The sequence below is a fragment of the Amycolatopsis ruanii genome (genome assembly GCF_003385175.1).
GTDB classification, from domain to species: Bacteria; Actinomycetota; Actinomycetes; order Mycobacteriales; family Pseudonocardiaceae; genus Amycolatopsis_E; species Amycolatopsis_E thermalba.
In genome coordinates this window covers 1-54568 of record NZ_PQHY01000034.1, presented here as the reverse complement: position 1 = coordinate 54568, position 54568 = coordinate 1, and the positions used below count along the sequence as shown (strand labels likewise).

The 54568-nt window shown below is 70.8% G+C and carries 58 protein-coding genes (1 of these 58 cut by a window edge); 34 read left to right on the top strand and 24 right to left on the bottom strand.

Translation table 11 applies throughout. The annotated features are described in order from the left end of the window. From D0D28_RS19460 to D0D28_RS19450, 3 genes are all read left to right on the top strand, one after another. Positions 1-105 carry the 3' portion of a hypothetical protein gene (locus D0D28_RS19460; RefSeq protein ID WP_116111530.1) on the top strand. 87 nt of this gene lie to the left of the window's left edge, so only the last 105 of its 192 coding nucleotides appear in the window; the start codon falls outside the window, past its left edge; the stop codon is at positions 103-105. A gap of 12 nt (positions 106-117) precedes the next feature. Further along, a complete protein-coding gene (locus tag D0D28_RS19455) occupies positions 118-765 on the top strand; it encodes a hypothetical protein (RefSeq protein WP_162831121.1) in 648 nt (215 codons plus the stop codon). A gap of 94 nt (positions 766-859) precedes the next feature. Beyond that, positions 860-1177 (top strand): SH3 domain-containing protein, encoded by a 318-nt coding sequence (locus D0D28_RS19450; RefSeq protein WP_094004006.1) that lies wholly within the window; start codon positions 860-862, stop codon positions 1175-1177. A 2-nt stretch (positions 1178-1179) separates the two neighbouring features. Here D0D28_RS19450 and D0D28_RS19445 read toward each other — a convergent pair whose 3' ends face one another. Next, positions 1180-1914: an MBL fold metallo-hydrolase gene (locus D0D28_RS19445; RefSeq protein WP_116111528.1), complete on the bottom strand. Its 735-nt coding sequence runs from the start codon at positions 1912-1914 to the stop codon at positions 1180-1182. Between the two features lie 38 nt (positions 1915-1952). Between D0D28_RS19445 and D0D28_RS19440 the strand changes: the two genes are divergently transcribed. From D0D28_RS19440 to yhjD, 5 genes are all read left to right on the top strand, one after another. Continuing rightward, complete coding sequence (locus D0D28_RS19440; protein WP_094004008.1) at positions 1953-2768, top strand: exodeoxyribonuclease III; 816 nt, start codon at positions 1953-1955, stop codon at positions 2766-2768. Positions 2769-2841: 73 nt separating this feature from the next. Beyond that, on the top strand, positions 2842-3255 hold the full coding sequence (locus D0D28_RS19435) for a pyridoxamine 5'-phosphate oxidase family protein (RefSeq protein WP_094004009.1): 414 nt from the start codon (positions 2842-2844) through the stop codon (positions 3253-3255). A gap of 300 nt (positions 3256-3555) precedes the next feature. Then, complete coding sequence (locus tag D0D28_RS19430; protein ID WP_369806764.1) at positions 3556-3858, top strand: hypothetical protein; 303 nt, start codon at positions 3556-3558, stop codon at positions 3856-3858. A 131-nt stretch (positions 3859-3989) separates the two neighbouring features. Next, positions 3990-5018: a tryptophan--tRNA ligase gene (trpS, locus tag D0D28_RS19425; protein ID WP_094004011.1), complete on the top strand. Its 1029-nt coding sequence runs from the start codon at positions 3990-3992 to the stop codon at positions 5016-5018. 65 nt (positions 5019-5083) lie between these two features. Then, positions 5084-6088, top strand: coding sequence for an inner membrane protein YhjD (yhjD, locus tag D0D28_RS19420; RefSeq protein WP_094004012.1), 1005 nt, complete (start codon positions 5084-5086; stop codon positions 6086-6088). Between the two features lie 6 nt (positions 6089-6094). Here the strand turns inward: yhjD and D0D28_RS19415 are convergent, their stop codons facing one another. Then, a complete protein-coding gene (locus D0D28_RS19415; RefSeq protein WP_116111535.1) occupies positions 6095-7303 on the bottom strand; it encodes a D-alanyl-D-alanine carboxypeptidase family protein in 1209 nt (402 codons plus the stop codon). 73 nt (positions 7304-7376) lie between these two features. Between D0D28_RS19415 and D0D28_RS19410 the strand changes: the two genes are divergently transcribed. The 4 genes from D0D28_RS19410 to D0D28_RS19400 all read left to right on the top strand — a co-directional run bounded on the left by D0D28_RS19410 (position 7377) and on the right by D0D28_RS19400 (position 10034). Then, entirely contained in the window at positions 7377-7610 is a 234-nt protein-coding gene (locus D0D28_RS19410) for an SCO4848 family membrane protein (RefSeq protein WP_167481562.1), read from the top strand. A 52-nt stretch (positions 7611-7662) separates the two neighbouring features. Further along, entirely contained in the window at positions 7663-7962 is a 300-nt protein-coding gene (locus D0D28_RS36880) for a transposase (protein WP_233157108.1), read from the top strand. Between the two features lie 32 nt (positions 7963-7994). Then, entirely contained in the window at positions 7995-8153 is a 159-nt protein-coding gene (locus D0D28_RS37680) for a hypothetical protein (RefSeq protein WP_369806766.1), read from the top strand. 108 nt (positions 8154-8261) lie between these two features. Continuing rightward, a complete protein-coding gene (locus D0D28_RS19400) occupies positions 8262-10034 on the top strand; it encodes a vWA domain-containing protein (protein WP_205413305.1) in 1773 nt (590 codons plus the stop codon). A gap of 52 nt (positions 10035-10086) precedes the next feature. On the opposite strand, the gene D0D28_RS19395 is transcribed toward D0D28_RS19400, so the two are convergent. From D0D28_RS19395 to sdhC, 4 genes are read right to left on the bottom strand one after another with little or no spacing between them, the layout of a single operon-like run. Then, a complete protein-coding gene (locus D0D28_RS19395; protein ID WP_017986767.1) occupies positions 10087-10860 on the bottom strand; it encodes a succinate dehydrogenase iron-sulfur subunit in 774 nt (257 codons plus the stop codon). Beyond that, positions 10860-12647, bottom strand: coding sequence for a succinate dehydrogenase flavoprotein subunit (gene sdhA, locus D0D28_RS19390; RefSeq protein ID WP_116111527.1), 1788 nt, complete (start codon positions 12645-12647; stop codon positions 10860-10862). The genes D0D28_RS19395 and sdhA overlap by 1 nt, the downstream gene beginning before the upstream one ends. Positions 12648-12675: 28 nt before the next feature. Continuing rightward, on the bottom strand, positions 12676-13095 hold the full coding sequence (locus D0D28_RS19385) for a succinate dehydrogenase hydrophobic membrane anchor subunit (protein ID WP_116111526.1): 420 nt from the start codon (positions 13093-13095) through the stop codon (positions 12676-12678). Between the two features lie 2 nt (positions 13096-13097). After that, complete coding sequence (gene sdhC / locus D0D28_RS19380; RefSeq protein ID WP_094004019.1) at positions 13098-13553, bottom strand: succinate dehydrogenase, cytochrome b556 subunit; 456 nt, start codon at positions 13551-13553, stop codon at positions 13098-13100. Between the two features lie 505 nt (positions 13554-14058). Between sdhC and D0D28_RS19375 the strand changes: the two genes are divergently transcribed. From D0D28_RS19375 to D0D28_RS19350, 6 genes are all read left to right on the top strand, one after another. Continuing rightward, on the top strand, positions 14059-15162 hold the full coding sequence (locus D0D28_RS19375) for a BMP family lipoprotein (RefSeq protein ID WP_116111533.1): 1104 nt from the start codon (positions 14059-14061) through the stop codon (positions 15160-15162). 74 nt (positions 15163-15236) lie between these two features. After that, positions 15237-16778, top strand: a complete 1542-nt coding sequence (locus D0D28_RS19370) for an ABC transporter ATP-binding protein (RefSeq protein ID WP_094004020.1) — start codon at positions 15237-15239, stop codon at positions 16776-16778. After that, on the top strand, positions 16775-17866 hold the full coding sequence (locus D0D28_RS19365) for an ABC transporter permease (RefSeq protein ID WP_116111525.1): 1092 nt from the start codon (positions 16775-16777) through the stop codon (positions 17864-17866). Before D0D28_RS19370 ends, D0D28_RS19365 begins: the two co-directional genes overlap by 4 nt. Beyond that, positions 17863-19131: an ABC transporter permease gene (locus tag D0D28_RS19360; RefSeq protein WP_116111524.1), complete on the top strand. Its 1269-nt coding sequence runs from the start codon at positions 17863-17865 to the stop codon at positions 19129-19131. Before D0D28_RS19365 ends, D0D28_RS19360 begins: the two co-directional genes overlap by 4 nt. Beyond that, complete coding sequence (locus tag D0D28_RS19355) at positions 19131-19520, top strand: cytidine deaminase (RefSeq protein WP_094004023.1); 390 nt, start codon at positions 19131-19133, stop codon at positions 19518-19520. Before D0D28_RS19360 ends, D0D28_RS19355 begins: the two co-directional genes overlap by 1 nt. Further along, positions 19517-20791, top strand: a complete 1275-nt coding sequence (locus D0D28_RS19350) for a thymidine phosphorylase (protein WP_116111523.1) — start codon at positions 19517-19519, stop codon at positions 20789-20791. The genes D0D28_RS19355 and D0D28_RS19350 overlap by 4 nt, the downstream gene beginning before the upstream one ends. A 607-nt stretch (positions 20792-21398) precedes the next feature. Here D0D28_RS19350 and D0D28_RS19345 read toward each other — a convergent pair. Both D0D28_RS19345 and D0D28_RS19340 read right to left on the bottom strand, forming a co-directional pair. Further along, on the bottom strand, positions 21399-21773 hold the full coding sequence (locus D0D28_RS19345) for a VOC family protein (RefSeq protein ID WP_116111522.1): 375 nt from the start codon (positions 21771-21773) through the stop codon (positions 21399-21401). Between the two features lie 66 nt (positions 21774-21839). Next, the gene (locus D0D28_RS19340; RefSeq protein ID WP_116111521.1) at positions 21840-22988 is read right to left on the bottom strand and encodes a PA containing protein; all 1149 of its coding nucleotides are present in this window, start codon (positions 22986-22988) and stop codon (positions 21840-21842) included. A gap of 205 nt (positions 22989-23193) precedes the next feature. Here D0D28_RS19340 and D0D28_RS19335 point away from each other — a divergent pair, with 205 nt between their 5' ends. After that, the gene (locus D0D28_RS19335; protein ID WP_094004027.1) at positions 23194-24294 is read left to right on the top strand and encodes an adenosine deaminase; all 1101 of its coding nucleotides are present in this window, start codon (positions 23194-23196) and stop codon (positions 24292-24294) included. Between the two features lie 78 nt (positions 24295-24372). After that, positions 24373-25566, top strand: coding sequence for an MFS transporter (locus tag D0D28_RS19330; RefSeq protein WP_094004028.1), 1194 nt, complete (start codon positions 24373-24375; stop codon positions 25564-25566). On the opposite strand, the gene D0D28_RS19325 is transcribed toward D0D28_RS19330, so the two are convergent. Next, on the bottom strand, positions 25532-25894 hold the full coding sequence (locus D0D28_RS19325) for a MerR family transcriptional regulator (RefSeq protein ID WP_094004029.1): 363 nt from the start codon (positions 25892-25894) through the stop codon (positions 25532-25534). The two genes, D0D28_RS19330 and D0D28_RS19325, sit on opposite strands and share 35 nt — an antisense overlap. A 67-nt stretch (positions 25895-25961) precedes the next feature. On the opposite strand from D0D28_RS19325, the gene D0D28_RS19320 reads away from it, so the two are divergent. Beyond that, positions 25962-26714, top strand: a complete 753-nt coding sequence (locus tag D0D28_RS19320; protein WP_116111520.1) for an amidohydrolase family protein — start codon at positions 25962-25964, stop codon at positions 26712-26714. 6 nt (positions 26715-26720) lie between these two features. On the opposite strand, the gene D0D28_RS19315 is transcribed toward D0D28_RS19320, so the two are convergent. Continuing rightward, the gene (locus tag D0D28_RS19315) at positions 26721-27977 is read right to left on the bottom strand and encodes a primosomal protein (RefSeq protein ID WP_094004031.1); all 1257 of its coding nucleotides are present in this window, start codon (positions 27975-27977) and stop codon (positions 26721-26723) included. Positions 27978-28085: 108 nt separating this feature from the next. Here D0D28_RS19315 and D0D28_RS19310 point away from each other — a divergent pair, with 108 nt between their 5' ends. Next, positions 28086-30590, top strand: coding sequence for a DEAD/DEAH box helicase (locus tag D0D28_RS19310; protein ID WP_116111519.1), 2505 nt, complete (start codon positions 28086-28088; stop codon positions 30588-30590). A gap of 574 nt (positions 30591-31164) precedes the next feature. Here the strand turns inward: D0D28_RS19310 and D0D28_RS19305 are convergent. After that, entirely contained in the window at positions 31165-32664 is a 1500-nt protein-coding gene (locus D0D28_RS19305) for a hypothetical protein (protein WP_116111518.1), read from the bottom strand. Between the two features lie 155 nt (positions 32665-32819). Here D0D28_RS19305 and D0D28_RS19300 point away from each other — a divergent pair, with 155 nt between their 5' ends. Beyond that, positions 32820-34082 (top strand): cytochrome P450, encoded by a 1263-nt coding sequence (locus tag D0D28_RS19300; RefSeq protein WP_116111517.1) that lies wholly within the window; start codon positions 32820-32822, stop codon positions 34080-34082. Positions 34083-34235: 153 nt separating this feature from the next. Here the strand turns inward: D0D28_RS19300 and D0D28_RS19295 are convergent, their stop codons facing one another. Next, entirely contained in the window at positions 34236-35192 is a 957-nt protein-coding gene (locus D0D28_RS19295) for a sugar-binding transcriptional regulator (protein ID WP_205413304.1), read from the bottom strand. A 121-nt stretch (positions 35193-35313) separates the two neighbouring features. Here D0D28_RS19295 and D0D28_RS19290 point away from each other — a divergent pair, with 121 nt between their 5' ends. From D0D28_RS19290 to D0D28_RS19275, 4 genes are read left to right on the top strand one after another with little or no spacing between them, the layout of a single operon-like run. Further along, complete coding sequence (locus tag D0D28_RS19290) at positions 35314-36318, top strand: zinc-dependent alcohol dehydrogenase family protein (protein ID WP_116111516.1); 1005 nt, start codon at positions 35314-35316, stop codon at positions 36316-36318. Then, entirely contained in the window at positions 36311-37651 is a 1341-nt protein-coding gene (locus D0D28_RS19285; protein ID WP_094004046.1) for an ABC transporter substrate-binding protein, read from the top strand. The genes D0D28_RS19290 and D0D28_RS19285 overlap by 8 nt, the downstream gene beginning before the upstream one ends. Continuing rightward, positions 37648-38583 carry a carbohydrate ABC transporter permease gene (locus tag D0D28_RS19280; RefSeq protein WP_116111515.1) on the top strand — a complete coding sequence of 312 codons (936 nt, stop codon included), beginning with the start codon at positions 37648-37650 and terminating at the stop codon, positions 38581-38583. The genes D0D28_RS19285 and D0D28_RS19280 overlap by 4 nt, the downstream gene beginning before the upstream one ends. A gap of 5 nt (positions 38584-38588) precedes the next feature. Beyond that, complete coding sequence (locus D0D28_RS19275; protein WP_369806769.1) at positions 38589-39404, top strand: carbohydrate ABC transporter permease; 816 nt, start codon at positions 38589-38591, stop codon at positions 39402-39404. Here the strand turns inward: D0D28_RS19275 and D0D28_RS19270 are convergent, their stop codons facing one another. Together D0D28_RS19270 and D0D28_RS19265 are read right to left on the bottom strand one after the other, a co-directional pair. Continuing rightward, positions 39405-39596 carry a ferredoxin gene (locus D0D28_RS19270; RefSeq protein ID WP_094004049.1) on the bottom strand — a complete coding sequence of 64 codons (192 nt, stop codon included), beginning with the start codon at positions 39594-39596 and terminating at the stop codon, positions 39405-39407. It lies immediately after the preceding gene. Positions 39597-39604: 8 nt separating this feature from the next. Beyond that, positions 39605-40789 (bottom strand): cytochrome P450, encoded by a 1185-nt coding sequence (locus D0D28_RS19265; RefSeq protein WP_094004050.1) that lies wholly within the window; start codon positions 40787-40789, stop codon positions 39605-39607. Positions 40790-40919: 130 nt separating this feature from the next. On the opposite strand from D0D28_RS19265, the gene D0D28_RS19260 reads away from it, so the two are divergent. Both D0D28_RS19260 and D0D28_RS19255 read left to right on the top strand, forming a co-directional pair. Beyond that, positions 40920-41552 (top strand): TetR/AcrR family transcriptional regulator, encoded by a 633-nt coding sequence (locus tag D0D28_RS19260; RefSeq protein ID WP_116111514.1) that lies wholly within the window; start codon positions 40920-40922, stop codon positions 41550-41552. Between the two features lie 11 nt (positions 41553-41563). Further along, complete coding sequence (locus D0D28_RS19255) at positions 41564-42202, top strand: GNAT family N-acetyltransferase (protein ID WP_094004052.1); 639 nt, start codon at positions 41564-41566, stop codon at positions 42200-42202. Positions 42203-42823: 621 nt separating this feature from the next. Here D0D28_RS19255 and D0D28_RS19250 read toward each other — a convergent pair. The 6 genes from D0D28_RS19250 to D0D28_RS19225 form a co-directional block, all read right to left on the bottom strand. Next, a complete protein-coding gene (locus tag D0D28_RS19250; RefSeq protein WP_094004053.1) occupies positions 42824-43690 on the bottom strand; it encodes an aldehyde dehydrogenase family protein in 867 nt (288 codons plus the stop codon). Then, positions 43683-45116: an aldehyde dehydrogenase family protein gene (locus D0D28_RS19245; protein ID WP_116111513.1), complete on the bottom strand. Its 1434-nt coding sequence runs from the start codon at positions 45114-45116 to the stop codon at positions 43683-43685. The genes D0D28_RS19250 and D0D28_RS19245 overlap by 8 nt, the downstream gene beginning before the upstream one ends. Then, the gene (deoC, locus tag D0D28_RS19240) at positions 45116-46069 is read right to left on the bottom strand and encodes a deoxyribose-phosphate aldolase (protein WP_094004055.1); all 954 of its coding nucleotides are present in this window, start codon (positions 46067-46069) and stop codon (positions 45116-45118) included. The genes D0D28_RS19245 and deoC overlap by 1 nt, the downstream gene beginning before the upstream one ends. Before the next feature lie 56 nt (positions 46070-46125). Further along, positions 46126-47013 (bottom strand): CU044_5270 family protein, encoded by an 888-nt coding sequence (locus D0D28_RS19235; protein ID WP_094004056.1) that lies wholly within the window; start codon positions 47011-47013, stop codon positions 46126-46128. Continuing rightward, positions 47006-47572, bottom strand: a complete 567-nt coding sequence (locus tag D0D28_RS19230; RefSeq protein WP_094004057.1) for an RNA polymerase sigma factor — start codon at positions 47570-47572, stop codon at positions 47006-47008. The genes D0D28_RS19235 and D0D28_RS19230 overlap by 8 nt, the downstream gene beginning before the upstream one ends. Before the next feature lie 72 nt (positions 47573-47644). Continuing rightward, a complete protein-coding gene (locus D0D28_RS19225) occupies positions 47645-48238 on the bottom strand; it encodes a DUF1707 SHOCT-like domain-containing protein (protein ID WP_116111512.1) in 594 nt (197 codons plus the stop codon). Positions 48239-48344: 106 nt separating this feature from the next. On the opposite strand from D0D28_RS19225, the gene upp reads away from it, so the two are divergent. Both upp and D0D28_RS19215 read left to right on the top strand, forming a co-directional pair. Next, positions 48345-48968, top strand: a complete 624-nt coding sequence (gene upp / locus D0D28_RS19220) for a uracil phosphoribosyltransferase (RefSeq protein WP_094004059.1) — start codon at positions 48345-48347, stop codon at positions 48966-48968. Further along, positions 48958-49560: a class I SAM-dependent methyltransferase gene (locus D0D28_RS19215; RefSeq protein WP_116111511.1), complete on the top strand. Its 603-nt coding sequence runs from the start codon at positions 48958-48960 to the stop codon at positions 49558-49560. The genes upp and D0D28_RS19215 overlap by 11 nt, the downstream gene beginning before the upstream one ends. Here the strand turns inward: D0D28_RS19215 and D0D28_RS19210 are convergent. After that, on the bottom strand, positions 49521-50126 hold the full coding sequence (locus tag D0D28_RS19210; protein ID WP_116111510.1) for a TetR/AcrR family transcriptional regulator: 606 nt from the start codon (positions 50124-50126) through the stop codon (positions 49521-49523). The two genes, D0D28_RS19215 and D0D28_RS19210, sit on opposite strands and share 40 nt — an antisense overlap. 83 nt (positions 50127-50209) lie before the next feature. Here D0D28_RS19210 and D0D28_RS19205 point away from each other — a divergent pair, with 83 nt between their 5' ends. Together D0D28_RS19205 and D0D28_RS19200 are read left to right on the top strand one after the other, a co-directional pair. Next, complete coding sequence (locus D0D28_RS19205; RefSeq protein WP_116111509.1) at positions 50210-50614, top strand: MerR family transcriptional regulator; 405 nt, start codon at positions 50210-50212, stop codon at positions 50612-50614. Further along, on the top strand, positions 50611-51591 hold the full coding sequence (locus D0D28_RS19200; protein ID WP_162831119.1) for an aldo/keto reductase: 981 nt from the start codon (positions 50611-50613) through the stop codon (positions 51589-51591). The genes D0D28_RS19205 and D0D28_RS19200 overlap by 4 nt, the downstream gene beginning before the upstream one ends. 13 nt (positions 51592-51604) lie before the next feature. Here the strand turns inward: D0D28_RS19200 and D0D28_RS19195 are convergent, their stop codons facing one another. Genes D0D28_RS19195 through D0D28_RS19185 form a run of 3 tightly spaced genes read right to left on the bottom strand, consistent with a single transcriptional unit; the run spans position 51605 to position 53364 of the window. Further along, positions 51605-52003: a hypothetical protein gene (locus D0D28_RS19195; protein WP_094004063.1), complete on the bottom strand. Its 399-nt coding sequence runs from the start codon at positions 52001-52003 to the stop codon at positions 51605-51607. A 57-nt stretch (positions 52004-52060) separates the two neighbouring features. Continuing rightward, on the bottom strand, positions 52061-52513 hold the full coding sequence (locus D0D28_RS19190; RefSeq protein ID WP_116111508.1) for a flavodoxin family protein: 453 nt from the start codon (positions 52511-52513) through the stop codon (positions 52061-52063). A 20-nt stretch (positions 52514-52533) separates the two neighbouring features. Further along, the gene (locus D0D28_RS19185; protein ID WP_116111507.1) at positions 52534-53364 is read right to left on the bottom strand and encodes a helix-turn-helix transcriptional regulator; all 831 of its coding nucleotides are present in this window, start codon (positions 53362-53364) and stop codon (positions 52534-52536) included. A gap of 101 nt (positions 53365-53465) precedes the next feature. Here D0D28_RS19185 and D0D28_RS19180 point away from each other — a divergent pair, with 101 nt between their 5' ends. After that, on the top strand, positions 53466-54182 hold the full coding sequence (locus D0D28_RS19180; protein WP_094004066.1) for an SDR family NAD(P)-dependent oxidoreductase: 717 nt from the start codon (positions 53466-53468) through the stop codon (positions 54180-54182). Positions 54183-54568: the final 386 nt, after the last annotated feature.

Sequence of the window (54568 nt, the reverse complement as noted above, 5' to 3'; positions counted from 1 at the left end):
GCACGGTCCGATCTGGACTTCGCGGAAGTGACGGACGATGTCGAGGCCGCGCTGTCCGGGGTGGCGGCGCGTCACAACGGCCTGCGGGCAGTCGCGCCGAGCTGAACCGCGTCGGGTATGACTGCCCTCGTGCAGGTGATCCATCCCGACAACCACGTCTGGACCGTGACGCGCCGGTTCGCGCCGTGGCAGCGTGTCATCCAGCCGGTGAACATCCCGGCCGGCGACTACAAGCGCTACCGGTTCGCGCCGCCGAGGCCGCGGCGCACACCCGCGGAGTGGCGCCACGAACGCCGGGACCAGCGCAAGTCCCAGCACGACCGGGAAATCCGCGGCTGGCAGTGGCTCTACCTCGCGCCGCTGCCGCTGGTCGCCGGGCTCGCCGGGCAGGCTCTCGAAGCGCTCGTCGTGGGCCTGCAGATCCTCGTCTGGCTGGTGCTGCTGCCGTTCGCGCTGCTGGAGGTGATCGCGCTGCTGGTGTGCGGGCTGGTCCTCGGCGCGTTGCGGCTGACCGGCCTGGCGCGGGCGCGCGTCGACGTCGTGTGCCGTGCCGCGGGTGAGCGGATCCTGTCGTTGAGCGTCCTGACCGTGCGCGGGTCCGGCACGGCCGGGCAGCTGGCGAAGGCCCTGTCCGACCACCTGTGGAAGGTGCAGCGCCCGTTCGATCCGTACCGGGACCCGGTCACCGTCGCCCTCCTGAGCCGCGCCGGCACTCACGTGGTGCGGCACCACAGCGTCTGGTCACCGAGCGTGCCCGCGTCGTGACGCCTCTCGGGTGGTTCGCCCGCGCGGCCCTGTCCCGGCTGCTGAAGTGTGGCTACCCTTACCCGGAACGCAAGTGAGCTGGTGAGGAGTTCCCGTGTTCCTGGGCATCCCTAAGCGGGCACTGATCATCGTCGCGATCCTGGCCGGCGTCGGGCTGATCTACCTGATGGGCACCGACAAGCAGGTCTCCGAGGGCGCCACCGGCGGCGGCTCGGCCGGCTGCCGCGTCACGGTGACGGCGGACGTGCTCAACGTGCGGGCCGCCCCGGACACCGGCGCGGACATCGTGGGCAAGTTCAACCAGAACGCCGAGACCGACGCCCAGGCCGAGGTCCAGAACGGGTTCCGCAAGATCGCCGAGAACAAGTGGGCGAAGACGGAGTACCTGCGGCCGGTCAGCGGCAACTGCTGAAGTCACAGCGCCACGACGAGTCCCTCCTCGGCGACGATCACGTCACCGCCGAACGCGGCACGCGCCCGCGTCGCGGAGACCACGCGATCGCTGCCCGGCCAGAAGTGGGTCAGCAACAGCCGGCGGGCGCCCCCGGCCGCCGCCCAGGTCGCCGCCTCCGTGGCGGTCATGACGTTGCGTGGGCTGCCTTCCGGTTCCTCCGGCAGCGTGGCGTCGGCGATGAAGAGGTCGGCGTCGCGCGCGAGTTCGCGTAGCGCTTCGGTGGGGCCGCAGTCGCCGGTGTAAGCCACGGTGAGGCCCGGGGCCGTGAGCCGGACGCCGTAGTCCGGGACGTGGTGCGGCAGCGGGAACGGGGTGAGCGAGAAGGGCCCGATCCGCGCCGGGCGGCCGAGGTCGTGCACGTCGAAGACCGCTGCCGGGTCGGGCCGGGGTTCCAGCGCGCGCAGCACGTCCAGGACGCCGGGTTCGCAGTACAGGGGGATCTTCGGCTCGCCGGCGGCCTCGTAGTGCCGCACGCGGGCGAGAGCGCTCACGTCCACGCAGTGGTCGGGGTGGCGGTGCGTGACGATCACCGCGTCGACCTCGCCCCGCGGGAAGTGCCCGAGCAGCGGGCCGATGGTGCCGTAGCCGAGGTCCAGGACGATCCGGAAACCCTGGTGGGACAGCACGAAGCCGGCGCAGGCGCGGCCCGGTTCCGGCCACGCCCCGCAGCTGCCGAGGACGGTCAGTGCGCTCATGGCGGCAGTGTCCAGGATTGTCGGGGGTGGCAGGTAGCGTGCGTGCCGTGTTCACCGTCTCCACAGTCAACGTCAACGGCATGCGCGCCGCCGCCAAGAAGGGGTTCGTCGAGTGGCTCGCGGCCAGCGGGTCCGACGTGATCCTCTGCCAGGAGGTGCGCGCCGAGGCCGGGCAGCTGCCCAGGGACGTCGTCGCGCCCGAGGGGTGGCACGCGCACCACGCGCCCTCGGCCGTGAAGGGCCGCAACGGCGTCTCGGTCTACAGCCGGGCCGAGCCGTCCGAGGTGCGCGTCGGGTTCGGCGCGGCGGAGTTCGAGGACAGCGGGCGCTACCTCGAGGTGCACCTACCGGGCGTGGTCGTGGCGAGCCTGTACCTGCCCAGCGGTGACGTGGGCACGCCGCGGCAGGAGGAGAAGGAGCGGTTCATGGCCGCGTTCCTGCCCTACCTGGTGGAGTTGCGCGGCAAGGCCGAGGCGGCCGGGTGCGAGGTCGTCGTGGGCGGTGACTGGAACATCGCGCACGCCGAGATCGACCTGAAGAACTGGAAGGGCAACCAGAAGAACTCCGGCTTCCTGCCCGAGGAGCGCGCCTGGATGAGCCGCGTGTTCGGCGAGGCCGGGTACGTGGACGTGCAGCGCAGGCTCGACCCGGAGGGCCCCGGCCCGTACACGTGGTGGTCCTACCGCGGCAAGGCGTTCGACAACGACGCGGGCTGGCGCATCGACTACCTGGTCACCACGCCCGGTCTGGCCGAAACGTGCACGTCGCTGGTGGTGGAGCGGGCGCCGAGCTACGAGCTGCGCTGGTCCGACCACGCCCCGGTGACGGCGACGTTCGACTTTTCCCCGGAATAGCCGGAATGCCCGGATGGGTGCGGGTGTTGACCATGGCACACCGACTGAATGGGGGCAGCTCGTGTCATTCGTGATGACGCCGGCCGAACGTGAATCCTTCCTGGCGGGCGTGCACGTCGCCGTGCTGGCCGTCGAGCGCGACGGCCGGGCGCCGCTGGCCGTGCCGATCTGGTACGACTACCGGCCCGGCGGCGAGGTCCTGCTGTGGATGGATCGCGGTTCGGTGAAGGACAGGCTGGTGCGCAAGGCGGGCCGGCTGACCCTGACCGTGCAGGACGAGAGCTGGCCGTACAAGTACGTGTCCGTCGAGGGCAGCGTCGTGATCAGCGACGAGCCGCCGACGCGGGCGGAGGCCCTCGGGATCGCCTCCCGCTACCTCCCGGAGCCCGACGCGCGGAGCTACGTGGACGGCGCGCTGGGGGAGAACTCGCTGCTGGTCCGGGTGCGCCCGGAGAAGTGGCTGAGCAACGACCAGAGCAAGTCCTGACCGCTCTGCGCGCGGGCGCGACCCGCGCGCAGGGTCGTCCTGTCCCCGCCGATTTCCGCGCACCGAACCGGTTGCCGAGCGGGCTGTGCCGGACGAGCCGTCTGACCGGCGATGATGTCGCGCCGGGGCGCGGGGGTGGAACCCCCGTGTCCCCGGCACTCCGATGGGCGCTACTCTCTGCCCCGCGCGTGATCAAGAACGATCGGCCTTGACACGGTCGGTAGTTTTCACGCTGGCAACGGTCGCCCAATAGGGTGACTGCGACGTTGGAACGGCAGTCTCGTCTCAGGAGGCACACCGGTGCGCAACCGAACAGTGCACGTACTGCGGGCCGGCCTGGTCCTCGCGGTCCTCGCGACCGCGACCACCACCGGCGTCGCCTCGGCGGCACCGGCTTCCCAGGCCGAACCGGCCGGTGTCTCGTTCGGCCTGCTCGGTCCCGTCGGCCTCGCCGCGGTCCTGCTCGGCATCATCGGCATGGCCCTGGGCATCGTGCGCCAGCGCCGCAAGGCCCAGGCGGAGGCGGTCGTCCCGGTCATCGTCGAGACCTGCGAAGAGCCCACGCGCCCGGCTCTGACCCCCTACCGGCGTCCCCAGGTCTGACCCGTCCGCGGTCGGACGGTTACCCGGGCGCCGACGAGCAAAACCCGGAGCGACCGCGATCACAGCGGGCACCGGTCCCGCGGCGGACCTCGCTGCCATCGCCGTCCGCGGCGCCTGCGACAATCCAGGTCGTGTCCGAAGCGCCAGAAACCACCGCCCGCCCGCGCGTGCTGTCCGGGATCCAGCCCACCGCCGACTCGTTCCACCTCGGCAACTACCTCGGTGCCCTGCGCCAGTGGGTGCGCATGCAGGACACGCACGAGACCTTCTACATGGTCGTCGACCTGCACGCGATCACGGTCGAGCAGGACCCGAAGGTGCTGCGGCAGCGCACCCGGGTCTCGGCCGCGCAGCTGCTCGCGCTCGGCGTGGACCCGGAGCGCAGCGCGTTGTTCGTGCAGAGCCAGGTGCCCGAGCACGCGCAGCTGTCCTGGGTGCTGGAGTGCCTGACCGGCTTCGGCGAGGCCAGCCGCATGACGCAGTTCAAGGACAAGGCGGCCAAGCAGGGCACCGACCACGCCAGCGTCGGCCTGTTCACCTACCCCGTGCTGATGGCCGCGGACATCCTGATCTACCAGGCGGACGCGGTGCCGGTGGGTGAGGACCAGCGCCAGCACCTGGAGCTGACTCGCAACCTGGCGCAGCGGTTCAACCAGCGCTTCGGCAAGACGTTCACCGTGCCCGAGCCGCACATCGTGCAGGGCACGGCGAAGATCTACGATCTGCAGGACCCGGCGGTGAAGATGAGCAAGTCGGCGTCTTCGCCGAACGGCATCATCGAGCTGCTGGAGGACCCGAAGCGCTCGGCGAAGAAGATCCGCTCGGCGGTCACCGACACCGGCCGCGAGATCGTGTTCGACCGGGAGAACAAGGCGGGTGTGTCGAACCTGCTGTCGATCTACTCGGCGCTGACCGACCGCACCATCGCCGACTTGGAGGCCGCGTACGCGGGCAAGGGCTACGGCGACCTGAAGAAGGACCTGGCCGAGGTCCTCGTCGAATGGGTCACGCCGATCCAGGAGCGCGTTCAGTCCTATCTGGACGATGTGGCCGAACTGGACAAGATCCTGGCCCGTGGCGCAGAAAAGGCCCGTGCGGTGTCGGCGCGCACGCTGGAGCGGGTGTTCGACCGCGTCGGGTTCCTGCCGCCCGCGAGCTGACGTCCACAATGGACCTATTCCGGCCTCGAATTGCAGGGCCGGGACCGGGTCGTTAGCGTTTTCCCGTGGCGGACGAAAAGGAAAAGCTGGTCCCGCGGCTGCGCCGGAAGTACCCGTGGCTCGATCACCTGGTGCGAGCCAACGACGCGTTCGGCGAGCGCTACGGCAACCACTACGCGGCGGCGATCACGTACTTCAGCGTGCTGTCGCTGTTTCCGCTGCTCATGGTGGGGTTCTCGATCGCCGGGTTCGTGCTGGCGAACAACGCGACGGCCCTGAACGAGCTGCGCGACGGGATCGTGTCGTCGACGCCGGCGGGCATCGGGGACTTCGTCGCGAACATCGTCGACACGGCGTTGAAGTCGCGGGGCGCCACCGGGGTGTTCGGTCTGCTGCTGGCCCTGTACTCGGGGATCGGCTGGATGAGCAACCTGCGGGACGCGCTCACCGCCCAGTGGGGGCAGGAGAAGAAGAGCCGCCCGCTGGTCTCGACGACGATCAAGGACCTGCTCGCGCTCGCCGGGCTCGGGCTGGCGCTGGTGGTGTCGTTCGGTCTGACCGCGATCGGCGGCGGGGTCGGCAACCTGATCCTGCGGTGGGTGGGGCTGGACGACCAGGGGTGGGCGTTGTTCATCCTGCGCCTGGCGACGATCCTGCTGGCGCTGCTGGCCAACATGCTGGTGTTCCTGTGGGTGCTGTCGCGGCTGCCGCGGGAGAAGGTGTCGCCGCGCAGCGCGATCAAGGGCGCCGCGATCGCCTCGGTGGGATTCGAGGTGCTGAAGCAGGTCGGTTCGATCTACCTGGCGAGCGTGACCAGCTCGCCGAGCGGGGCCCTGTTCGGGCCGATCATCGGTCTGCTGGTGTTCGCCAACCTGGTGTCCCGCTTCCTGCTCTTCGTCACGGCCTGGACGGCGACGGCGCGGGAGAACCTCGTGCAGACGGTCGAACCCCCACCGCCGGCGGTCATCCGGCCGACGGTGGAGGTGCGGCGCGGCCCCGGTGCGGGCGCGGTGGCCGGAGCGTTCAGCGCGGGCGCGGTGCTGGCCTGGCTGGGCCGGCGGCGCCGGTAGCGCCGGTCAGGAGGCCTGCGGCCCCTGCCGCTTCTTGCGGTGGTGCCCGATCACGAACCCGGCCACGATGATCACCGCCACCACCAGCGTCAGGATCCACCCGGTCACCCCGAAGGGATCCTTCTCCACCGCCACCCCGGCGTCCGCGACGCCGGAATCCGAAGCGGCGCCGTCCGCGGTCACCTCCGGCGCGGCCGGCGACACCAGGTGCCCGACCGGCGAAGCGTTCGTCCGGGCCAGTGCGAAGCCGTAGTCCAGCAGCGCCTTGGCCTGGTTCACGACGGGCGTGGGGCGGTTCTCGGCCCGCATCAGGACCACCGCGACGCGCCGGCCGTTCTGTTCGGCGGCGCCGACGTAGGTGTGCCGGGCGTCGTCGGTGAAGCCGGTCTTCCCGCCGAGGAAACCGGGGTACGTGCCGAGCAGCTTGTTGTCGTTGACGATCGAGAACGCGGGCTTGCCGGGCTGCGCCGGGATCTGCACGGCGCGCGTCGCGATCGAGGCGGCGAACTCGGGCTGCTTCATGGCGTAGTTGAAGATCAGGCTCATGTCGTAGGCCGACGCCGACATGCCCGGCCCGTCGAGCCCGGACGGCGTCGCCGCGCGGGTGTCCGTCGCGCCCAGTTCCGCGGCCAGGTCGTTCATCTTCCGCTCCGTCGCTGGCACCCCGCCCAGCGCGGTGGCGAAGGCGTGGGCGACGTCGTTGCCGGAGTGCATCAGCAGGCCGTGCAGCAGCAGGTCCACGGTGTACCGGCCGCCGGCGACGAGGCCGACGCAGGTGCACTCCTGGCTGGCGTCCTCGACCGTCGGAACGATGATCTGCTCCGGCTTCAGCTCGCGGATCACCACGAGCGCCAGCAGCGTCTTGATCAGCGACGCCGGGCGCTGGCGGGCGTGCGGGTTCTTCGCCGCGAGGACTTCGCCCGTGTCGAGGTCCTGCACCAGCCAGGACGCGGCGGTGGTGCCGGGCGGAACCGCGGCGCCGGACGGGTGGACCACGCCGCACTCGCCCATGCGCGCCCCGCCGACCGCGGCCTTCGGCACCGGCAGGGGAGCGGGCGCGGCCACGCCGGGCGGTGGCTGTTCGGAGGTGTCCACCGGCGGGGGCGGCACGACCGCGTCCGGGCACACGGCGGGAGCGGCCGCCGCGGTGCCCGCGAACGGGACGAGACCGGACAACACAACCAGAACGAGGGAGAGCAGAAAACCGCGTCGCACCAAAGCAGGCTAGAGGACGCGCGTACCGGTTCCCCCGCGCGGCGCCCCGATCCGATCGGGGGATACTCGGAGCATGTCTCGACGTGTGGCGTGGTTCCTGCTGGCTTTCGGGATCTGGTCCTGGGTCATCTGGATCACGTTCGTGAAGAACCTGTGGGCGAGCGAGAACTCGTGGGGGCCGGACGGGTCGGCCACCGGGTTCTTCGTCGTGCACCTCATCCTGGCGATCGTGAGCTTCGCCCTCGGCACGATCATCGGGGTCATCGGGCTGCGCGGCCTGCGCGCGAAGCAGAAGGCCGACGCCTAGCGCGTGTTTCAAGGCTGGGAGCTGGTGTGATGCCGATGAGGATCGTGTCGGCGTGTCGTTGGAACCGCTGCTGCCCATCGGCAGTAACCCTGGCCGCCCGCCGAAGTGGACCAAACGCCAGCTGATCAACGGGATCCGCTGGCGGATCCGGATCGGTGCACCCTGGCAAGACATCCCCCGGGTCTATGGGCCGTGCGCACGGCAAAGGGGGATCCGCAGGTCGAACCGCCCGGCGGGACCGACGCCGAACCTGCTGATCACGGGCTCGGCCGCCCCCGGCCTGCAGCTCCCGAGCCAACCGTGGCTACCTGGGGCGTCGTGGGATCAAGGCCACGATCCCGGTGCCGGCTGACCAAGCGGGGTACCGGCGGCGGGCGTGGCCGTGTGGGTGGCCGCCGCCGGCGTTCGATCCTGGAGGTGGAGTGCTGCATCAACCGGCTCAAACGCAACCGGGCAGTGGCCACCCGCTACGACAAGCTCGCCGTGCGTTTCGAGGCGGTACTGACAATCGCCTCGATCAACGAGTGGCTGCCCCGCTCATGAAACACGCACTAGCCGAAACCCGGTGGAACCCATTCGTTTGCGATCGCATCCAAGCGGCATCGATCACACGGATGGGGGACCATGTTCCGGCTTTCGCAGCTTCTCCCGGTGGCCGTCGCGGGCCTGCTGGGGCTCGGGCTCGCCCCGGCTCACGCGCAGGAGCCCACCTACGCCCCGACCATGCTCGTCCTCGACGGGTCCGGCTCCATGAAGCAGGCGGACCCCACCAGCGGCACCAAGATGGACGCCGCGAAGACCGCGCTCCGCCGGTTCATCGGGTCGGCGCCCGCGCAAGCCCAGGTCGGCCTCACCGTCTACGGCACCCGCACCGGCTCCTCCGACGCCGAGAAGCCGCAGGGCTGCCAGGACGTCCAGGTCCTCAGCCCGCCCCGCGCCATCGACAAGCCCGCCCTCACCGCGGCCGTCGACGGCATCCAGCCCAGCGGCTACACCCCGATCGGCACCGCCCTGCGCACCGCCGCCGACGCGCTCCCGGACACCGGCCCGCGCGCGATCGTCCTCGTCTCCGACGGGGAGGACACCTGCGCCCCGCCCGACCCCTGCGAGGTCGCCCGCGAGCTGACCGCCCAGGGCGCCACGGTCGTCGTGCACGCGGTCGGCTTCGCCGTCGACGCCAAGTCCCGTGCGCAGCTCACCTGCATCGCGCAGGTCACCGGCGGCACCTACACCGACGCGCCCGACGGCAAGACCCTGGAGCGCATCCTGCCGCGCGTCTCCGCGACCGCCCTGCGCACCTACGAGCCCGCCGGCACCCCGATCACCGGTACCGCGACCTGGGACAACGCACCGGTGGCCGAGCCCGGCCAGCACCTGGACACCATCGGGCAGAAGGAGACCCGCTACTACGCGGTGGACGTGCCAGAGGGCGGCGCCGCCCACTTCAGCGCCACCATCTCCTTCCCGCGCATCGACGGCGTTTCGATCACGCAGGACATGAACACGCTGCAGTTGCGCCTCTACGCCGACGGCGGCAAGGACTGCCACGTGTTCGAGACCGAGCAGGTCACGATGTCCAGCGACGGCGAGGCGCTGACCGTCGCCCGCACCCTGGACGGCGACGACGGCACGTGCAAGGGCGGCGGTCGCTACTACGTCGCGCTCACCTGGGACCGCGTCTCCGCCGGGGTGCCGGAGCGGCTGCCGGTCGAACTGCTCACCATCGTCGAACCGCCGGTCACCGACGGTGGCAGCAGGGCGGTCCTGCCGAAGGTCCCGTTCACCGAACCGTCCGCGGACCGGGAGGTGACCGGCGGCGGGTCGTTCACGGTCGCGGCGACGCTGCCGGGCAGTGGCCGCTACCGGGACACGCTGCAACGGGGCGAGTACGTCTTCTACCGCGTCAAGCTCGACTGGGGCCAGGGGCTGGCCTACCGGGTCCACTTCGGACAGGCGGGTGGCAGCGGCGTGGACAACATCTCCAACATCGCCACCTCGCTGTACAACCCGTACCGCGCGCAGATCGACTCCGACACCACGGTCTTCACGGGCCGGCCGGCGGCGCTGCCGTCGACCGAGGACGTGCTGTCCACCGTTCCGGTCCGGTACCACAACCGCCACGCCGACACCTTCTCGGCGCGCAGTCAGGCCCTGGCGGGCTGGTACTACATCGCGATCAAGGTGGGCTCCACCGCCGCGTCCGGCGACGACGTCCCGGTGCCGGTCACGCTCGACCTGACGATCGGCGGCCGGCCGGAGGACGGCCCGTCCTACGCCGGCGCCAGCCAGAAGCCCGCCCAGAGGGCCCCGGTGCTCGTCGCAGCCGAGGAACCGACGGAGACCTGGCCGATCTGGCTCGGCGTCGGCGCGGGCGCCGTCGTCCTGGGCGGCGTCATCACCGTCGTGGTCCGCAAACGGGCCTGAACGCGGCGAAGGCCCCCGCGCCAGGAGCACGGGGGCCTTCGCCGCCGGAAACTCAGACGCGCTTGAACAGCAGCGCGCGCTTGACCTCCTGGATCGCCTTCGTCACCTGGATGCCACGCGGGCACGCGTCGGTGCAGTTGAACGTCGTGCGGCAGCGCCACACGCCCTCGGCGTCGTTGAGGATGTCCAGCCGCTCCTCGGAACCCTCGTCACGGCTGTCGAAGATGAACCGGTGGGCGTTGACGATCGCCGCCGGGCCGAAGTACGACCCGTCGTTCCAGTACACCGGGCACGACGAGGTGCACGCCGCGCACAGGATGCACTTGGTGGTGTCGTCGAACCGCTCGCGATCGGCCGCCGACTGGATCCGCTCGCGCGTGGGCTCGTTGCCGTAGGTGATCAGGTACGGCTTCACCGCCCGGTACGCCTCGAAGAACGGCTCCATGTCGACGTAGAGGTCCTTCAGCGTCGGCAGGCCCTTGATCGGAGCCACGGTGACCGTGGTCTCCTTGCCGTCCTTCGCCAGCAGGTCCTTGACCAGCACCTTGCAGGCCAGCCGGTTGATCCCGTTGATCTGCATCGCGTCCGAACCGCAGATGCCGTGCGCGCACGACCGGCGGAACGACAGCGTGCCGTCCACGTAGTTCTTGATGTTGAACAGCAGGTTCAGCACCCGGTCGGTCGGCAGCGCCGGGACCTCGTAGGACTCCCAGTGCGGCGCGTCGTCGATCTCGGGGTTGAACCGCTGGATCTTCACCGTGATGGTGACCGAGCCCTCCGGCGCGGGAATCCCGTTGACGGTGTTCTGTTCGGCTACCGCGGTCATCAGTACTTCCGCTCCATCGGCTCGTACCGGGTGAAGGTCACCGGCTTGTAGTCCAGCCGGATGTCGGCCATGAACCCGTTGATGCCCAGCGGGGCGTCCGGGTCTGGCTTGTCCGGCAGAATCTTGTACGACATCGAGTGCCGCATGAAGTTGACGTCGTCCCGGTTCGGGTAGTCCTCGCGGGCGTGCCCGCCGCGGGACTCCTTGCGCGCCAGGGCGGCGTTGACCAGGGCCTCGGCCAGGTCGAGCAGGAAGCCCAGCTCGATCGCCTCGAGCAGGTCGGTGTTGTACCGCTTGCCCTTGTCCTGGATCGAGATCCGGCCGTAGCGCTCCTTGAGCCGCTGGACGTCGGTCAGCGCGGTCTTCAGCGTGTCCTCGGTGCGGTACACGGCCGCGTTGGTGTCCATGGTCTGCTGCAGCTCGGTGCGGATGTCGGTGACCCGCTCGCCACCGTGCGCGGTGCGCAGGTGGTCGACCATGCCCTCGACCATCTTGGCCGGGTTCTCCGGCAGCTCGACGAAGTCGTGGCCCAGGGCGTACTCGGCGGCGGCGATGCCGGCGCGGCGGCCGAACACGTTGATGTCCAGCAGCGAGTTGGTGCCCAGCCGGTTCGCGCCGTGCACCGACACGCACGCGACCTCACCGGCGGCGTAAGCGCCGGGCAGGACGGTGTCGTTGTCGAGCAGGGCCTCGCCGTGCACGTTCGTCGGGATGCCGCCCATCGCGTAGTGCGCGGTCGGGTACACCGGCACCGGCTCCTTCACCGGGTCCACGCCCAGGTAGGTGCGGGCGAACTCGGTGATGTCCGGCAGCTTGGTCTCCAGGACCTCCGCGCCGAGGTGCGTGCAGTCCAGGAGCACGTAGTCCTTGTGCGGGCCGGCGCCGCGGCCCTCCAGCACCTCCAGGACCATCGACCGGGCGACGATGTCCCGCGGCGCGAGGTCCTTGATGGTCGGGGCGTAGCGCTCCATGAACCGCTCACCCGAGGCGTTGCGCAGGATCGCGCCCTCGCCGCGGGCGCCCTCGGTGAGCAGGATGCCGAGGCCGGCCAGGCCGGTCGGGTGGAACTGGTAGAACTCGATGTCCTCCAGCGGCAGGCCCTTGCGGTAGTAGATGCCCATGCCGTCACCGGTGAGGGTGTGCGCGTTCGACGTGGTCTTGAAGACCTTGCCGAAGCCACCGGTGGCGAACACGACCGCCTTCGCCTGAAAGACGTGGATCTCGCCGGTCGCGAGTTCGTAGGCGACGGCGCCGGTGGCGACGGGCCCGTTCTCGGTCTCGGTGGTGATCATGTCGAGCACGTAGAACTCGTTGAAGAACTCGATCCCGTGCTTGACGCAGTTCTGGTACAGCGTCTGCAGGATCATGTGACCGGTGCGGTCGGCCGCGTAGCAGGCCCGGCGCACCGCGGCCTTGCCGTGGTCACGGGTGTGCCCGCCGAACCGGCGCTGGTCGATCTTGCCTTCCGGCGTCCGGTTGAACGGCAGGCCCATCTTCTCCAGGTCGAGCACGGCGTCGATGGCCTCCTTGGCCATGATCTCCGCCGCGTCCTGGTCGGTCAGGTAGTCGCCGCCCTTGACCGTGTCGAAGGTGTGCCACTCCCAGTTGTCCTCTTCGACGTTGGCCAGCGCGGCGCACATGCCGCCCTGGGCCGCGCCGGTGTGGGAGCGGGTCGGGTAGAGCTTGGTGAGGACCGCGGTGCGGGCGCGCTGGCCCGACTCGATGGCGGCGCGCATACCGGCGCCACCGGCGCCCACGATCACCACGTCGTACTTGTGGAACTGCATGTCCGCTTCTTCCTCGGGTGGTGGTGGGTCAGCTGCCGGCCATGTCGGGGTCGAAGGTGAAGATCACCAGGGTGCCCACGAACAGGATGAGGACCATCGAGACGTAGAGCACGATCTTCAGCCAGAAGCGCGTGCTGTCCTTGCGGACGTAGTCGTCGATGATCGTGCGCAGGCCGTTGCCGCCGTGCAGCTGGGCCAGCCACAGCATCAGCAGGTCCCACGTCTGCCAGAACGGCGAGGACCAGCGGCCGGCGACGAAGCCCCAGTTGATGCGGTGCACGCCGCCGTCGAGGATGTTCATGATGAACAGGTGGCCGAGCACCAGGACGACCAGCGCGAGGCCGGAGATCCGCATGAACAGCCAGCTGTAGAGCTCGAAGTTGCTGCGGCGGGCGGCGGGGCGCCGCGGCGAGCGCGGCTTGTCGAGCGCGAGGGTTTCGGTCGCCATCTCTACTCTCCGCCTCCGAACATCACCGACACCGTGCGCCACATCATCGCGATCGCGCCGGGGATCATGACGAGCACCCAGACGACGGCGATCGTCCACAGCATGTGCTTCTGGTACTTCGTGCCCTTCGACCAGAAGTCGACCAGCATGACCCGGATGCCGTTCAGCGCGTGGAACAGCACGGCGCCGACCAGGCCCACCTCCATGAGGTTGACCAGCGGGGTCTTGTAGGTCTCGATGACCTCGTTGTAGGTGTCGGGGGAAACCCGGACCAGCGCGGTGTCGAGGACGTGGACGAACAGGAAGAAGAAGGTGAGCACGCCCGTGATCCGGTGCAGGACCCAGGACCACATGCCCGGGTCGCCCCGGTAGAAGGTCCCGCTCCGGCGTGAGGCACCCGCCCGATCGCTCGCCTCCGCCGCCGTCTGGTCGGCGGCGGTGCTCGCCGTGGTGGACATCGGTGTACGGCCTCCAACGTCGTGGTTGGACTGTGCCCGGCTGACCTGCGAATCCACCGGGCCGCGGGGAGCGTCCACCTGGGACTTCGCAGGCGCCCCGGCGGGGTGTTCAAGGCCATCGAGCTTGGATAGAGGGGATGCTAGACCTGCTCGCCATACCGCACTCAACCTGTGGTTGGTGTGTGTGATCGACCAGACACCGTACGCGTGTCGTGCGTCTCATCCTCATTAACACCCCGGCGAAACTTCGCGAAGTGAGGTGAATCTCGCTCACTCGGATGGGTGGGGGTGACTCCATGTGATTGAACTGTCGCAGTGCCGGAGGACAAGCAAACATTTAGGTTACGTGCTGTGGCTCTGGCATGGCCATTTGCTCACAGGCGGGTACCGTTCGCCCGTCGAGCCCGGCACTGAGCCGGGTCGTTCTCGGGTCCGCTGGAACAACCAGCGGGGAGGGAGAGACAGGGTGCGTAAGACGCGTGCCACCACACTGGCCGCCACCGCCATGGCGGCGGCGCTCGCGCTGGCGGGGTGTGCGAAGGACTCCGGCACCAGCGGGAGCAGCAACAACGACAACGCCGCGGCCGGTTCCTGCGTCACGGCACAGGCGCCCGCGGCCACCGCCGCGTCCACGACCTCGAGCGCCGCCGGCGCCAAGGTCGACGCCAGCAAGCTGCGGGTCGCGCTCGCGTTCGACATCGGGGGCCGGGGTGACGCGTCGTTCAACGACGCCGCTGCCGCGGGCGTGGACAAGGCCAAGGCCGACATGGGCGTCACCGACGTCCGCGAGAGCACCGCGTCGCCGACCGAGGACGAGGCCGCCAAGGAGCAGCGGCTGACCCAGCTGGCCGCCGACGGCTACAGCCCGATCCTGGCGATCGGCTTCGCCTACGCCACCGCGGTGCAGGCCGTCGCGCCGAAGTTCCCGAACACCCAGTTCGCCATCGTCGACGACGATTCGGTCACCGCGCCGAACGTCACCCCGCTGGTGTTCTCCGAGGAGCAGGGCTCCTTCCTGGTGGGTGTCGCCGCGGTCTACAAGAGCAAGAACTGCCACGTGGGCTTCGTCGGTGGCGTGAACACGCCGCTGATCCAGAAGTTCGAGGCCGGGTTCATCGCGGGCGCCAAGGCCGCGTCGAACAAGGTCCAGATCACCAGCGACTACCTGACCCCGGCCGGTGACAACACCGGTTTCCAGGACCCGGCGAAGGGCAACATCAAGGCCGCCGCCGAGTTCTCCGCCGGCGCCGACGTGGTGTACCAGGCCGCCGGTGCCTCCGGTAAGGGCGTCTTCCAGGCCGCGAGCGCGGCCAAGGGGCTGGCCATCGGCGTCGACTCCGACCAGTACCACCAGGCGACCGTCGCCGAGTACAAGGACGTCATCATGACCTCCATGCTCAAGCGGGTCGACGTGGCCGTGTACGACTACCTCCGGGCGCTGGCGACCAACACGCTCAGCTCGCTGCCCAAGCGGTTCGACCTGTCGGTGGACGGCGTCGGCTACTCCACCTCCGGTGGCCAGGTCGACGACATCAAGCCGCAGCTCGAGGGCTACAAGCAGGCGATCATCTCGGGCGCGATCACCGTCCCGTCCACGCCGCAGAAGTAGATCTTTTCCAGCCGCGTCCGGGGCTCGGGAGGGTGACCCCTTCCCGGGCCCCGTGCGCCGTTTCCGGGGGTCTCATGACCAACTCACCACCGGCCGTCGAGCTGCGCGGCATCACGAAGCGCTTTCCCGGCGTGGTCGCCAACTCCGACGTCAACCTGACGGTGGCGTCCGGCGAGGTCCACGCCATCTGCGGCGAGAACGGGGCCGGCAAGTCCACCCTGATGAAGATCCTCTACGGCATGCAGCCGCCGGACGAGGGCACGATCGCGATCAACGGCGAGCAGATCCGGCTGCGCAACCCGCAGGACGCGATCCGCGCCGGCATCGGCATGGTGCACCAGCACTTCATGCTCGCCGACAACCTGACGGTGCGGGAGAACGTCCTGCTCGGCGCCGAGAACCTGCACGGCATCGGCCGGGCCGCGCGCGCGAAGCTGGCCGAGCTGGAGAAGCAGGTCGGGCTGTCCGCGCCGCTGGACGCGCTGGTCGAGACGCTGGGCGTCGCCGACCGGCAGCGCGTGGAGATCATGAAGGTGCTCTACCGCGGCGCGCGGATCGTCATCCTGGACGAGCCGACCGCGGTGCTGGTGCCGCAGGAGGTCGACGCGCTGTTCGAGACCGTGCGCGGCATGCAGGCGCAGGGGTTCACGTTCATCTTCATCTCGCACAAGCTCGACGAGGTCCGCGCGATCGCCGACACGGTCACCGTGATCCGGCGCGGCACCACGGTCGGCACCGCCGATCCGAAGAAGATTTCCTCGCGTGAGCTGGCGGAGATGATGGTCGGCTCCGAGCTGCCCAGCCCGGAGACCCGCGAGTCCACCGTCACCGACCGGGACGTGCTGCGGGTGACCGGGCTGCGGCTGACCGTCGAGGGGGCTGATACCACTGTGCGCGCCGTGCTCGACGACATCACCTTCACCGTGCACGCGGGCGAGGTGCTCGGCATCGCCGGGGTCGAGGGCAACGGCCAGACCGAGCTGGTCGAGACGATCATGGGCATGCGCAAGGCCACCGCCGGGTCGATCGAGCTGGTCGACGCCGACGGCAACGCGCGCGATCTGACCGGCCTGGGCACGCTCGCCCGGCGCGAGGCCGGCATCGGCTACGTGCCGGAGGACCGCACCCGGCACGGCCTGCTGCTGACGCAACCGTTGTGGGCCAACCGGATCCTCGGCTACCAGACCCGGCGGCCGGTGTCGAAGGGCCAGCTGCTCGACATCCCCGGGGCCCGCAAGGACACCGAGCGGATCGTCGCCGACTACGACGTCCGCACGCCCGGCATCGAGGTGCCCGCGGCGGCGCTGTCCGGCGGGAACCAGCAGAAGCTGGTGGTCGGCCGGGAGCTGTCCGGCAACCCGGTGCTGCTGATCGCCTCGCACCCGACCCGCGGGGTGGACGTCGGCGCGCAGGCGCTGATCTGGGAGCAGATCCGCCAGGCCCGGCACGACGGGCTGGCGGTGCTGCTGATCTCGGCCGACCTCGACGAGCTGATCGGCCTGTCCGACACCATCCGCGTCATGCTGCGCGGACGTCTGGTGAGCGAAGCCGACCCGGCCACGGTGACCCCGACCGAGCTGGGCTCGGCCATGACCGGAGCGGAGGAAGCCGCGTGACCTCCTGGCGCACCAAGGTGCTGCCGCCCCTGCTGGCGATCGTCTTCTCGGTGCTGATCTGCTCGATCGCACTGCTGATCTCCGGAGCCGATCCGCTGCAGGCCTACGGCACCATGATCGGCCAGCTGTTCAAGGGCACCACCGCCGTGGACACGGTGAACCTGGCGACGGTCTACTACCTGTCCGGGCTCGCGGTGGCCATCGGCTTCCAGATGAACCTGTTCAACATCGGTGTCGAGGGCCAGTACCGCTTCGCCGCCGTGGTCGCCGCGATCATCGGCGGGGCCGTCGTGCTGCCGCCGGTCATCCACGTCGTCTTCATCATCCTCGTGGCGGCGCTGGCCGGCGCGGTCTACGCGGCGGTGCCGGCGATCCTCAAGGTGACCCGCGGGGTCAGCGAGGTCATCTCGACGATCATGCTCAACGCGATCGTCGGCGGCATCGTGGCGTTCCTGATCAACCCCGACCAGTTCGGCGTGCTGACCGGGAACAACCTCAAGACCGAGGAGATCGCCCCGTCCGGCCGGGTGCCGAACATCCCGATCGGCGGCGGTGAGCTGTTCGGCTTCGTGATCATCGCCGCGGCCATCGGCTTCGCCTACTGGTTCATGCTCAACCGCACCCGGTTCGGCTTCGAGCTGCGGGCCAGCGGCGAGTCGACCACGGCGGCGGCCGCGGGTGGCGTCAACGCGAAGAAGATGACGCTGATCGCGATGCTGCTCTCCGGCGCGGTGGCCGGCCTGGTCGCCATCCCGGAGCTGGTCGGCCGCGACTTCACCTACGCCATCACCTCGACCCAGGGGTACGGCTTCACCGGCATCGCGGTCGCGCTGCTGGGTCGGAACCACCCGGGCGGCATCGCGCTCGGCGCGCTGCTGTGGGCGTTCCTGGACAAGTCGGCGGTGTCGCTGGAGCAGGTCGACGTGCCGAAGGAGATCGCGACGATCATGCAGGGCGCGATCGTGCTGTCGGTCGTCGTGGCGTACGAGATCGTGAAGCGGGCCGACCTGGCCGCCGCGCAGCGCCGCGTCGGCCGCGCGCTGTCGGGCGGGCGTCCCGCTTCGGTGAGTGAAGGGGGTGCGGTGTGAGTCTCGCGACGGAAACCGCGGCGCCGCTGACCGTGCCGCCGGCCCCGGGCAAGCGCCGGATCCCCGGCTGGGCGCGTGGTGTCCTGTGGGCGGTGGGGATCGTCGCGGTGCTGTCCACCGCGTCCTACCTGACCGGGGTCAACACGCTGACCTCGACAAACACCGCGCAGACCGCGCTGCGGCTGGCGCTGCCGATCCTGCTGTGCGCGCTCGGCGGTCTGTGGTCCGAGCGCGGCGGTGTGGTCAACATCGGTCTCGAGGGCATGATGATCCTCGGCACCTGGGGTGCGGCGTGGGGCGCCTACTACGGCGGCCACTGGGCCGGCCTCGGCGCGGCGATCGTGTTCGGCGCGCTCGGCGGCCTGCTGCACGCGATCGCGACGGTGACGTTCAACGTCAACCACATCGTCTCCGGTGTGGCGATCAACCTGCTCGGGCTCGGGGTCGCGAAGTACCTGGCGACGCTGATCTTCGAGCCGCTGTCCGGCAACCCGCGGCAGTCGCCGACGGTGCCGACGTTCGACACCTACTCGGCGACGTTCCTGTCGAACTGGCTCACCGATCTGGAGGACCAGCAGCGGGTGTTCATCTCGGACGCGGCGGGCCTGCTCAACGGGCTCGTCACCGGGGTGGCGCCGCTGACGATGATCGCGATCCTGCTGGTGCCGGTGAGCTACCTGGTGCTGTGGCGGACGCGGCTGGGGCTGCGGCTGCGGTCGTGCGGCGAGAACCCGGTGGCGGCCGAGTCGCTGGGCATCAACGTGTACGCGCACAAGTACCTGGGCGTGCTGATCTCCGGTGGCCTGGCTGGCATGGGCGGCGCGTCGCTGGTGCTGCTGCAGGGCGGCGGCGGTTACCTGGAGAACCAGACGAACGGCCGCGGGTACATCGGCCTGGCGGCGATGATCTTCGGCAACTGGCGGCCGGGCGGTCTGCTCGGTGGTGCGGCGCTGTTCGGGTACGCGGACGGTCTGCAGCTGTCCGGCGGCGGGCGGGCGGTGCTCGCGCTGCTGTACGGCGTGGTGCTGCTGCTGTTCGTGATCGTGGTGGTTCAGCTGATCCGGCGGCAGTGGATCGCGGCCGCGCTCGGTGTGGTCGGCGCCGGTGTCCTGTACTGGATCTACTGGTCCAACGACTCGTTGCCCAGCGAGCTGACGCCGTACACCGCGCACGTGGTGACGTTGATCGTGCTGGCGGTGGCGTCGCAACGGCTGCGGCCGCCGAAGGCCGGCGGTGCCCGGTACCGGCGTGGTGAGGGGGACTAGTGGGCGAGATCGACTGGGAGGCGTTGCGCGCTCAGGCCGTCGAGGCGGCGAAGAGCGCGTACGCGCCCTACTCGGGGCTGCACGTCGGCGTGGCCGGGCTGGTGGACGACGGCCGGGTGGTCGTCGGGTGCAACGTGGAAAACGCTTCCTACGGGCTCGGGTTGTGCGCGGAGTGCACGATGGCCGGGCAGCTGCGGCTGAGTGGCGGCGGGCGTCTGGTGGCGGTGGCGTGCCGGTCGGGCAGCGGTGACCTGCTGATGCCGTGCGGCCGGTGCCGGCAGATCCTGTTCGAGCTGGGCGGCGGTTCGTGTCTGGTGGACACCCCGTCCGGGGTCCTGCCGATGACCTCGGTGCTGCCGGACGCGTTCGGTCCCGCGGACCTGCCGTGACAGCGTTCGCGGCGGTCGACGTCATCCGGGCCAAGCGGGACGGCGGTGCGCTGAGCGACGAGCAGATCCGCTGGGTCGTGGACGCCTACACGCGCGGGGACGTGGCCGAGGAGCAGATGGCCGCGCTGGCGATGGCGGTGTTCCTGCGCGGGATGGACGCGCGGGAGACGGCGACCTGGACCGGCGCGATGATCGATTCGGGTTCGCGGTTGTCGTTGCGCGTGGACCGGCCGACGGTGGACAAGCACTCGACGGGCGGGGTCGGCGACAAGATCACGTTGCCGCTGGCCCCGCTGGTCGCCACGTGCGGCGCGGCGGTGCCCCAGCTGTCCGGCCGCGGCCTCGGCCACACCGGCGGCACGCTGGACAAGCTGGAGTCGATCCCCGGGTGGCGGGCTGCGTTGTCGGTGGACGAGATCACGGCGCAGTTGAATTCGGTCGGCGCGGTGGTCTGCGCGGCGACCTCCGGGTTGGCGCCCGCGGACCGGAAGCTGTACGCGCTGCGGGACGTGACGGGCACGGTCGAGTCGGTGCCGTTGATCGCCAGCTCGATCATGAGCAAGAAGATCGCGGAGGGTTCGGCCGGTCTGGTGCTGGACGTGAAGGCGGGTTCCGGGGCGTTCATGAAGAGCGTCTCGGAGGCTTCGGAGCTGGCCCGGACGCTGGTGGAGATCGGCACGGCGCACGGTGTGACCACGACGGCCCTGTTGACGGACATGAACACGCCGTTGGGCGCGGCGGTCGGCAACGCGGTCGAGGTGGCGGAGGCGGTGGAGGTCCTGCAGGGCGGGGGACCGGCGGACGTGGTGGAGCTGACGGTGGCCCTGGCGCGGGAGATGCTGGCGCTCGCGGGCCTCTCGGTGGACCCGGCTCGCGTGCTGGCCTCCGGCGAGGCTTACGAGACGTGGTGCCGGATGATCACCGCGCAGGGCGGCGACTGTTCGGCGCCCCTGCCACGGCCGGCGCACGTCGCGGTCGTGGAGGCGGCCGGTTCGGGATATCTGTCCGCTTTGGACGCGTACGCGGTCGGGGTGGCCGCGTGGCGCCTGGGAGCGGGCCGGGCACGCAAGGAGGACCCGGTCCAGCACGCGGCGGGCATCCGGTGCCTGGCCAAGCCGGGCGAGCAGGTGACCGAGGGCCAGCCGCTGCTGGAACTGCACACGGACACACCGGAGGCGGTCCCGGCAGCACTGGAGGCCCTGGCGACCGCGGTGGAGATCACCGACAAGGCCCCAGAAGCCAGAGAGCTGATCCTGCACCGCGTCAGCTGACGGCGCCGGGTCTTTGAACCCGAGGTAGCTGGGTGGTCATCCCGTCGCCTGACACGTGACGATCACTTTGAGCCAGGCCCGCAACATCCGCTGCCAACGCGAGATGACATGCCAACCTTGCGGGCCTGGCTCAAAGTGATATGCACAAACCGGAAGGCGACGGGATGACCACCCAGCGACCACCTGCCCGAGGTGAGATAACAACGGTCCCCCGTCATCCCGGAGCCTGCCCGTCCGGCGAGGACATCTTTTGATCTTTTTCCCTGCGCTTCGCGCAGGGGGCGCCTCACGGCGCCGAACGGTCACCTTGGGTGACCTCCCCCGCCCCCTCACCTTGAGTGTGTATTGGTCGCCGAGCAGGCGTGTCAAGGCGGGAAAGAGTACCTTGACACGCCTGCTCGGCGACCAAAAGCGGGCTGGGGATCGGGGGCGGGGGAGGGCTGGCGCGTAGTCGGTCTGCTTGCGTTGCCGGCCGCCGGTTGTGCAGGAGGGCTCCGGGCCTTCGCGTAGTCGGTCCACTGCCGTTGCCGGCCGCCGGTTGTGCAGAAGGTGCGGGTCTGGTGCGTAGTCGGTCCACTCCCGTTACCGACCACCAATCCACCGCTCCTCAGTTCGCGGCCCCGTGCCCCAAATCCACGATGCAGAACACGTTCCCCTCCGGGTCCGCCAGCACCACGAAATCCGGGTCCTCCGGGTACAGCTCCCAGTCCACCTGCACCGCCCCCAAAGCCACCAGCCGCGCGGTCTCGGCTGCCTGCTCCTCCGCCGAGTCCACGAACAGGTCCAGGTGCACGCGCGGATGCCGCTGCACCGGCGTCTCACTGCGCATCAGCGCCAGCACCGGCCCGTCCGCCCCGCTGAGGGTGCGCCAGTTCTCGTTCACCCACTCGCCCGTCGGGCGCAGGCCGAGCGCCTTCGTCCAGAACGTTTCGGCCCGGGGGAGGTCGTCGACGCCCAGCACCGGGATTCCCAACCGCAGCATGGTCCGAGCCTAGACACGCGAAAGGCCCCGGGCACGGCGTGCCTGGGGCCTTGCCAACGCGAGAACTCAGGCCTCCGAGTCGTCACCCTCGGGCTTGGCCTTCACGTCGGCGTTCTTCGGCGCCCGGCCGTTGCGCGCCCGCCGCGGCTGGCGCTGCGCGGGCGGCGGCGGGGCGATCTGCGGCACCGACGGCCCACCGCCGAGCATCAGCTCCGCGAACGTCGCCATCGCCTCGTCCAGCTGGCCGCCGATGCGCCGCTCCGACTCCTCGTTGCTGCGGCGCACCAGGGAACCCACCGACTCGGTGTCCGGACGGCTGGACAGCGTGCCCTCGACCCGCGAGAACCCGCTCTTCACCGCGCCGCCGAGGTCGCCGAACTGCGCGGCCACCCCCTCGTCGACCTTGTCGATCCGGCCGGCCAGATCGTCCAGGCGCCCGGTGATCTGCTCCAGGCGCGAAGACAGCGCTTCCAGCCGCTCGGTCGGGTCCAGCATCTCGCCGGTCTCGTCGATCGCGCCGCGCAGGGCCTGCGTGGCCGCCTCGACGCGCTCGCGGTTCTGGCTGTCCGCCTCGTCCACGCGGCCGCGCAGCTCGGTCAGGCCGTTCTCGACCCGCTCGCGCAGCTCGCCGACACCGTTGTCCACCCGCTCGCGCAGCTCGCTCATGCCCGAGTCGACGCGGTCGCGCAGGATGGACTCGGCCATCTCGATGCGCTCCTTCACCGGGCCGTGCACGGCCTGCGGCAGCGCGTCGAGCTTCGCGTCCTGCTTGTCCAGGTGCCCGTTCAGGTCGTCCAGGCGGCGGTGGATGTTCTCCAGCTTGTCCTCGAGCCCGTCCATCCGGCCGGCGACGCCCTCGAACCGGGCGGCCACACCGTCCAGACGGCCGTCGAGCTGGGCGAACGGCTTCGCCAGCTTGTCGACGATGCTCTCCACCGCGCGCGCCAGGTCCGCGAGCGCGTTGTCCTGCGCCTCCAGGCGGGACATGGCCTCGTCCAGGCGCTCGGCGAGCACGCCGACCTCGGTGCGGTCGGGCAGCTCCGACAGCCGCTTGCGCACGGCACCCAGGGAGTCGACCGGAGCGAGCCGCGCGTAGATGTCATCGAGCGCGTCGAAGATCTGCTGCTGCTCGCTCTCGCGGACTTCGGCCGCGCGCACCAGCATGTTGCGCATCCGGTCGAAGGACGGAGCTCCAATGTGGTTATCAGTGGTCACTTCGGTGTCCTTCGTCGGCGGGGAAAGAGGGACGTGGCGGAAGCTTAACCATTGCGGAATTGCTCTGGGTATCGCCCCCGTAAAGGCGGGAACGCCGTGGTGGCCCCGGTTGGCCGAATGCGCGCGGCCTGAAGCTCGAGTGGAGCCTGAGAGTTGCCATCGCGCGCGTCCATGTAGGTGACCGCCGCGGGGGTACCGTCGGAGCATGTCCGACAACGCCACGACAGCGCCCCTGACCATGGAAAACATCCGCCGGGCGCCCAAGGTCCTGCTCCACGATCACCTCGACGGAGGACTCCGTCCGGGGACGGTGATCGAACTGGCCGACGCCCTCGGCTACCGCGATCTCCCCACCACCGACGTGGCCGAGCTGAGCCGCTGGTTCCGCGACGCCGCCGACTCCGGCTCCCTGGAGTCCTACCTGGAGACCTTCGCCCACACCTGCGGCGTGATGCAGACCGAAGAAGCGCTGGTCAGGGTCGCCGCCGAGTGCGTGGAGGACCTCGCCGCCGACGGCGTGGTCTACGCCGAGGTGCGGTACGCGCCGGAGCTGTTCGTCGAGCGCGGGCTGACGCTGGACGCGGTCGTGGAGGCCGTCCTGGCGGGGTTTGCGGAGGGTGAGCGTCGAGCGGCTCAACAGGGAAAAGTCATCCGAATGGGTACTTTGCTGTGTGCGATGCGTCAGCATGCCCGGGCGGCCGAGATCGCCGAGATCGCGGTGCGTTACCGGGACTCCGGGGTGGCCGGGTTCGACATCGCGGGACCGGAGGCCGGATTCCCGCCCACCCGCAACCTCGACGCATTCGAATATCTGCGCACCAATAACGCGCATTTCACCATTCACGCCGGTGAGGCGTTCGGACTCGCTTCCATTTGGGAGGCGATTCAGCATTGTGGCGCGGAACGGCTCGGGCACGGCGTGCGGATCGTGGACGACATCAAACGCGATCCGGACGGCACGGTCCACCTCGGCCGGCTCGCGAGTTACGTCCGCGACCGCCGCATCCCGCTGGAGATCTGCCCGTCCTCCAACGTGCAGACGGGCGCCGCCGCGTCGATCGCTGATCATCCGATCGGGCTACTCGCGGACCTGCGCTTCCGGGTGACGGTCAACACCGACAACCGGCTCATGAGCGGCTGCTCGGTGTCGAGCGAGTTCGCCGCGCTGGCCGAGGCGTTCGGCTACGGCTGGGCCGACTTCCAGTGGTTCACGATCAACGCGATGAAGTCGGCGTTCCTCGATTTCGATCAACGGCTCGACCTGATCAACAACGTGATCAAACCGGGCTACGCCGAGTTGGCGTGAAAGTCCCTTGTGATCGTTAGCGTCGGCAAGTAAGGTCCAAGATGTAGGAACAAGTTCTCATATCTTGGGACGGTCGCGATGAGCCGGGCAGCTGTGCTGGACACGAGGAGTAGGCGCCGGTGGGGCATCCTCGCGCTCGGCCTCGCGGCCCAGACCGCGAGCTGCTCGTTCCTCTACGGCATCCCGTTCCTGGTGCCGGAGATGCGCGCGGCCGGGCTGACGCTCGCGCAGGCCGGCACGATCGTCGCCGCGCCCAGCATCGGCGTGCTGTTCACGCTGATCGCGTGGGGCGCGGCGGCCGACCGCTACGGCGAGCGCCTGGTGATGGCGCTGGGCCTGGGCGCGTCGTCGGTGCTGCTGCTGGTCACCTCGCTGGTCGCGCCGTCGACCGGGCTGCTGTTCGCGTTGTTCCTGCTCGCCGGGATGCTGACCGCGTCGGTGAACGCGGCCAGCGGCCGGGCGGTCATGGGCTGGTTCGGCCCGGACGAGCGCGGCACCGCGATGGGCGTGCGGCAGACCGCGCAGCCGCTCGGCGTCGGCGTCGCCGCGCTGGCCCTGCCGCCGCTGGCGCAGCACTGGGGCTTCCAGGCGGCGGTGCTGTTCCCGGCGGTGTTCGGGCTGGTGGTCGCCGCGCTGGTGGCGTGGCTGGTGATCGACCCGCCGCGGCCGGAGAAGAAGCCGGGCGCGCCGAAGCCGGCCTCGCCGTACCGGACGCCGACGCTGTGGCGGCTGCACGGGGCGAGCGCGCTGCTGGTGATCCCGCAGTTCGCCGTGTCGGCGTTCGCGCCGGTGTACCTGGTGTCGGCGCACGGCTGGAGCGCGCTGGCGGCGGGCTGGTTCCTGGCGGCGGTGCAGGTGCTGGGCGCGGCCGGGCGGATGGCCTCGGGCTACTGGTCGGACCGGGTGGGCAGCCGGTTGCGCCCGATGCGGCAGCTGGCGGTGGCGAGCGCGGCGGTCATGCTGCTGGTCGCGGTCGGGGACGTGACCTGGATGTGGGTGGTGTTGTTCGCGCTGGTCCTGGCGGCGGTGATCACGGTGGCGGACAACGGGCTCGGCTTCACGGCGTCGGCCGAGCTGGCCGGGATCGACTGGGCCGGGCGCGCGATGGGCACGCAGAACACGGCGCAGAACATCGCGGCGTCCCTCACGCCGCCGCTGCTGGGCCTGGTGATCGGCGACTCGCGCTACGCGCTGGCGTTCTGCGTCGCCGCGGTGTTCCCGGTGCTGGCGATCGGGCTCACGCCGGTCCGAGCCGAGACTCGGTCGTCGTGATCGCCTGGCGGAGCGCGGCCCGCGCGGCGGTCAGTTCCGCGGCGCGGGCGTCCAGCTCGGTGAGCCGGGCGCGCAGCGTGTCGAGGACGCCGGGGCAGGCGTCCAGCGTGCCGTCCGGGTGGGCGCAGTCGATGATGCGGCGGATCTCCCGGGTCGGCAGGCCGACGGTGAGCAGTTCGCGGATCTGCCGCACGCGCTCGACCGCGTCGGCGTCGTACTCGCGGTACCCGTTGTCGCGGCGCTGAGCGGTCAGCAGCCCGACGCGCTCGTAGTACCGCAGCAGCCGCTCGGTCGTCCCGGCGCGCTTGGCGAGTTCACCGATCAGCATCGCTTGACCTTCCCACCATGTCAGGGATCAACACTGCCGGGAGTACCACGATTCCCGGAGGAAGACCTTGATCATCGACGCCCACAGCCACGTCCACGACCCCGTCGAGAAGCACCTCGCCCTCCTCGACGAGGCCGGTGTCGACAAAGCGATCTTGTTCGCGACCCGTCCGCACCCCGAACGCGCGACGACGCTGGACGAGCTGAAGGGGGAGATGGCCGTGCTGTCGCGGAGCCTGTCCGGCAGCGGCGACGGCCGGGCCGCGGCCCTGCGTGAGCTGGACGCCGCGCTCGCCGGCTCGGACCGGTTCCTCGGCTTCGGATCGGTGGACCTGTTCGCACCGGACGTGGCGACCGCGGTCGAGGAGATCGGCCGCAAGTGGCACGGCATCGGCGAGCTGACCCCGCCGCCCGGCCGCGCCGATCTGCTCGAACCGGTGCTGGACCCGGCCGGCGACCTGCCGGTCGTGGCGCACGGCGCCGCCCCGACCACCGCCGCCGACCTGGCGACCATCGGCGCGCTCGCCCGGAAGTACCCGCGGACCCCGCTGGTGATCAGCCAGCTCGGCGGTGGGCACTGGATCGACGCGATCGAACTCGTCCGCGAGACGCCGAACCTGTGGCTGGAGCTGTCGACCGCGAGCCTGGTGTTCTCGGTGCGGCTGGCGATCGCGGAGGTGCCGGAGCGGACGTTGTTCGGCTCGGACGCGCCCTACGGCGACCCGGTGCTGGCCCGCGCGCTGGTCGAGCGCGTCACGCCGTCGGAAGCAGCGCGCGCCGCGGTCCTCGGGGGGAACGCGGCGCGCCTGCTCGATCTGTGACGGGTTCTAGTGCACCCGGAGCCGGTTCTCGAACGCCTCCACCAGCTTGCGCCACTCGCTCTGCTCGGTGTCGAACGGGGCGCTCGGCGCGAGGCGGCCGGGGTCCGGCTTCAGCACGAACGACACCAGCCACCCCAGGCTCTCCGAAGTGGACAGTGCGGTGGCCACCGCGTCGTCCCCGGCCCAGTCCGCGGCGTCGGTGATCAGCTCGACGGCCAGGTCCAGCTGCGTCGGGTCGATCGCGTCCGGGCCCTCGGCCAGGTCCTCGTCCAGGCCGGCCAGCACGTAGGTGTTCTCGGTGTCGACCTCGACCTCCAGCTCACCGGCGGTGGCCTTGGCGAGGACCTCGTCCCAAGTGGACACCTCGGCCAGGTCCGAGTCGGCGAACGCCGTGGAGTCGGCCAGCGCCCGCGCGAGCGCCTTCTCCGACTTGAACACGTCGATCTTGCCGTCGCTGCCGAGGAAGATCGGCTCGTCGTCCAGGTAGCAGCGCAGCGAGTAGTACTCGTGGCCGGAGGTGATGATCTTGATCGGGTCGATGCCGACCTCGCCCCAGAACCCGACCGGGACGTCCTCCTCCTCGTCGTCGGAGTCGGTGCTCTCGACCGTGTCGAGGTCCTCGTCGGCCTGCTCGGACTCGACCTCGGCCTCGGCGGACTCCTCCAGGAAGGTGGCCAGCTCCTCGGCGGTCTGCTCGAGCACGCCGGCGTCCACATCGGGCACCTTGACCAGGCCGTCGATCGCGTCCAGCACGGTGTCCCACTTCTCGGACACGGCCTCGGCCAGGTCGTTCCACAGCCGCTCGCCCTCGCGGCCGGTGAACGGCAGCCGCCCCTGCTCCAGCAGCGAGAAGCCCTCGGTGGCGTCCAGCACCTCGTGGACCTCGTCGAGCTCGCACACGTCGGCCAGCGAGCGCACGATGCCGACGATCTCGGCCAGCTCGCTGATCGTCCACGAGTCCGGGTCCTCGGCGACCAGCTCGGGCACGCCGACCAGGTCGTAGGAGTGGTCGTCGTCGGGGATCAGCTCCGGCACGTTCAGCGCCGGGACCGCGTGCCACGCCGGGTGGTCGATCAGGTCGTGCTGCTCGGCGGTCCGGACGAACGCGGCCAGGTGCGCGGCGTCGGGGAAGGCGTACAGATCCTCCTCGTCGCCGAGGAAGGCCTCCCATTCCTCGCCGTCCTCCCGCCAGCGCGGGGCCCAGAGGGTCACCAGGTCCCCCTGCGGCAGCCCGAGTTCGATCGGGACGATGTCCTGTGCCATGCCAGCCCTCCGGATTACACCTGTGTGTGGGAAGCCTACGGCTTGACGGGACCGGCCGCGATGGGCCCCATCTGCTCTCCGGCCGCGGGTGGCACGATGGTACCCACAATGACCCTTTCAGACCTCCTGCCAGCGGATCCGGATCCCGACACGCTGTTCGAGACGTTTTCGGCCTGGACGGCCGAACGCGGGCTCGAGCTGTACCCGGCGCAGGAAGAGGCGCTGATCGAGGTCGTCTCCGGCGCCAACGTGATCCTGTCCACCCCCACCGGCTCGGGAAAGAGCCTGGTCGCGGTGGGTGCCCACTTCACCGCGATGGCCCACGGCAAGCGCAGCTACTACACCGCGCCCATCAAGGCGCTGGTCTCGGAGAAGTTCTTCCAGCTCATCGAGATCTTCGGCGCCGACAACGTCGGGATGATGACCGGCGACTCCGCGGTCAACCCGGATGCCCCCATCATCTGCTGCACCGCGGAAATCCTGGCGAACATCGCGTTGCGGTTCGGTGCCGACGCCCCGGTCGGCCAGGTCGTGGCCGACGAGTTCCACTTCTACAGCGAGCCCGACCGCGGCTGGGCGTGGCAGGTGCCGCTGCTGGAGCTGCCGAACGCACAGTTCGTGCTGATGTCGGCCACGCTCGGTGACGTCACGTTCTTCGAGAAGGACCTGACGCGCCGCACCGGCCGGACCACCGCCGTGGTCACGTCCGCGCAGCGCCCGGTGCCGCTGACCTACCGGTACGCGCTGACCCCGCTGCACGAGACGATGACCGAGCTGCTCACCGGCGGGCAGGCCCCGGTCTACGTGGTGCACTTCTCGCAGGCCGCCGCGATCGAGCGGGCGCAGGCGCTGATGAGCATCAACGTCACCACCCGCGCCGAGAAGGACGCCCTCGCCGAGGCGATCGGCGACTTCCGGTTCTCCGCCGGGTTCGGCAAGACCCTGTCGCGGCTGGTGCGGCACGGCATCGGCGTGCACCACGCCGGCATGCTGCCCAAGTACCGGCGGCTGGTCGAGCAGCTCGCGCAGGCCGGGCTGCTCAAGGTGATCTGCGGGACCGACACGCTCGGCGTCGGCATCAACGTGCCGATCCGCACGGTGGTGTTCTCCGCGCTGACCAAGTACGACGGGGTGCGCCAGCGGCACCTCAAGGCACGCGAGTTCCACCAGATCGCCGGGCGCGCGGGCCGCGCCGGGTACGACACCGACGGCTACGTCGTGGTGCAGGCGCCGGACCACGTGATCGAGAACGCGAAGGCGCTGCAGAAGGCGGGCGACGACCCGAAGAAGAAGCGCAAGATCGTCCGCAAGAACGCGCCCGAGGGGTTCGTCAACTGGACCGAAAGCACGTTCGAGCGGTTGATCTCGTCCCCGCCCGAGCCGCTGACCTCCAGTTTCCAGGTGAGTCACGCGATGCTGCTGAACGTGATCTCGCGGCCGGGCAACGCTTTCCAGCACATGCGGCACCTGCTGGAGGACAACCACGAGGACCGGCCGTCGCAGCGCAAGCACATCCGCCGGGCGATCGCGATCTACCGCGCGCTGGTGGCCGCGGGGGTCGTGGAGCGGCTGTCCGAACCGGACTCCGCGGGCCGGATCGTGCGGCTGACCATGGACCTGCAGCTGGATTTCGCGCTGAACCAGCCGCTGTCGCCGTTCGCGCTGGCCGCGATCGAGCTGCTGGACACCGAGTCGCCGTCGTACGCGCTCGACGTGGTGTCGGTGATCGAGTCCACAGTGGAGAACCCGCGGCCGGTGCTGTCGCAGCAGCAGTTCAAGGCGCGCGGTGAGGCGGTCGCGGCGTTGAAGGCCGAGGGGGTCGAGTACGAGGAGCGGATGGCGCTGCTCGACGAGGTGACCTACCCGAAGCCGCTGGAGGAGCTGCTGGAGGCGGCGTACGAGACGTACCGGCGCGGGCACCCGTGGGTCGCCGACTACGAGCTGAAGCCGAAGTCGGTCGTGCGGGACATGTACGAGCGGGCGATGAACTTCGTCGAGTACGTCAACTTCTACTCGTTGGCGCGGTCGGAGGGGCTGGTGCTGCGGTACCTGGCCGACACCTATGACGCGCTGCGCCGGACGGTGCCGGACGAGGCGAAGACCGAGCCGCTGGAGGACCTGATCGCGTGGCTCGGCGAGATGGTGCGCCAGGTCGACTCGAGCCTGCTGGACGAGTGGGAGGCGCTGCGGCACCCGGGGGAGCAGCCGGTCGTGGCGCAGGCGTTGCCGGAGAAGCCGCCGCCGGTCACGGGCAACGAGCGGGCGTTCCGGGTACTGGTGCGCAACCAGATGTTCCGGCGGGTCGAACTGGCGGCCCGGCGGGCGTACGCGGAGCTGGGGGAGCTGGACGCCGCGTCCGGCTGGAACGACATCGAGTGGGAGGCCGCGCTGGAGGCCTACTACGAGCAGTACGAGTCGATCGGGATCGGCCCGGACGCCCGCGGCCCGGCGATGCTGATGATCGAGAAGGAGCCCGAGGTGTGGCGGGTGAGGCAGATCTTCGACGACCCCGCGGGCGACCACGACTGGGGCATCAGCGCCGAGGTGGACCTGCCCGCCTCGGACGAGGCAGGCACGGCGGTGCTGCGGGTGACGGCGGTGGACCAGCTGTAGGCGGTCGGTAGCTCGGGTGGTTCCCCCGCCGGCTGGTGGTCGGCGCTGGGGCTCGCGTGGGGGCTTGTTGTCCGCCTGGTGGTGTTTGGCGGTGCCTGCTTGGCCCCTTGCCGAGGGTGAAGCCGGACGGGGAGGCCGGTCCAGCTCCTTCCCACCCAGCGGCATGCCGACACAGCTTCTGGTCGGCCGCAGCGGGCGCTGACTCCGGGATGTCCACCCGGCTCGCGCCTGCCGTCCAGCGGTGTCCGCGGCGCGGGCTGCTGGTTGGCCTCGTGCTGGTGGTTGGTGGGGGAGGCGGGCCCGGCTGGTGTCGCCGTCCAGCGGTGTCCGCGGCGCGGCTTCTGGCCAGCGCCATGTCGGGCTGGCCTCGGCGGGCCCGCTCGGCTCGTGCTGCCGTCAGTGGCGTTGCGGCGCGGCTTCAGGCCGCCTCCGTCTCGGGGCTGGCGTCGGGAGGCCCCGCCCGGGTCTTTCCGCCGTCGCGGCCCCAGTTCTCCAGTGCCGGCTCTCGGGTGTCGTGCGTAAGTCCCCTCGCCGCGGCGTCCTGGGGGCTGGGCGCCGCGGCGAGGGGGGTCGGTCAGCGCCGGTGTCGGGGCCCGGCGTCGACCGAGCCTGGGTCCGGCGCGGCGGTTTCTGGGTAGCGGGGCAGGCCGGCGAACGTGCCCGTCGAGCCCTGCTGCTGCGGAACGGCCGGCTGCTGCGGCGGCGGGTCCTGGTCGGTCTGCGGGAAGGGCTCCGGGTTGCGGCGGTACAGCGCCGGTGTGGGCGCGGTGGGCGCCATGTCCATCGGCGAGCCGACGGACGGCACGTTGCCGGAGGCGTAGGCGGGCTGCCCCCCGGACGGCACCTCACCCGACGCGTACGTGGGCTGGCCGCCTGAGGGGATCTCCCCAGAGGGGTAGGCAGACTGCGCGGCGGACGGCACACCCCCGGAGGCGTACGGACGCTGAGCCCCGGAGGGCACCTCGCCGGAGGCGTAGGCAGCCTGCGCGCCTGAGGGCATCTCGCCGCGGGCGTACGAGGCATGGGCGCCGGACGCCGGTTCGCCCGACGCGTAGGCGGACTGAGCCCCGGAGGGCCCCTCGCCAAAGGCGTAGGTGGCCTGGGTGCCGGAGGGCATCTCCCCGGAGCCGTAGGTGGCTTGTGCCGGGGAGGGCATCTCCCCGGAGGGGTAGGCAGGCTGCGCACTGGACGGTGCTTCACCGGAGGCGTAGGTGGCTTGTGTGGGGGAGGGCATCTCCCCGGAGCCGTAGGTGGCTTGTGCCGGGGAGGGCATCTCGCCGGAGGGGTAGGCAGTCTGCGCGCTGGACGGTGCTTCGCCGGAGGCGTAGGTGGCTTGTGTGGGGGAGGGCATCTCCCCGGAGCCGTAGGTGGCTTGTGCCGGGGAGGGCATCTCCCCGGAGGGGTAGGCAGGCTGCGCACTGGACGGTGCTTCACCGGAGCTGTAGGTCGCCTGTGTGGCGGAGGGCACCTCCCCAGAGGCGTAGGTCGCCTGGGTGGCGTAGGGCATCTCCCCGGAGGGGTAAGCCGTCTGCGCAGCGGACGGCGCATCGCTCGCCGCGTAAGCGCCCTGCGTCCCGGACGGCACCTCACCGGAGCCATAAGTCGGCCCCCCGGACTCCGCCGGGTACGCCGAACCGTACGACGGCATCGGCACGTCGGCCGGTGTCTTGGCCACCGGGCGCCTCGGGTCGGGCATCGGTGCGTGGGACGCCGCCGGATCCATCGCCGGGGGCCGCTCGGCCTGCGGGTTCTGCCCGGGCAGGATGTCCATCGGCGATCCGGCCCGCTGCGCCGGCAGCGCGTGGTGCCGCCCCTGCCCACGCGAAATCTCGTCCTCGCCGGAGTACCCGGCCAGCGGGTTCTTGGCGTTGCGCTTCGGCCCGCGCCGGGCCAGCCCAACCAGCCCGAACAGGCCCAGCAGCCCCAGCAGGCCCCACAATCCCGGGGGTATGTCCCGCAGCTGCTCCTGCGCGAGAACGGACTCGGCCGGCGCGGCGCTCGCCACGGCCGAGCCGAACGGCAGGAGGACGCACACCGCGGCGGCGACCGTCCCGAGGCGGGCCCTGTCAGGCATTACAGCTCACTCCCCTGGTTGTGGTTGACGCCACGATGTACCCGCCCCCACCCGGTCCAGACCAGATGCCGACCTAGTGGGTGACCTGCACCACCTGCGCGAGTGACTTCGCTTGCGACGCCGGAATCGTCGGGATCCGCGTGTAACCTGCGCCCATGGGGCTTCGCGAACGGGTGGTTTCCTGGGTGGGCCGCCGTTACCTCGCCAGAGCGCAGAAAAAGGGCTTCGACCTGTCGGTTTTGCCCGATTCTGCGCTCATGCCGCTGCGCCGCGACGGTCTGGACCCCGTGCCCGAACTGGGCGCGACCAGGCAAGCGGCGCCGGTCAGCCGGTTGCCGCTGCCCTTCGGCATCACCGCGTGGCTGGTCACCGGTTACGGCGAGGCGAAGGAAGTGCTCGCCGCCACGGACAAGTTCAGCAACGACTACACCAACCTCGTCGGCAAGGCGGGGTTGTCGGCCGAGCAGAATCCCGGTGGGCTCGGGTTCGCCGACCCGCCGGACCACACGCGGCTGCGCAAGATGCTGACGCCGGAGTTCACGATGCGGCGGCTGAACCGGCTCACGCCGCGCATCGACGAGATCATCACCGAGCAGCTCGACGCGATGGAGAAGGACGGCGGCACGGTCGACCTGATGCAGTCGTTCGCGCTGCCGATCCCGTCGCTGACGATCTGCGAACTGCTCGGGGTCTCCTATGAGGACCGTGACGACTTCCAGCGGCTGAGCACGGTCCGGTTCGACCTGTTCGCCGGGGCGGGCGCGTCGTTCGGCGCGATCTCCGAGTCACTGTCCTATTTGCTCGAAATCGTGCGGAAGCAGCGCGTCGAGCCGGGTGACGGCCTGCTCGGGATGCTGGTGAAGGAGCACGGCGACAACATCTCGGACCAGGAGCTGGCCGGACTCGCCGACGGTGTGCTGACCGGCGGCCTGGAGACGACGGCGAGCATGCTGGCGCTCGGCGCGATCGTGCTGCTGCGGGACCGGCCGACGTTCGAACTGGTGCGCGATTCCGACGAGGCGGCCCGCGATTTCGTCGAGGAGCTGCTGCGGTACCTGACGGTGGTGCAGGTGGCGTTCCCGCGGTTCGCGCGCGAGGACGTGACGGTCGGCGGGCAGGAGATCGCCAAGGGCGACATCGTGTTCGTGTCGCTGAGCGGGGCCAACCGGGACACCGCCCTGGGCGCCGGGATGGAGTCCTTCGACCCCACCCGACCGGCGACGCAGCACCTGGCCTTCGGCTGGGGCGCGCACCGGTGCATCGGGGCGGAGCTGGCGCGCATGGAGCTGCGCGCGGCGTACCCGGCGCTGGTGCGGCGCTTCCCCGACCTGCGGCTGGACATCGAGCCGGAGCAGCTGAGCTACCGCCGGACGTCGATCGTCTACGGCGTGGACAGCCTGCCGGTGCGGGTCAAGTAAGCCCAACCGCACCGCGAGTCCCACGTTCCCGCGCGCGAGTTCCACGTTCGCGCGCCGCGGCGCTTTCGCTGAGCGTGGAACTCGCGGTGCTGAGCGTGGAACTCGCGGTGCTGAGCGTGGGACTCGCGTTCGCGAGCGTGGGACTCGCGCGCGTCACGCGCCGCGAAGCCGCAGCGCCCCCTCCGCCGCCGGGGTGTCCGTGATCAGCGTCGACACCAGGCCGGATCGCAGCACGGCGTCGATCGCCTCCGCTTTCGGTGCCGTGTAGCCCAGCGCGATCACCTCGGGCACCTTCAGCAGCTCCGCCGTGTCGATCGCCAGCACGTGGTGCGCCAGCCCGGTCGACAGCGGCTTCCCCTCGCCGTCGAACAGCCGTGCCGCGACCTCCGCCCGAGCGCCCCGCGCCGTGATCGCCTCGCGTTCGGCCGGGGACACCGCGTCGTACACCGTCGACTCGCCCGGCAGCCACGCCCCGATGCTCACCACCGCCTTCGTCAGGCGCGGGAACTGCGCGAACGTCTCCGCGATCCCCGGCTGCCGCCGCAGGATCTCCGTCGTCCGGCGGTCCGGCAGCACCAGCGGCCCGTAGATCGGGTACGCGTCGCCGCCGGACACCTCCGCCACCCGCCGCACCGTCTCCACCGACCGGTCCCGCATGTCCATCCCGGCCTGCACCCCGCACAGCTGCACGATCGGGCACCTCGGCAGCCGCTGCACCGCCGCCGCCATCGCGTTCACCGACCGCGCCCACGACAACCCCACCACGTCGTCCTCGGTGACCGTCTCCGACAGCAGCCGCGCCGCGAACCCGCCGATCTGCTGCCGCACCTGCGCCCGCCGCCCGGCGCTGGCCGCTCGATTGAGCACGAACGCCTGCCGCAGCCCGTACGCGGACCGCAGCTCGTCGGACAACCGGACGTCGATCGGCGCCGGCGGCGCGAACTCCACCCGCACCAGTCCCCGCTCCAGCGCCGCGTCGATGAGCCGGGCCACCTTGAACCTGCTGATCCCGAAGTCGGCGGCGATCTCGATCTTGGACTGCCCCAGCACGTAGAACCGGTGCGCCACCAGCGTCGCGGTGAGCCCGTCCACCACGCCCATCTCGCTCATTTGAGCACTATAGCTCGCATCCTGTTGACGTGAAACCCGCAAAACCCCTCTAATGCATGGCCAAGCATGTGACCACAGAGTCGTGACGCGCTCAGATGAGCGCAGGAAGAGGTGAGACGGCATGCGCGCCGCCATCGTCGATCAGCCGGGCTCCATCAGGGTCGGCGAGGTTCCCGATCCCACCCCGGGGGAGCGCGACGTCGTGATCAAGGTCGGCGCGTGCGGCATCTGCGGCACCGACCTGCACATCGCCGACGGCCACTTCCCGCCGACGCCCTACCCGATCGTCCCCGGCCACGAGTTCGCCGGCGAGATCGTCGAGATCGGCAAGAACGTCCCCGGCGGCTGGCAGGTCGGCGACCGGGTGGCCGTCGACCCGTCCCTGTTCTGCGGCTACTGCGACCCGTGCCGCGCCGGCCACGGCAACCTCTGCGAAAACTGGGGCGCCACCGGCGACACCGTCAACGGCGCCTTCGCCGAGTACGTGGCAGTGCCCGCCAGCACCTGCTACCGCCTGCCGGACCACCTGTCCTGGCAGGAGGGCGCCCTGGTCGAGCCGGTGTCCTGCGCCGTGCACGGTGTCCGCCGCATCGGGGTCGAGGCGGGCGAGCACTTCCTGGTCGTCGGCGCCGGAACCATGGGCCTGATCATGCAGATGCTCCTGCAGCGGGCCGGCGCGCGCGTCACGGTCGTCGACCGCAACGCGTCCCGCCTGCCGCGGGCCAAGGACCTCGGCGCGCACGCCGTCGCCACCGACGTGTCCGAACTGGACGGTGAGCGGTTCGACGCGGCGGCCGACTGCACCGGTGCGGCCCCGGCGATCGAGGCCGCGTTCGATTCGCTGCGCCGCGGCGGGCGTCTGCTCGTCTTCGGCGTCGCCCCGGCGGAGGCGCGCGTCGCGCTTTCGCCCTTCCGGATCTACAACGACGAGATCACGGTGGTGGGTTCGATGGCTGTTCTGCACTCCTACGGCGCCGCGCTGGACCTGGTGTCCTCCGGCGCGGTCGACACGAAGGCCCTGCTGACCGATGCCTTGCCGCTGGAGCGGTTCCCCGACGCCCTGGACCTGATGCGCAGTGGCGCGGGTCTGAAGGTGCAGGTGCTGCCGGGAGCCCGGGATGCGTGAGCGCCTGGCACTCCTCGCGGTCGCCGCGCTGCTCACCCTGACCGGCTGCGCGGGCGCCGGCGCGCTCGGCGCGGGCGGCAACACCCTGGTCATCGCGATCGTGGCGAACCCGCAGATGAACGACGCCATCTCGCTGTCGCACGAGTTCGAGGCGGCGAACCCCGGCGTGAAGCTCAAGTTCGTGTCGCTGCCGGAGAACCAGGCGCGCGCGAAGATCACCGCCTCGACCGCCACCCAGGGGGGCGAGTTCGACGCGGTGATGATCAGCAACTACGAGACCCCGCAGTGGGCGGCCAACGGCTGGCTGGAGAACCTCCAGCCCTACATCGACGCCAGCCCCGGTTACGACCCGGGCGACTTCATCCCGAGCATCCGCGACTCGCTGTCCTACCAGGGCTCGATGTACGCGGTGCCGTTCTACGGCGAGTCGTCGTTCCTGGCCTACCGCAAGGACCTGTTCGAACAGGCCGGGCTGACCATGCCGGAGCGCCCGACGTGGCAGCAGATCGCCGACTTCGCCGCGAAGCTGGACGACAAGGCGGCCGGCGTCGCCGGGATCTGCCTGCGCGGCAAGCCCGGCTGGGGCGAGAGCCTCGCGCCGTTCACCACGGTCGCCAACACCTTCGGCGCGCAGTGGTTCGACCAGGACTGGAACGCGAAGCTGGACACCCCGGAGTTCCGCGAGGCCGCGAACTTCTACGTCAACCTGGTCCGCGAGCACGGTGAGGTCGGCGCGTCCAGCGCCGGGTTCTCCGAGTGCGGCACGCGCTACGGCCAGGGCCAGGCCGCGATGTGGTACGACGCCACGGTCATGGCCGGGACGAACGAGGACCCGGAGTCGAGCAAGGTCGTCGGCAAGTCCGGGTACGTGGCCGCGCCGGTGGTGAAGACCGAGGCCAGCGGCTGGCTCTACACGTGGGCGCTGGCGATCCCGAAGGTCGGCAAGAACAAGGCGGACGCCTGGAAGTTCCTGCAGTGGATGACGAACAAGGAGTTCGTGCGGACGGTCGGCGAGACCTACGGCTGGAACCGCGTCCCGCCCGGCTGCCGGTTCTCCACCTACCGGATCCCCGAGTACGCCGAGGCCGCGAAGGCCTACGCCCAGCCGACGCTGGACGGCATCGACGCGGCGGACCAGCGCAAGGTGATGACCAAGCCGGTGCCCTACCCGGGCATCCAGTTCGTCGGCATCCCCGAGTTCCAGGACCTGGGCACCCGGGTCAGCCAGGAGCTGTCGGCCGCGATCGCCGGGCAGATCACCGTCGACGAGGCCATCGAGCAGTCGCAGGAGTACGCGCAGACCGTCGGCGATTCCTACCGGGAGACGAAATGACCGCCGTGGCGCCCACAGTGGCAAGTGGACAGGGGGTCGACGCGAAACCGGCCAATCGCAAGGGCGCGAGCCCGTGGGTCCGTCGTGCGCCCCTGCTGCCCGCGCTGTTGTTCACCATCGTGGTGACCCAGATCCCGTTCGTCCTCACGGTGGTGTACTCGTTCCAGTCGTGGAACCTCGTGCGGCCGGGTTCGCAGCACTTCGTCGGCCTGCAGAACTACCTCGACGTGTTCGCCGACTCCCAGTTCCGCGGCGCGATGCTCAACACCGTCGTGCTGACGGTGGTGTGCGTGTTCGTCGCGCTGCTGCTCGGGCTCGGCCTGGCGCTGCTGCTGGACCGCAAGTTCCTCGGCCGCGGTGTGGTGCGGACGCTGCTGATCACGCCGTTCCTCATCCTGCCCGCCGCCGGGGCGCTGCTGTGGAAGACGACGATGTTCGACCCGACCTACGGGCTGCTGAACTTCGTCTTCGGCGGCGAGACCGACTGGCTGTCGGAGTTCCCGCTGGCCTCGGTCATGGCGCAGGTCGTGTGGCAGTGGACCCCGTTCATGATGCTGCTGATCCTGGCCGGCCTGCAGAGCCAGCCGAAGGACGTGCTGGAGGCCGCGCAGGTCGACGGCGCCGGCCGGTGGCGCACGTTCGCCTCCATCACGCTGCCGCACCTGTCCCGGTACCTGCAGCTGTCGGTGCTGCTGGGCGCGATCTACATCGTGAACAGCTTCGACGCGATCTTCCTGATGACCCAGGGCGGTCCGGGCACCGCGAGCACGAACCTGCCGTACTACATCTACCAGCGGGCCTTCCAGGGCTTCGACATCGGCCAGTCCTCGGCGATGGGCGTCATCGTGGTGATCCTGACGCTGATCGTGGCGACCTTCGCGCTGCGCCTGATGTTCCGCGCGTTCGACGTGAGCAAGGGGGTCGTGAAGTGAGCACCGTGCGCAGGCGGCTCGGCCCCGCCTCCCTGACCACGGCGACGTGGGTGGTCGCCATCCTGTTCGTGTTCCCGCTGATCTGGATGGTGCTGACCGCGTTCAAGCAGGAGGCCGACGCCTACACCGATCCGCCGCGGATCGCGTTCACCCCGACGCTGGACCAGTTCGCGAGCATCTTCGAGCGCGGGTTCCTGCCCTACCTGGGCAACTCGGCGTTCGTGACGATCCTGTCCACGCTGATCGTGCTGCTCCTGGGCGTGCCGGCGGCCTACGCGCTGTCGCTGGCCCCGGTGCCCAAGACCAGCAACGTGCTCGGGTTCTTCCTGTCCACGAAGATGCTGCCGATCGTCGCCGCGATCATCCCGCTGTACGTCATCTCGCAGCGCACGCAGCTGCTGGACAACGTGTGGGCGCTGGTCATCCTCTACACGGCGATGAACCTGCCGCTGGCGATCTGGATGATGCGCTCGTTCTTCCTCGAGGTGCCCACCGAGATGATCGAGGCCGGGCGCGTCGACGGGGCGAACCTCCCGACCCTGCTGTACCGGGTGATCCTGCCCGTGGTCGCGCCCGGCATCGCGGCGACCGCGTTGATCTGCGTCATCTTCTCGTGGACCGAGTTCTTCTACGCGGTCAACCTGACCGCGGCGCGGGCCGGCACGGTGCCGGTGTTCCTCGTCGGGTTCATCACCAGCGAGGGCCTGTACTGGGCGCAGCTGTCCGCGGCCGCGCTGCTGGCCTCGCTGCCGGTGATGATCGTCGGGTGGATCGCGCAGAACCACCTGGTCCGCGGCCTGTCGATGGGCGCGGTGAAGTAGCTACTCCTGCAGGGACAGCGCCATGGCGGGGCACAGCTTGACGGCCTCGCGGGCGCTGTCCAGCTGCGCTCCCTCGGGGTGCTCGACCAGGACCACGACCGTGCCGTCGTCGTCCTGGTCGAACACCTCCGGTTCGGTCAGGACGCACTGGCCCGCGCCGATGCAGAGATCGGTGTCCGCGACGATGCGCATGGCTCCTCCTACCAGGTCACCGGGAACTCGTGAATACCGTAGACGCTCGCGTCGTCCTTGAACGGCAGGGAGTCCAGTGGCACGGCCGGGCGCAGGCCGGGGACCTTCCGGAACAGCGTGTCGAACACGATCTGCAGCTCCATCCGGGCGAGGTTCTGGCCGAGGCACTGGTGCGCGCCGAATCCGAACGCCAGGTGGTGCCGCGCGCCACGCTCGATGTCCAGCTCCTCGGGGTGGTCGAACGCGTCCGGGTCGCGGTTGGCGAGGTTGGTCAGCGGCACCACGCCCTCGCCGGCCCTGATCAGGACGCCGCCGATCTCCACGTCCTCGACCGCGACGCGGGAGGCCGCGAACTCGGCGATCGTGAAGTACCGCAGCAGTTCCTCGACCGCGGGCAGGGTCTTCGACGGGTCCTGCCGGATCTTCTCGATGTCCTCCGGGTGTTCCAGGAACGCCATGGTGCCCAGCGAGATCATGTTCGCCGTGGTCTCGTGGCCCGCGATGAGCAGCAGGAACGCCAGGCTCACCAGCTCCTCGCGGTCGTCCTGCTTGTCGAGCTGGCGGCTGAGCAGGTCGTCGGCGGGCGCCTTCGCCTTCTGCTCGATCAGGTCCGCGAGGTAGTCGCGCAACGCGTCGATGGAGGCTTTGCGCTCCAGCGGTGGGGTGACCCGGCTGATCAGGCGCGACGAGTGCAGCTGGAAGAACTCGTGGTCGGCGTAGGGCACGCCGAGCTGCTCGCAGATGACCAGTGACGGCACCGGCAGGGAGAGCGCTTTCACCAGATCGGCCGGCTTGGGGCCGGCGAGCATCGCGTCGATGTGCTGGTCGACGATCTCCTGGATGCGCGGGCGCAGCGCCGCCATGCGCCGCACCGTGAACTCGCCGACCACCTTGCGCCGCGCCGGGCCGTGCTCCGGCGGGTCCATGCCGATCAGCGACGCGCGGAACGTGGTGTTCAGGCGCTGCCCCTTGACCAGCAGCGGGAACTTCGGGTGGCGCCGGTCGGAGCTGAACCGCGGGTCGGTCAGCATCGTCCGGATGTCCTCGTGCCGGGTGAGCGCCCAGGCCGGCTCGCCACTGGGCAGGGTCACGCGCTGGACCGGCGCCTCCTCCCGCAGCCTGCGGTGCTCGTCCGGTGGCCCGTAGGGACAGCCGCGGGTGATGGGCAGTGTGGCGGGAAGCTGAGCGGTCACGGTTCCACCCCAATCCGGACAAAATGTGGAAGGATGTCGTCCACTTATTGCTCAACGTACTGATGTGGAAGCTTTTCGTCCACGTACGTTCGGGTGAGAGAATCTGGCGGGGGTCACGGAGAGGAACGACATGACGGCTTCGGAGACCCGGCTGCGCGCGGACGCCCGGCGCAACCGCGACCAGATCGTCGCCACCGCCCGCCAGGTGTTCGCCGCCGCGGGGCCGGACGTGCCGATGGAGGAGATCGCGCGTACCGCCGGGGTCGGCGTCGGCACGCTCTACCGGCGGTTTCCCGACCGGGAGGCGCTGATTCGGGCCGTGGCGCGGGAGAGCTTCGCGCAGGTCCTCGCCGACGCGCGGGAGGCGGCGGCCGAGGAGCCGACGGCGTGGGACGCGCTGGTGCGCCTGGCCGGCCGGTCGCACCAGCTGCAGGCGAGCGTCCAGCTCGCGCTGGTCTCCGAGCGGGCCAGGGAGATCCTCAAGGGCGACCGGCAGACCGCGGAGTTCCGCGACGCGCTGCTGGCCGAACTGGACGCGATCGTCCGCGCGGCGCAGGCCGAGGGATCGGTGCGCGCCGACATCGGCACCGGGGACGTCGCCATCCTGTTGTCGCTGGTCCTGCGCCGGCCGTCGGCCGTGGACGACCCCACGTTGCTGGCCTCCGAGCGCGTGGCGGTCCTCATGCTCGACGGACTGCGAGCGCGTCCCGGCAGCCCGTTGCCCGGGCGCCCGATCACCGGCGAGGACCTCCAAATCCATTGACGGGTACCGGTATGGTGCTCGCGATGGTGCTGCCTCCGCCCCGCCTCGACCTGGCGCGCTACCGCGCCCCGGTCTGGGCCGGTGTGCCCGCGCGGGCCGGGCGGAAGGTGCGGCTGCGGGTGGTCACGCCGGCCGATCAGCGCAGGCTGGCGGGGTTCGACCGGGAGGCGGCCGACACGCGGCGCGTCGGTGAGTACCGGCACTGGGCGGCCCACCGCGCCGAGGCGGATTTCCACTTCGCGATCGAGACCCTGCGGGGCGGGCTGGTGGTCGGCTCGCTCTCGGCCACCGAGGCGGACTCGCCGGACCGCTTCAGCTACGGCATCGGGATCGGCCCGCAGCACCGGCGGTGCGGCTACGCGGGCGACGCGGTGATCACGTTGCTGCGCTTCATGTTCGGTGAGCGCGGCTACCGCAAGTGCGAGGTCAGCATCTACGGCGGCAACGTGGCGTCGCTGTCGCTGCACGCGAGGCTCGGCTTCCGCGAGGAGGGCCGGCTCCGCGACACCGAACTGTCCCGCGACGGCGTCAAGTACCTGGTGCTGATGGGCATCACGGACACCGCGTTCGCGGAGATCCACCCGGACTTCCCGGCCGCCGAGGTGCGCGGCCGCCACTGGCGCCCCCGCGGCCGCCACCGCGACCGCTGAGCCCGCCGAGGGCTTGCTTGGCGGGGTAGTCACCGGGGGTCGCTGGGCCACCCGGCCCCGCCGCGGCTCGCGTTCCGCGCGGGTCGTCCCCGCGACCGCTGACCTCGTCTGGCGAGGCCGCGGGGCGCGGCAGCCACCGGGACCGCCGGGCCACCCGACCCCACCGCGACTTGCGCTTCCGCGCGGGTGGCCGGGCCACGGAGGTGCGGGCCATCCCCGCGACCCGTTGAGCCCAGCCGAGGGCTTGCGTGGCGGGGCCATGACGCGGTGGTCACCGTCCCGCCGGGCCACCCGTCTCCACCGCGGCTCGCGCTTCTGCGCGGCGGCCCGCCCGCTGAGGTGCGGGGCCGCCACGGGCGCCCCCGCGGCCGCCACCGGGACCGCTGAGCCCGCCGAGGGTTTGCTTCGGGGCGCGGCGGTCACCGTGACCGCCGGGCTACCGACCCCGCCGATGGCTTGCGCGGCGCCTGGCGCAAGCGACCCCGCGACCGGCCGCGTCCTCCGGGGCCCGGCCCCGCCGCGAGTCGCGGCCCGGTGGGTTCACGCCCGTCGGTTCCTGCCGAGTCGCGGCAGCTTCCCCGCGCCGAAGCCGTGGGGAGGCCACTCGCGACCCCGCGACCGTCAGACACCCATCGGGTGCCAGACCGTCTTTGCCTCCAGGTAACGCCGTAGCCGGGTGATGTCCGGCCGCTGCGTCCAGTCCGGCTCCTCCGCCGGCACCGCCAGCACCCGCTTCACCGTGCCCGCCGCCTCCCGGGCCAGCTCCGCCCGCGCCTCCACATCGGCGCCCGTCGGGTCCAGGGCGTTCACGTCGCCGTGCGAGGCCAGCCACGGCCCCAGCTCCGCGGCCCGCCCGGTGAGGATGTTCGCCACCCCGCCCGGCAGGTCCGACGTCGCTAGCACCTCCGACAACGTGATCGCCGGCAGCGGCCGCTCCGCGCTGCTCACCACGACCGCCGTGCACCCCGTGGCCAACGCCGGCGCGAGCACGCTCACCAGTCCGAGCAGCGACGACTTCTGCGGCGCGAGGATCCCGACCACCCCGGCCGGCTCCGGCACGGTGAACGAGAAGTACGGCCCGGCCACCGGGTTCGCCGCGCCCAGCACGCTCGCCACCTTGTCCGTCCACCCCGCGTACCAGACCCAGCGGTCGATCGCGGCGTCCACGACCGCCTCGGCGCGACGCCCGGACAACCCCTCGGCCGCCCCGACCTCGGCGACGAACTGGTCGCGGCGCCCCTCCAGCATCTCCGCGACCCGGTACAGCACCTGTCCGCGGTTGTACGCGGTCGCGCCCGACCAGCCGCCGAACGCCTTGCGCGCGGCCACCACCGCGTCGCGGACGTCCTTGCGTGACGCGTGCGCCGCATGAGCCAGGAAGTTCCCCTTGCTGTCGCTCACCGGGTACACCCGGCCGGACTCCGAGCGCGGGAACTTGCCGCCGATGAACAGCTTGTACGTCTTCGCGACGGTCACCCGCTCAGACATCGAGGTATCCCTCCAGACCCGTGCGGCCACCCTCGCGGCCGAAGCCCGACTCCTGGTAGCCACCGAACGGCGCCACCGGGTCGAAGCGGTTGAACGTGTTGGCCCAGACCACCCCGGCACGCAGCCGGTTCGCCATCCACAGGATCCGCGAGCCCTTCTCGCTCCAGATCCCGGCGGACAGCCCGTAGGGCGTGTTGTTGGCCTTCGCGACCGCCTCGTCCGGCGTGCGGAAGGTGAGCACCGACAGCACCGGCCCGAAGATCTCCTCGCGCGCGATCCGCATCGACTGGTGCACCCCGGAGAACACCGTGGGGGCGAAGAAGAACCCGCGGCCGGGCACCGGGCACGGGCTGGTCCACCGCTGCGCGCCCTCGGCCTCGCCGGAGTCGGCCAGCTCGCGGATCTTGCCCAGCTGCTCGGCCGAGTTGATCGCGCCGACGTCGGTGTTCTTGTCCAGCGGATCACCCAGCCGCAGCGTCGAGATCCGGTACCGCAGCTTGTCCAGCAGCTCGTCGGCCACGGACTCCTGCGCGAGCAGCCGCGAGCCGGCGCAGCACACGTGACCCTGGTTGAAGAAGATGCCGTTGACGATGCCCTCGACGGCCTGGTCCAGCGGCGCGTCGTCGAACACCACGTTCGCCGCCTTGCCGCCCAGCTCCAGCGTGAGCCGTTTGGGCGTGCCCGCGACCTGGCGCTGGATCAGCTTGCCGACCTCGGTCGACCCGGTGAACGCGATCTTGTCCACCCCCGGGTGCCCGACCAGCCGCGCGCCCACGTCACCGGCGCCCGGCAGGATGTTCACCACGCCCGGCGGCAGCCCGGCCTGCTGGCAGATCTCGCCGAACACCAGCGCGGTGAGCGGGGTCGTCTCGGCCGGCTTGAGCACCACCGTGTTGCCGGTGGCCAGCGCGGGCGCGATCTTCCAGGCCAGCATCAGCAGCGGGAAGTTCCACGGGATGATCTGCCCGGCCACGCCCAGCGGCTTCGGATCCGGGCCGAAGCCGGCGTAGTCGAGCTTGTCGGCCCAGCCCGCGTGGTAGAAGAAGTGCGCGGCGACCAGCGGCAGGTCCGAGTCGCGGGACTCCTTGATCGGCTTGCCGTTGTCCAGCGTCTCCAGCACCGCCAGCTCCCGCGAGCGCTCCTGGATCAGCCGCGCGATGCGGAACAGGTACTTCGCGCGCTCGCTGCCCGGCATCGGGCCCCACGTCTTCTCGAACGCCTTGCGCGCGGCCTTGACCGCGGTGTCGATGTCGGCGGCGCTGGCGGTGGAGACTTCGGCGAGGACCTCCTCGGTCGCCGGGTTGACGGTCTTCAGCGGTTCGCCGCCGCCGTCGACGAACTCGCCGTCGATGAACGGCCGGTAGCTCGGCTTGAGGTTCGCCAGGTCGCGCGACTCGGGCGCGGGCGCGTACTCGAAGGCAGGCATCAGTCCACCGCCACGTAGTCGGGGCCGCTGTAGTGGCCGTCGTGCTGGGTGCGCCGCTGCAGCAGCAGGTCGTTGAGCAGGCTGGAGGCGCCGAACCGGAACAGCTCCGGGGTGAGCCACTGCTCGCCGGCGACCTCGTGCACGGCCACCAGGTACTTGATCGCGTCCTTGGTGGTGCGGATGCCACCGGCCGGCTTGACGCCACGCAGCTCGCCGGTCGCGGTGAACCAGTCGCGCACGGCCTGCAGCATCACGTGCGTGACCGGCAGGGTCGCGGCGGGGGAGACCTTGCCGGTGGAGGTCTTGATGAAGTCGCCACCGGCCAGCAGGGCCAGCCAGGACGCGCGGCGCACGTTGTCGTAGGTGACCAGCTCGCCGGTCTCCAGGATGACCTTCAGGTGCGCGGTGCCACACGCGGCCTTGATGGCCTGGATCTCCTCGAACACCGCGCCGTACCGGCCTTCGAGGAAGGCACCGCGGTCGATCACCATGTCGACTTCCGTGGCGCCGGACTCGACCGCCAGCGCCACGTCGGCCAGCTTCACCTGGCGGGACGACCGGCCGGAGGGGAAGGCGGTGGCGACGCTCGCGACACCGATGTCCGTGCCCTTGAGCCCTTCGACGGCCGTCGCGACGAGGTCCGGGTACACGCACACCGCGGCGACCTGCGGCGTGTCCGGGCGGTCCGGGTCGGGACGCCGGGCCTTCGCGGTCAGCGCGCGGACCTTGCCGTGCGTGTCGGCGCCCTCGAGCGTGGTCAGGTCGACCATCGAGATCGCGGTGTCGATGGCCCAGAGCTTGCTGGACTTCTTGATGCTGCGGGTCGCCAGGGCGGTGGCCCGGGCCTCGACCCCGACCTGGTCCACGCCGGGCAGGCCGTGCAGGAAGCGCCGGAGGCTCGCGTCGTCGCGGGTGGCGTCGGCGAGAGCGGCCGGCAGGGTGGGTGCGCTCACCCCGTAGAGGCTAGTACCGGACCGCGCCCCCGTGCGGAGACGCGGTCCGGTCGGGACTACGGCGTTTGCCCGGCCTCGTCGACGAGCCCGGTGGCGAGCAGTGCCTTACCCGCTGCCCGGCCGTCGTGCGAGGTCGTGGTCCAGCCGAGGACCTGGTAGGTGTCCCGGTCGAAGACCAGCGTGGTCATGTCACCGGCGTTGGTGGTGGTGCGCGTCACGCCGAGCCCGTGCCGGCCCGAAACGTCCCACATGTCGTCGATCAGTTGCACCCCGGGCACCGTGGCGGCGACGCGGTAGAGCGCGGCCTTGAGGTCGGGCGGGGCCGCGCCGTCGACGAGGTGCGCGATCATCTGGAAGGCCCACTGGTCGACCGTGTAGAGGTTCTGGACGCCCAGCCGGTCCAGATCACCCTGGACCTGCCGGTAGATCTCCGCGCGCAGCGCCGCCGGGTCGGTCGGCAGGGTCTCCAGGTAGTCGTAGCTCTGGTTGTACAGCGACGGCTCACCGACTTCGGGAATCACGCCGCGCCAGGGCGCCGCCCGCTCGTCCCGGACCTCCGCCTCGGAGCCGTCCGTCTTCACCCAGGTGTCGACGCGCTTGGGCCGCGTGTCTTCGCTGGAGACGGTCACCGAGCTGGTGTAGGTCCAGTCGCCGTGCCCGGCGGGCGCGGCGGCGGCCGCGTCCGCAGCCAGGGAGAGCACCGTCGCCGCGGTGGCGGGTGGCGCTCCCGGCCCGGAGATGCCCACCATGACGGCGACCGCGGCGGCCGCCGCGACGGCGGCGCCGGAGATCGCCAGGCGCGGCCTGAACCGGGGTCGCACGGCCCGGACCGGCGCCGGGTCGGCGGCCCGTTCCAGGATCGCCATCCGGTGCCTGCTCAGCACGACGGGGTCCGGCTCGGCGACGTCCGGCCGGAGGCGGGTGATCAGGTCGAGGTCATTCATCGTTGTCCTCCATGGGAAGCGCGGCCCGCATCTTCGTGCGGGCGCGGTGCAGGCGGGAACGGACCGTGCCGATCGGGATGTCCAGCGCCAGTGCCACCTCGTCGTAGGACAGGTGCTCCCACGCGACGAGGAGCAGGACGTCCCGTTCCGGTGCGGAAAGCCGGGCGATGGCCTGCCCGAGTGGCTGGGCCGCGGCGCTGACCCGGTCGGAGACCACGTCGTCGTGGTTCTCCTCGTGCGGGGCGGGGCCGGTTCTGGCCAGTGCCCGCAACCGCCGGGCTTCGGTCCGCCGGTGCCTGCTGATCAGATGGGTCGCGATGCCGTAGAGCCACGGCAGCGCGCTCGGGTGGCTGACGTCGAAACGCCGCCGCTTGTCGAACGCGACGAGCATCGTCTGGCCGGTCAGGTCGTCGGCGAGTTCGCTGCCGACCCGGCGGGCCAGGAAGCGGTGCACCGTCGCGGCGTGCCGGTCGAAGATGAGTGCGAAGGCGTCGGCGTCGAACCAGGAGCGTTCGATGATTCCGGCGTCGCTTTCGGTCCGCGCGGACGCGAAGGTCATCGGGCGCCTCCCTCCGGAGGGACGGGTGATCTTGTCACCCTCTATTCGCCCGGCGCGGTGATTGGGTTCGCGCTAGTTCTTCCGCGGTTTGCGCACGACCGTGACCGCGCCCCAGAACGCGAGCCCGGTGACCTTGACGACCGGCGCGCCCGGCGGCGGGGGCTGCGTGGACGCGCCCTCGCGGTCCTGGCTCTCGAAGGCGCCCATGAACCCGACGCCGGTGACCTCGACGATGATGTCGTTGGGCACCACGATGTCGATGCCGCCCATCACCGCGACGGCCGTGATGGTGGTGTGCCGTTCAGCGAACCGGGCGCCGCGCAGGTCCATCTCGACGCTGCCCCAGAACGCGACGCTGGTGTGCTCCGGCGGCACCGTCCACGGACCCTTGCGGGTGACGCCGGACATCACCGCGACGGAGACCTTCGAGCCGGGCACGCCACCGATGCGGTGGTCCGGGGTGAGGGCGCGGGGAGCGGCCGGCTGCACGGCGGCCGACGGCACGCCCGGCAGGTCCGCGACCGGCGGCTCCAGTTCGGCGAGCGTCTTGGCGGCGTACACGGTGTCGAGCCGCTCTTCCAGCTCCTGCACGGTGATCCGGCCCTCGGCGAGCGCGTTGTGCAGGACCTGCGCGACCCGTTCGCGGTCCGCGTCGGAAGCCCGCATCGGCGGGCGCTCGGGAGTCCCAGGCTGTTCCACGGCGCGAGCGTACCGAGCCGCGGCCCATGTGCGGCGGGTTTTCGCCGGTGCCGATCGGCTACCGTGACGCGTCATGGACGTGCTTGTCGTCGATCATCCGCTGGCCAAGGCCAGGCTGTCGACCATGCGTGACGCCCGCACGGACAGCGCGGCCTTCCGGGCGGCCCTGCACGAGCTGACCGTCATGCTGATCTACGAGGCCACCCGCGAGGCGCCGGTCCGCACCGAGCGCATCCACACGCCGGTCGCCCGCACCGACGCCGTCCGCCTGGCGAACCCGCCGCTGCTGGTGCCCGTCCTGCGCGCCGGGCTGGGCATGGCCGACCAGGCGCACAAGCTGATCCCCGAGGCGCAGATGGGTTTCGTCGGCCTGGCGCGCGACGAGGAGACCCTCCAGCCGACGCCGTACATGGAGTCGCTGCCCGACGACCTGTCCGACCGCCCGGTGCTCGTGCTCGACCCGATGCTCGCCACCGGCGGCTCGATGGAGTACACGATCCGGCTGCTCACCGGCCGCGGTGCCACCGACGTCACCGCGATCTGCGCGCTGGCCGCGCCGGAGGGGCTCAAGCACCTGGAGGACTCCGGCCTGCCGGTCCGCGTGGTCACCGCGAGCGTCGACGAGAGGCTCAACGACTCCGGCTTCATCGTCCCCGGCCTCGGCGACGCGGGGGACCGCCAGTACGGTGCCCGCTGACCCGTACTGGAACACCAACGTCGCCCGGCACCGGGACATCCTGCGCGCCGTGCCGGACGGCTGTGGCGACGCCCTGGACGTCGGCTGCGGCGACGGGCTGCTCGCGCGGAAGCTGACCGCGCGGGCGAAGCGCGTCACCGGGATCGACAGCTCGCCGGAGATGATCGCCCGCGCCTGGCAGCAGGGCGGTGGTCCCGAGTTCGTCGAGGGCGACTTCCTCACCGCCGACCTCCCCGCTGAGGGCTACGACTTCGTCTGTTCGGTCACGGCGATCCACCACATGGACTTCGCAGGGGCCCTCACCCGCATGCGCGACCTGCTGCGCCCCGGCGGCACCCTCGTCGTGGTCGGTTTCGCCCGGGAAGCGACCGTGGCGGACTGGGCGATGTGGGCCGCCGCCACTCCCGTCGTGCGGACCGTCAAGGTGCTGCGCGGCGCGAGCGGCCCGCCGGGCATGCCCACGGCCGATCCGGTGATGAGCTACCGCCAGGTCCGGGACACGGCCGGGCGAATACTGCCCGGCGTGCGCTACCGGCGCCACGTGCTCCGCCGCTACTCCCTGACCTGGGTCAACCGCCACCCATCCGCATGAGCGCGCAGCGCCGCCTCGTAGGAGCCGGCCACGTCGAAGCCGGGCGGCAGGTTCCCGTTCAGCTCCAGCGACACCAGCCCGTGCACGATGCCCCACGCGCTGACCGCGATCACCTCGGGCGCGACCGGCTGGAACAGCCCGGCCCCGATCGCCGCGCGGACGGTGTCGACCAGCGGCGCGAGCGACTCCCGCGCGACCCGCGACGCCTCCGGGTCCGGCTCGAACCCGGGCACCGCCTTGGTGAACATGATCGAGTACAGGTGCGGGTCGGCCAGCGCGCTCTCCCGGTAGGCCAGCCCGAGCCGCACGAAGTCCTCCACCGGGTCGCCGGACCGCTCGATCCCGCGCAACCGCGCCCCGAACCGCCGGAACCCCTCCTGGTAGACGGCGTTGACCAGCTCGGGCTTGCCGCCGAACAGCGAGTACACGGCGGTGGTCGAGGTGCCCGCGTCGGCGGCGAGCTTGCGCAGGCTGAGCGCCTTCGGCCCGTCCGTGGACAGCAGCTCACCGGCCCGGTCGAGCAGTTTCAGCCGGAGCGCCTCGTCGTGGGTGCGCGGTCGTGCCATGGGCCCAGGCTATCGCGACAGTGTTATCAATCGCCGGATCAGGATTTGACCTGGAGTGCACTCCAGGTCGTAGTGTCGGCACCATGAGCTACTCGATAGCGGAAGCCGCACGTCGCAGCGGGCTGTCGATCGACACCCTCCGCTACTACGAGCGCATCAAACTCCTCGAACCGCCCGCCCGGGACGCCGCGGGCAGGCGGGCCTACTCCGACGACGACCTCGCGTGGCTGGAGTTCCTCACCAAGCTCCGCACCACGGGTATGCCGATCAAGATGATGCGGGAGTACGCGCAGCTGCGGTCCGCCGGTGACGCCGGCGCCGGCCGCCGCCGGGCCATCCTGGTCGAGCAGCGCCGGTCGGTCGCCGAACGCATCGCCGAGCTGCAGGCCTGCATGGACGTCCTCAACTACAAGATCGAGAACTACGACCGGATCTGCGCGCTCATCCCGGGCGCCGCCGGCGTGGTCCGGGAGGAGATCTCCGCGTGATCCCGACCAGGAAGCTGGGCGAACTGGAGGTCGGCGCGCAGGGCCTCGGCTGCATGGGCATGAGCCAGGCCTACGGCGTGCGCGACGACGACGCGGAGTCGATCGCGACGATCCACCGCGCGCTCGAACTGGGCGTGACGCTGCTGGACACCGCGAACGTCTACGGCACCGGCGCCAACGAGGAGCTGGTCGGCCGCGCCATCGCCGGCCGGCGCGACCAGGTCGTGCTGGCCACGAAGTTCGGCATCGTCCTCGGCGCCGAGGGGCAGCAGGTGCGCGGTGACGCCGCCTACGTCCGCCAGTGCCTCGAAGAGTCGCTGCGCCGCCTTGGCGTCGACCACATCGACCTCTACTACCAGCACCGGGTCGACCCGGACGTCCCGGTCGAGGAGACCTGGGGCGCGCTGTCCGAGCTGGTCGCCGAGGGCAAGGTGCGCCACCTGGGCATCTCCGAAGCGTCCGCGGACACGATCCGCCGCGCCCACGCGGTCCACCCGGTCACCGCGCTGCAGAGCGAATGGAGCCTGTGGACCCGCGGTATCGAGGACGAGATCGTGCCCACCTGCCGCGAGCTGGGCATCGGGATCGTGCCGTTCTCGCCGCTCGGCCGCGGTTTCCTGACCGGCAGCATCACGACGGCGGCGGAGCTGCCCGCCGACGACATGCGCCGCAAGCTGCCGCGCTTCGCCGAGGGCAACCTGGACCGGAACCTGCGCATCGTCGAGGCGCTGCGGAAGCTGGCGGCGGAGAAGGGCGTGACCGCCGGGCAGCTGGCGCTCGCCTGGGTGCAGCACCAGGGTGCGGACGTCGTCCCCATCCCCGGCACCAAGCGCCGCACCTACCTGGCGGAGAACGTCGCCGCCGCGACGCTCGAACTGTCCGAAGAGGACATCCGGAGCATCGAGGCGGCCGTCCCCGCGGACGCCGTGGCGGGCGAGCGCTACCCGGCGGCGCTGGCCCGCAACGTCGGCAAGTGAGGGCGGTGGCCGCTCAGGCCACCGCCACCCCGGCCGCGGTCGTGATCATCGCCGCGGCGAGCAGCACCGCGCCGCCGACGGTGACCCCGTGCGCGAGCGGCTTCCGCCCCGGCAGCAGGTTGAGGAACATGCCGCCGGACTGCGCCAGGATCCCGATCAGCAGCAGGACGCTGACCACCCACTGCCCGGCGGCGCCGAGCCCGCCCGCGGCGACGAGTTGCAGGGTGATCAGCGCCAGCACGAGCAGCACACCGGCGTGCGCGTGCCCGGCGCGGAAGGAGGCCCGTTGCTCCTCGGTGAGCCTGCGCTTGCGGAGCAGGGCGAGCAGCGAGTACCCGCCGAACATCACGGTCGGCAGCGAGACCAGCGCGATCACGGTGAACAGCTGGGTGGGACCGGACAGGACGACCATCGCGAACTTCCTCTCTGGGGAGATCCACGACTATCGTAACAGTGTTACGTAACTCTGTTATTCCATCAGCCCGGCGGCCACCGTGGCGCCGAGTTCCCAGCACTTCTCCAGATCGGCCTTCGACGGTTCCCCGGTCACGGTGACGAACTGCGCCGCCTTCTCCCAGCCGAGCCCGGTGGTGATCGACTCGATGCCGCGGACCGTCCCGGAGACGTCGCTGCCGCCGTGCACGTAACACCCGAACGGGCGGCCCCGCGTGGAATCGAGGCACGGGTAGTAGACCTGGTCGAAGAAGTGTTTGAGCGCGCCCGCCATGTATCCGAGGTTGGCGGTGGTGCCGAGCAGGTAGCCGTCCGCCTCCAGGACGTCGGTGGCGGTGGCCGCGAGGGCCGCCCGCCGCACGACGGTCACCCCTTCGATCTCGTCGGTGGTCGCGCCGGAGACGACGGCCTCGAACATGGCCTGCACGTTCGGCGAGGGCGTGTGGTGCACGATCAGCAAGGTGGGCACGCCTGACGAGCGTGCCGTGGTCAGCGCGCCGGTGCAACCGTGCCGAGGAGCTTGAGCAGCTGTAGCGCCTCGTGCCCCGGGCTGCCGGGCTCGGCGGTGTAGAGGATGACCCGCTGGTCGCGGTCGCAGACGAGCAGCACCTCGCACTCGACCTGGAACCGGCCCACGCGCGGGTGGTGCAGCGTCTTGGTGCGGCCGCGCCACCCGATCACGTCGTGCCGGGCCCACAGCTCGCGGAACTCCGGGCTGCCCGCCAGCAGGTCCTCGATCAGCTCGCGCAGCCCCGGGTCGTCGGGGTACTTCGCGGCGGCTGCGCGCAGTTCCGAGGCGAGGTTGATGCCGAACTGCTCCCAGGTGTCCGGGTAGCGGCCGGTGCCGGGCCGGAGGAACCGGTCGCGCGCGAGGTTGCGCTCCCGGGGCGGCAGGGCGAAGAGGTCGTCGAAGATGACGGCGGCCAGCGGGTTCCAGGCCAGCACCTCGTACTTGACGTCGACGACCATCGCGGCGGCGTCGTCGAGCCGGTCCAGCAGGTGCCGGATCCCGGACGGCACGTCGGGGGAGGGGCCGGCCGGCCCGGGCTGCTCCCCGGCGAGGCGGAACAGGTGCGCGCGCTCGACGTCGGACAGGCGCAGCGCCCGCGCGATCCCGGACAGGACCGGCCGCGACGGCTGCGGACCGCGGGCCTGTTCGAGGCGCGCGTAGTAGTCCGTGGAGATCGCGGCGAGCGAGGCGACCTCCTCCCGCCGCAGGCCAGGGGTGCGCCGCCGCAATCCGGTGGGCAGCCCGACGTCGGCCGGCCGGAGCCGCTCGCGCCTGGTGCGCAGGAACTCCCCGAGTTCTCGCCTGTCCATGCCTCCAGTGTCCGGGACCCCGAACGCCGGTATCCAGGGACCACGAGTCCCCGGTTGCGCCGTCTCTGCCGCGACCGCTCCCGGCCGCCGAGGGTGGAGGCGTGACAGACACGAAGATCGCCCTCGTCACCGGGGCGAACAAGGGGATCGGCAAGGAAATCGTCCGGCAGCTGCTGGCTGCGGGGGTCACGGCGATCGTCGGGGCACGGGACCCGGAGCGCGGCCGGAAGGCGGCCGAGGAGCTGGGTACGACGTCGGTGGTCATGGACGTCACGGACCAGGCGTCGGTGGACGCCGCGGCCAAGACCGTGGAGCAGCAGTACGGCCGGCTGGACATCCTGATGAACAACGCGGGCGTCGCCCTGGACTGGGGACGAGAGCGTCCGTCCGAGTTGTCCGCCGACGTGGTCCGCGAGATCTACGAGACCAACGTCTTCGGGGTCATCCGCGTGACCAACGCGTTCCTCCCGCTGCTGCGGAAGTCCGAGCGGCCGCGGATCGTGAACACCTCCAGCTCGCTGGCGTCCGTCTCTCTGCAGGCCGACCCGGACTCGCCCCAGTCGGGGGTGCTCCTCCTCGGCTACAACTCGTCGAAGTCGGCGCTGAACGCGGTGAGCCTCTCCTACGCCAACGACCTCCGGGCGGAGGGGATCACGGTGAACGTGTTCGAGCCGGGGTTCTGCTCGACCGATCTGAACGACCACGCGGGGCAGCTCGATCCGGCCCAGGGAGCCGCGGTCGGGGTCGCCGTCGCGCTGGCGCCCGGAGAGGGCGGCACGGCGCAGTTCCACGCCGAGGGCGGTTTCCTGCCTTGGTAGGCAGTTGATCAGCGCTTTTACCGTTAAGGGACCCCCCTGTTCGGACCCCATTCCGGGGCATGTAATCTTCTCTTCGTCGCCAGGGAGACCGGGCCGGCGGGGAGAAAAAGCCCCAAGGGAACGGGATCCGGGCGGGGGGTCACGAACCAAGCTCCCACCGATGGTGGTAGAGTGGGTGACCGCCGCCGGACGAAACCACAGTGTAATCGGAGTTGTGAGACTTCGTGTCGCTGGTTGGTCGTCGGGTGACACAACAAAACGTGTTGTTTGAGAACTCAACAGTGTATTGATGAGCTAAAGCCAGTTGATTAGCTAGAACCCTTTGTGGGTTCCTTTGAGGCTATGAATCATAGCCGGATCGATTTTCTAGCATTGTTGGAGAGTTT

Coding starts and splice junctions, on each gene's coding strand:
- D0D28_RS19290 (WP_116111516.1), top strand. CDS start 35,314: ATGCGCGCCGCCATCGTCGATCAGCCGGGCTCCATCAGGGTCGGCGAG.
- D0D28_RS19205 (WP_116111509.1), top strand. CDS start 50,210: ATGAGCTACTCGATAGCGGAAGCCGCACGTCGCAGCGGGCTGTCGATC.
- sdhC (WP_094004019.1), bottom strand. CDS start 13,553: ATGTCCACCACGGCGAGCACCGCCGCCGACCAGACGGCGGCGGAGGCG.
- sdhA (WP_116111527.1), bottom strand. CDS start 12,647: ATGCAGTTCCACAAGTACGACGTGGTGATCGTGGGCGCCGGTGGCGCC.
- D0D28_RS19335 (WP_094004027.1), top strand. CDS start 23,194: ATGTCCGACAACGCCACGACAGCGCCCCTGACCATGGAAAACATCCGC.
- D0D28_RS19230 (WP_094004057.1), bottom strand. CDS start 47,572: ATGACCTTCGCGTCCGCGCGGACCGAAAGCGACGCCGGAATCATCGAA.
- D0D28_RS19330 (WP_094004028.1), top strand. CDS start 24,373: ATGAGCCGGGCAGCTGTGCTGGACACGAGGAGTAGGCGCCGGTGGGGC.
- D0D28_RS19255 (WP_094004052.1), top strand. CDS start 41,564: ATGGTGCTCGCGATGGTGCTGCCTCCGCCCCGCCTCGACCTGGCGCGC.
- D0D28_RS19270 (WP_094004049.1), bottom strand. CDS start 39,596: ATGCGCATCGTCGCGGACACCGATCTCTGCATCGGCGCGGGCCAGTGC.
- D0D28_RS19285 (WP_094004046.1), top strand. CDS start 36,311: ATGCGTGAGCGCCTGGCACTCCTCGCGGTCGCCGCGCTGCTCACCCTG.
- D0D28_RS19210 (WP_116111510.1), bottom strand. CDS start 50,126: ATGGCACGACCGCGCACCCACGACGAGGCGCTCCGGCTGAAACTGCTC.
- D0D28_RS19375 (WP_116111533.1), top strand. CDS start 14,059: ATGGCGGCGGCGCTCGCGCTGGCGGGGTGTGCGAAGGACTCCGGCACC.
- D0D28_RS19345 (WP_116111522.1), bottom strand. CDS start 21,773: ATGCTGCGGTTGGGAATCCCGGTGCTGGGCGTCGACGACCTCCCCCGG.
- D0D28_RS19310 (WP_116111519.1), top strand. CDS start 28,086: ATGACCCTTTCAGACCTCCTGCCAGCGGATCCGGATCCCGACACGCTG.
- D0D28_RS19305 (WP_116111518.1), bottom strand. CDS start 32,664: ATGCCTGACAGGGCCCGCCTCGGGACGGTCGCCGCCGCGGTGTGCGTC.
- D0D28_RS19250 (WP_094004053.1), bottom strand. CDS start 43,690: ATGTCTGAGCGGGTGACCGTCGCGAAGACGTACAAGCTGTTCATCGGC.
- D0D28_RS19260 (WP_116111514.1), top strand. CDS start 40,920: ATGACGGCTTCGGAGACCCGGCTGCGCGCGGACGCCCGGCGCAACCGC.
- D0D28_RS19325 (WP_094004029.1), bottom strand. CDS start 25,894: ATGCTGATCGGTGAACTCGCCAAGCGCGCCGGGACGACCGAGCGGCTG.
- D0D28_RS19435 (WP_094004009.1), top strand. CDS start 2,842: ATGACGCCGGCCGAACGTGAATCCTTCCTGGCGGGCGTGCACGTCGCC.
- D0D28_RS19245 (WP_116111513.1), bottom strand. CDS start 45,116: ATGCCTGCCTTCGAGTACGCGCCCGCGCCCGAGTCGCGCGACCTGGCG.
- D0D28_RS19370 (WP_094004020.1), top strand. CDS start 15,237: ATGACCAACTCACCACCGGCCGTCGAGCTGCGCGGCATCACGAAGCGC.
- D0D28_RS19455 (WP_162831121.1), top strand. CDS start 118: ATGACTGCCCTCGTGCAGGTGATCCATCCCGACAACCACGTCTGGACC.
- upp (WP_094004059.1), top strand. CDS start 48,345: ATGGACGTGCTTGTCGTCGATCATCCGCTGGCCAAGGCCAGGCTGTCG.
- D0D28_RS19315 (WP_094004031.1), bottom strand. CDS start 27,977: ATGGCACAGGACATCGTCCCGATCGAACTCGGGCTGCCGCAGGGGGAC.
- D0D28_RS19395 (WP_017986767.1), bottom strand. CDS start 10,860: ATGACCGCGGTAGCCGAACAGAACACCGTCAACGGGATTCCCGCGCCG.
- D0D28_RS19195 (WP_094004063.1), bottom strand. CDS start 52,003: ATGGTCGTCCTGTCCGGTCCCACCCAGCTGTTCACCGTGATCGCGCTG.
- D0D28_RS19445 (WP_116111528.1), bottom strand. CDS start 1,914: ATGAGCGCACTGACCGTCCTCGGCAGCTGCGGGGCGTGGCCGGAACCG.
- D0D28_RS19235 (WP_094004056.1), bottom strand. CDS start 47,013: ATGAATGACCTCGACCTGATCACCCGCCTCCGGCCGGACGTCGCCGAG.
- D0D28_RS19410 (WP_167481562.1), top strand. CDS start 7,377: ATGTCTCGACGTGTGGCGTGGTTCCTGCTGGCTTTCGGGATCTGGTCC.
- D0D28_RS19185 (WP_116111507.1), bottom strand. CDS start 53,364: ATGGACAGGCGAGAACTCGGGGAGTTCCTGCGCACCAGGCGCGAGCGG.
- D0D28_RS19280 (WP_116111515.1), top strand. CDS start 37,648: ATGACCGCCGTGGCGCCCACAGTGGCAAGTGGACAGGGGGTCGACGCG.
- D0D28_RS19295 (WP_205413304.1), bottom strand. CDS start 35,192: ATGAGCGAGATGGGCGTGGTGGACGGGCTCACCGCGACGCTGGTGGCG.
- D0D28_RS19225 (WP_116111512.1), bottom strand. CDS start 48,238: ATGCGGGCTTCCGACGCGGACCGCGAACGGGTCGCGCAGGTCCTGCAC.
- D0D28_RS19385 (WP_116111526.1), bottom strand. CDS start 13,095: ATGGCGACCGAAACCCTCGCGCTCGACAAGCCGCGCTCGCCGCGGCGC.
- D0D28_RS19300 (WP_116111517.1), top strand. CDS start 32,820: ATGGGGCTTCGCGAACGGGTGGTTTCCTGGGTGGGCCGCCGTTACCTC.